Genomic DNA, 56024 nt, shown 5'->3' with positions numbered 1-56024 from the left:
GGCACTGCATCGGGTTGATCACCCGCCCCGCGTCGGCCGCGTGGACGCTGCGCAGGATGCGGACCTCGCCGGTGCCCGGATGCACCGCGACCCGGAACGCCTGGACGTTGAAGGCGACCGAGCGCGGCGAGCCGTCGGCCCGCCCCTCCGCTTCGAGCGGACCTTCCGCGATCAGGTCGGCCAACGCGACGCGACCGCCCGGGACGACAACATGGTCGGCCTCGAGGCGGCAGTCGGCGGGCGCGACGCCCGCCTTCGCCGCGGCCCGGGTCAGGATCGCGCGGGCCAGCGCCTCCGCGGCGTTCAGCGTCGCGCGCCCCGCCACGACGATGCCGGTGCTGCCGTAGGCGCCCGTATCGTGGCCGACTGCGTCGGTGTCGGAGGCGCGGATGCGGATGCGGTCCGGCGTGGTGCCGAGCGCCGCAGACGCGATCTGCGCATGCACGGTGGTGGTGCCGTTGCCGAATTCGGCCGTGCCGACGGAGAGGTCGTAGATGGTGCCGCCGGAAGGGGCGCCATCAACGCGACGGACCCCCTCTCCCGTGCGGGAGAGGGTTGGGGTGAGGGATGAGACCATGCCGGAGAGGTCACGCCCCTCATCCCGTCCCTCTCCCCCTGGGAGAGGGGACCCGCGATCGCTTGCGTCCCCGCGCAGCCCGATCCGCGCGTCCGAAAAATGCCCGCGCGGCGGGATCGTGTCGATCATCGCCATCGCCATGCCCTCGCCGACGCGCCAGCCCTCCGGGGCCGGGTCGCTGGAAGGCGCCGCCATCGCCCGCTCGGCGAGGTCGAGGCACTGGTCGAGGCCGTAGCTGCCGTATTCGACGTCGTGCGGTTCGAGGCTCGTCGAGACCATCGGGTCGCCGGGCCGCACCGCGTTGCGGCGGCGCATCGCGTAGGGGTCGAGGCCGAGGTCGCGGGCGAGCTCGTCCAGCGCCGATTCGACGGCGAAGATCGTCTGGCTGAGGCCGTAGCCGCGGAAGGCCCCGGCCGGCAGGGTGTGGGTGTAGACGGCGTAGCCGTCGACGCGCTTGTTCGGGCAGCGGTAGGCGCCGATCACCTCGTTGGTGCCGTGGTGGAGCACGCCGCCGGCATGGTTGCCGTAGGCGCCGGTGTTCGAGACCACGTCGAGCTGGATCGCGGTCAGCGTGCCGTCGGCCTTCGCGCCGAGCTTCACCCGGACGCGCATCGGGTGGCGGGTGGTGGTGGCGACGAACTGCTCCCGGCGGGTGAACTCCCACTTCACCGGGCGCCCGGTGCGGAGCACCGCCAGCGCGACCAGGTCCTCGGTGAGCATCTCCTGCTTACCGCCGAAGCCGCCGCCGACGCGGCCCGCCATCACCCGCACCTGCGACCGGTCGAGCCCGAACAGGGCGCAGAGCGCGTCGCGGGTCAGGAACGGCACCTGCGTGGAGGAGCGGATCACGAGGCGGCCGTCGGGATCGCGCCAGCCGATCGCGCCGTGGGTCTCGAGGTGGGCGTGCTGCACGCGCTGCGAGCGGTAGGTGCCCTCGTAGACGTGATCCGCCTCGGCGAACCCCGCCTCGACGTCGCCGACGAGGCCGTGCGCCTCGGCCGCGAGGTTCGCGCGGGCTTCTAGCGGCGGCGCGTCCGCGCCCGCCGGGACGGCGGCGTGGACGCGCGGCGCGTCGGGCCGCATCGCCTCATCCGGATCGAACACCGCCGGCAACGGCGCATAGTCGACCTTGAGCGCCCGCACGCCGGCCTCGGCCGCGGCTTCGGTCTCGGCGACCACCGCGGCGACGCGCTGGCCGACGAAGCGCACCACGTCGTCGAGCACGCGGGTGTCGGGCGCGTCGTCGGCCGGGTTCTCGTGGCGGCCGGTGGAGAAGCGCGCCTCCGGCACGTCCGCATGGGTGAAGATCGCGACGATCCCGGGCAGCGCCAGGGCAGCCGCGCGGTCGATCGCGACGATCCGCGCGTGCGGGTGCTCGGAGCGCAGCACCTTCATGTGCAGCAGGCCCGGCATCGACAGGTCGAAGGTGTAGGCGGCGCGCCCCGAGACCACGTCAGGCGCTGCGGGCGCGGGCACGCTGCGGCCGATCGGGTCGCGCAAGCTCGCCGCCTCGGCGGAGGCGATGCCGGCGATGGCGTCGCGGATGGCGCGGTAGCCGGTGCAGCGGCAGAGGTTGCCCTTCAGCGCCGTGCCGAGGTCGCGCTTCTGGCCCTGGTCGAGGGCCGCCGCCGTCATGATCATGCCCGGCGTGCAGAACCCGCACTGGAAGCCCTGCGCCGCGACGAAGGCCGCCTGCATCGGGTGCTGGGCATCGGGCGCCCGATCCAATGCCCCTTGCCCCGGCCGGCACGGGCCGGACAGGCCCTCGATGGTGGTGACCTCGCGCCCTCCGGCCCGGAACGCCGGCAGGAGGCAGCTGTGGATCGGCTCGCCGTCGAGGTGGACCGTGCAGGCGCCGCAATCGCCGGCGTCGCACCCCTTCTTGACGCCGAACCAGCCGCGCTCGCGCAGCAGGGTGCGCAGGCACTGGCCGGGGCGCGGGGCGACCTCCTCGGCGTGGCCGTTGACGACGATCCTCATGCGGCGTCCCCGAGTTCGGCTCGGATCTCCTCGGCGAGCAGGCCGGTGACGTGGCGCCGCCAGTCCGGCGCGCCGTGCACGTCGTCGTACCAGAGCGCGTCGTCGATTCCCGCGGCGATGGCGTCGGCGAGGTCGTCCGCGCCCGGCGATCTCGGGAAGGCGAGGCGCACCGGGCGGCGGGTGGCGGCCGTGACGGTGAGGGCGAACGTGCCGTCGGCGTCCCGCGTCCCGATCAGCAGGGCGCCGGAGCGGCCGTTCGGGCTGAGCGAGATCCGGCGGAAGGCCGTGCGCCGCCGTAGGGCCGCCGCCGGCATGTCGAGGCGCAGCAGGACCTCGTCCGGGGCGAGCGCGGCCGTCTGCGGCCCGAGCACGAAGTCGGCTACCGCCATGCGGCGCTCGCCGCCCGCGCCGGTGCGGATGGTGCAGACGCCGTCCAGCGCCACGCCGAGTGCGATGATCGGCCCGGCAGGCAAGGCGAGGCAGAGGTTGCCGCCGACCGTGGCCCGGTTCCAGATCTTGAACGAGCCGAGCAGCGCCCGGCAGCACTGCCCGACCAGCGGCGCGGCGATCCAGGCCCGCGGCAACTCGATGCGGTCGAGGGCGGCGATGGTGCAGGTGGCCGACAGGCTCAAAGCGGCCTCGGTCGCCGCGCTCGGCGGCAGCGCCAGGCCGGTGAGGTCGATCAGCCGGGCCAGATGCGGCTGCGGCTCAGAGAACAGCCAGGTGCCGCCGGCGAGCCATGCGTCGCCCGGGCGCCAGCCCGGCAGCGCACCGGGCTCCCGCGGCGTCAGGACGGAGGTGATCGTGTCGAGATCCATGTCGCCGTGCCCAAGCAAGTCTTCGTCCAACCGCTTGCGCGGCTGGCGTCGCACCATCACCCCTTCGCGTCGATCACGCCGCCCACGAGGTTGAGGCCGAGCAGCAGCTCGGACGGGAACGCGGTACGGATCACCGGCTCCGTTTGGATGTCGGGGACGAGGCAGGCGGCCTCCGCCCGGCGGGCGGCGACGGCCTCGGCGACCGAGACGGCGGAGAAGCGCAGCCGCGCGCCGGCCTGGGCCTGCGCCAGCCGCCCGAAGTCGGGGCCGATCACGGTCGCGATCTTCGGGTAGCCGCCGGTCGACTGGCGGTCGGCCATCAGCACGATCGGCAGGCCCTCGCCCGGCACCTGGATCGCGCCCATGGCGATGCCGTCCGAAACGATGTCGTGGCCGCGCGCATGGGTCAGGCGCGGGCCGTCGAGGAAGCAGGCCATGCGGTCGCCGCGCCCGCCGACCGTCCACAGGCCGGCGAGGAAGGCTGCGATCTGGTCCGGCGCGAAGGCGTCGTCCTGCGGTCCGAGCACGACGCGGATCACCTCCGCCGGCCGGTCGAGCCAGGGCGCGACCAGGGCCTGCGCATCGCCGGCGCCGGCGCGGGCCTCCTCGACGGCGAGCCTGTCGCCGGCCGCGAGCGCACGCCCGTCGAGCCCGCCGAGGCCGGACCGGGTGTGGGTCGCGGTCGAGCCGAGCGTCGGCGCGACGGCGACCCGGCCGCATACGGCGATGTAGCACCAGGCGCCGGCCGCGCCCGCCCGCACGGCGAGCGTCCGGCCCGGCTCCAAGGTCAGCGCGACGGACGCCGGAAGCGCCTGACCGTCGAGGGCGACGCGAAAGCCCGTGCTCGCCAGGACGAGGCCGAGTGGACCGCCCTCCGCCGCGACGGTGATGCCGCCGGTCGAGACCTCGATCGCGGTCGCGCCTTCCGGGTTGCCGGCGGCGCGGTTGGCGGTGGCGAAGGCGAGCGGGTCCATCGGCCCGGCGGCGGTGATGCCGTAGCGCAGGTATCCGTGGCGGCCGGCATCCTGGAGCGTGACGCTCGGGCCGGCGGCGAGGATCGCGAGGTGCGGGCTCACGGCGTGGCCTCCTCGGCGAAGGACTCGCGCCGGGCCACGACCTCGCCCGCGGCGGCGCGTCGTTCCAGGGCGGCATAGGTCACGGCGTCGACCGGCTCGAAGCGGATGCGGTCGCCGGCCGCGACCGGGAAGGTCTCGTCGCGCTCCGGCGCGTAGAGGCGGGCGGGCGACCGCGCGATCACGTACCAGCCGGTCGGCATCGGCACGGTCCCGACCGCGGCCAGGCCGCCGCCGACCAGCAGGGCGTTGGCCGGATGCGGCGGCCGGGGCTTGGCTCGGCGCGGCACCGCGAGCGCCTTCGGCAGGCCGCCGAGATAGGCGAAGCCCGGCGCGAACCCGTACATGTAGACCCGGTAGGTGGCGCCCGCATGCAACGCGGCCACCCGCTCCGGCGAGAGGCCGGTGAGCGCGGCGATGGCGGCGACGTCCTCGCCGCAGGGCTCGCCGTCGCTGGTCTCGGCGTAGCAGCAGGGCAGCGTCCACAGGGTCGGCGCTGCCCGGCTCGCGTTCGCGCCGTCGGCGAGCGCCATGACGCGCCCAGCCAGTGCCTCGCGGCTCAGCACCAGCGGATCGTAGTGGATCATCAGCGAGCGGTAGGTCGGCACGGTCTCGCGGACGCCTTCGGGCGGGTCGGCGCGCAACGCCGCGTCGAGCGCCAGGACCCGGTCGTTGATCGCCGGGTCGACGGTGCTTCCGAACTCGGCGACGAGGGCCGCCTCCCCGGCATCGAGCAGGCGTAGGGTCTGCACCACCGCCTCAGGCCCGGAACGAGGCGAGCCGGATGCCGGCGCCTTCGAGCTTTTCCCGCACGGCGCGGGCGGTGGCGACCGCATCGGCGGAATCGCCGTGGACGCAGACCGAGCGGATCGGCGTCGGCAGGCGGGTGCCCTGCGCCGTCACGATCGCGCCGGATTCCACCATCGCGAGGACGCGGCTCGCCGCCTCCTCCGCGCTCTCGATCATTGCGCCGGGTTGGCCGCGGGCGATGAGCTGCCCGTCCTCTGTGTAGCCGCGGTCGGCGAAGATCTCCTGGTGGATCTCGAGGCCCGCCGCCTCGCCGGCCGGCACCTGCGCGGTGAGGGCGATGGCGAGCAGCGCGAGGTCGCGGTCGACGGCCCGCACCGCCCGGGCGATGGCGTCGGCGACCACGCGCTCGGCGGCGGCGAGGTTGGCGAGCGCCCCGTGCGCCTTCACGTAGGTGACGCGGTGGCCGGCGTAAGTCGCGAGCGCCTGCGCGGCCCCGACCTGGTAGGCGACGAGGCGCTCGATCTCGGGCGGGTTGAACGGCATCCGCCGCCGCCCGAAGCCCCAGAGGTCGGGGAAGCCCGGATGGGCTCCCACCGCGACGCCGTTCGCTTTCGCGCGCGCGAAGGTTTCGGCCATGATCTCGGGGTCGCCCGCATGCATCCCGCAGGCGACGTTGGCCGAGGTGACGATGCCGAGCATCGCCGCGTCGTCGCCGCAGGCGTAGGCGCCGAAGCCCTCGCCGAGGTCGGAGTTCAGGTCGACGCTCGCCATGTCCGCTGCTCCCGTCCCGTCGCTGGTCACGCCGCCGCCGGCATTGTCACGGCCGGGATCGCCCCGTCTGCGTCGAGCTCGCGGCCGGCGGTCTCGGGGAGCAGGAGGGCCGCCAGGATCACGAGGCAATAGGCGCTGGCCGCCACGACCCCGATGGCGATGCCCAGCTTCAGCGATCCGGACAGATGCGCGACCAGCGCCGGGCAGGCCGCCCCGGTCGCCCGGCCGAAATTGTAGCAGAACCCCTGCGCCGACCCCCTGACGCGGCTCGGGAACAGCTCGCTGAGGTAGGCGCCCATGCCGGAGAAGACGCCGGACAGGAAGAAGCCGAGCGGAAAGCCCAGGAACAGCATCGCCGTGTCGGTGATCGGCGCCAGGGTGTAGCCGAGCACGAGCAGGCCGGCGCAGAACCCGAACAGGATGAAGCCCTTGCGGCGGCCGATCCGGTCGGAGAGGTAGGCGCTCGTCAGGTAGCCGAGGAAGGAGCCGAAGATCAGCATCAGCAGGTAGCCACTGGTGTTGAGCACCGAGAGGTTGCGCTCGGTCTTGAGATAGGTCGGCAGCCAGGTCGTGACGGCATAGTAGCCGCCCTGCATCCCGGTGGCGAGGAGGCTCGCGAGCGCCGTCCGGCCGATGAGGTCTCGGGAGAAGATCTCCAGGAAGTTGCCGCGGTCGCCGACCGCGTGCATGGCCGAGCGGGTCTGCCGGTAGACCTCCGGATCCTCGATGTTGCGGCGGATCCAGAAGATCAGCACCGAGGGCACCGCCCCGATCCAGAACAGGATGCGCCAGCCGGACGCCGGCTCGACCAGGGCGAAGACCGCCCAGAAGGCGATGGCTGCGACGGCCCAGCCCACCGCCCAGCTCGACTGGACGAGGCCGACCGCCTTGCCGCGGTAGCGCGCCTGGATCGTCTCGGCGATCAGCACCGAGCCGACCGACCATTCGCCGCCGAAACCGAAGCCCTGCATGGCGCGGGTGAACAGCAACTGCTCGTAGGAATGCGTGAACCCGGACAGCACCGTGAACACGGTGAACCACAGCACGGTCCCCTGTAGCACGACGACCCGCCCGTACCGGTCGGCGAGGATGCCCGCGGCCCAGCCGCCCACCGCCGAGGTGACGAGCGCGGCGGTGGCGATGTTGCCGGCCTGGACCGTCGTCAGCCCCCACACGATCACCAGCGTCGGTATGAGGAAGGTGTAGATCATGTAGTCGAAGGCATCGATGCCGTATCCGGCGAAGGCGGCGGCCAGGACGCGTCTTTCCGGCGGGCTCGTGTCTTTCAACCACATGGCATTGCTCACGTTCTCGGGTGGGATCGGGTCATGTCTTCATGGTGCGTGTCGGCGCGCCGGCTCGCCGAAGCATGCGGCGGCTTCAGCGAAGCCGGGTTTGGCCTCAGCGGTACGGCAGGTCCCGGTTCAATAGGTCGGTGATCAGCATCAGGCCGGGGGCGTGGGTGATGCACAGCGGCAGGCGCGCGGCCATCGCCACCGCCTGGGGCGTCACCCCGCAGGCCCAGAAGACCGGGATCTCGTCGGGCGCGATGTCGATCGCGTCGCCGAAATCCGGCTTGGCGATGTCGGCGATGCCGATCAGGCTCGGGTCGCCGAGGTGGACGGGGGCGCCGTGCACGGCGGGCACCCGCGCCGTCACCTGCACCGCCTTGATCGCGTCGGCCGCCCGCATCGGCCGCATCGAGACCACGAGCGGTCCGTGGAACGGGCCGGCGGGCTGGGTCGGGATCGACGTCTTGTACATCGCGACGTTGCGCCCTTGCGCGACGTGGCGAAGGGGGATGCCGGCTTCGATCAGCGCCGACTCGAACGAGAACGAGCACCCGAGGACGAAGGTCACGAAGTCGTCGCGCCACAGGGGCGTCAGGTCGCCCACCTCGGCGACCTTCTCGCCGTCCTCGTAGACGACGTAGCCCGGCACGTCGGTGGCGAGGTCCAGGTCGGCGCCGAGCGCGGGGAGGTCGCGGGCGCCGGGCCGGGAGACGCCGAGCACCGGGCAGGGCTTCGGGTTCTGCTGGCAGAAGGTCTGGAAGTCCTGCGCCAGCGCCTGCGGCAGGATCATCAGGTTGCCCTGGACGTGGGCCGGAGCGAGGCCGGACGTGTGCCCGCGCCATTCCCCGTTTCGGATGGCGCGCCGGGCCGCGCGCGCATCCGCATAGGCGGCGGGGGAAGGGTGGAAATGCAGGGTCACCGCACGCCTCCTGATCTCGACGCCCGGAGGGCGCGGGCATCGACCCGATCGGGTCTCTGCCGTCTCGATAGGCAGGTTCGCATCGCGCTTCTTTCCGCGCCAATCGTCATTGCGAATGAGGCGCGATAACCTCGCCTTATCGGCCAGCGGCCCGATCCGCTTATCGGCCCGCGGCCCAATCCGCGGCGACCTCCTGCGCGATGCGCGCGGCGGCGGCGACGAAGTGCGCGTCGGGACGCTTGGCGAAGGTGGCGGTGAAGTTCAGGTCCGAGAGGGATTGCTCGGCGGGCAGGATCCGCAGCGCCCCGGCCGCCAGCTCGTCCCGGACGACGGCCGGCGGAATCACGCAGATCCCCAGCCGCTCGATCCCCATCTTCACGATCGTCGCCAGCGACGCGCTGGTGTGGATCTGGCTGGGCAGCAGGTTCGCCCGAAGCACGAGGTCGCGCAGCTCGACGTAGGGGCCGGTGTTCCGGGGGTAGGTGATCAGGGGATGGCGGATCAGCGCCCCGAGGCTCAAGGGCCCATCCTCCGGCACCAGCCCCGGCGCGGCGATCCAGGCGACCGGGATGCTGAAGAGCGGCCGGTTGGCGAGGCTCGGCAGGGTGATCGGCCCGACGAGGAAGGCGAGGTCGATCTCGTTGGCGGCGAGCGCCGCCTGCATGTTCGGCGAGATGTCGACGGCGATGTCGACGCTGATCCCCGGCAGGGCCGCCCGCATCCGCTCGATGAACCGCGACAGCTAGAGGTGGACGATCGTCTCGGAGACGCCGAGCCGCAGCGTCCCCATCGTGCGGCCGGTTTCCGCCAGGGCCGCCCCCATCTCCGCCTGGAGCGACAGGAACCGCTCGGCGAACCCGAACAGCACCCGCCCGCGCTCCGTCAGCGCGACGTCGCGGCTGCGGCGCTCGAACAGCGTGCCGTATTCGTGCTCCAGCGCGGCGATGCGCTGCGACACGGCGGGCTGGGTCGTGTTCACCTGCTCGCTCGCCCGGCGGAAGCTGGACAGCGTCGCGACCCAGTAGAAGACCTCGAGGCTCCGGAAATCGGCCATCTCGCAACAATCCGGCGCTGGTCCCGGCGCTCGTGCGCAGGCGAGGAACCAAGCATATCGCGCGCCGCCGGGGCGGGCGAGCCAAGATGTCTCTCGTGACGACATGGAAACGCCGACGACGCAGGCACCGGCGGTGTGCCGATGCCTGCGTCGTCCTGTCGTCAGGATCTACCGAGGGCGGATCAGCCGTCGTTCTTGGTGAGCGAGATCGCCACGAAGCGGGTCACGCCCTTGCTGCTCTTCACCCGCATCAGCACCGCCTTGCGTCCGCTCGCCTCGGCCGTGCGGATCTGCTCGGCGACGTCGGAGGGGCGCGTCACGCTCTTGCCGGCGACGTCGAGGATGACGTCGCCCTGCTCGATGCCCTTGGCGGCCGCCGGGCCGTCCGGGTCGACCTGCACCACCGCGACGCCGCTGTCGGACAGGCCGACCTCGGAGGCCGGCGCCAAGCCGAGGCCGAGCCGCGGCTGGCCGCCGGACATCCCGGTATCCGACGAGGCCACCTTCGACCCGTCGGTCGGGAGCGCGCCGAGCGTGATCGTCGCGTTGTCCGACTTGCCGCCGCGCAGGTAGGCGATCTCGACCTTCGCGCCGGGCTTCAGGCCGGCGATCTTGCGGGACAGCTCCTTCGCGTCGTTGATCGGGTTGCCGTTGACCGACTCGATCACGTCGCCGGACTTGAGGCCGGCCTTGGCCGCCGGCGTCCCGTCCTCGGCGTGGTCGATCAGCGCGCCCTTCGGCTTGGCCATGCCGAGACCCTCGGCGATGTCCTGCGTCACCGGCTGGACCTGCACGCCGAGGTAGCCGCGGGCGACCTTGCCGTCGGTCTTGAGCTGGTCGACCACCGCCTGCACGGTCTCGGACGGGATGGCGAAGGCGAGGCCGACGCTGCCGCCCGACGGCGAGGCGATAGCGGTGTTCACGCCCACGACCTCGCCGTTGACGTTGAAGGTCGGGCCGCCGGAATTGCCCTTGTTGATCGGCGCGTCGATCTGCAGGAAGTCGTCGTAGGGGCCGGCGCCGATGTCACGGCCGCGGGCCGAGACGATGCCCGCGGTCACCGTGCCGCCGAGGCCGAACGGGTTGCCGATCGCCACCACCCAGTCGCCGACCCGCGGGGCCGCCTTGCCGAACTGGACGTAGGGGTAGCTGCCGGAATCCTTGATCTTCAGGAGCGCGATGTCGGTCTTGGAATCCTTGCCGATCACCTTGGCGTCGAGCGTCCGGCCGTCGTCGAGGGTCACCTGCACCGTCTTGGCGTGATCGACGACATGGTTGTTGGTGACGACGTAGCCGTCGGCCGAGATGATGAAGCCGGAGCCGACGGCGCCGCGCGGGCCCTGGCGCTGCGGCTGCATGCCGGGCGGGCCGCCGTTCTGGCCGTTCTGGCCGAAGCGCTTGAAGAATTCGCGCAGCTGCGGCGGGACGTTCTGCAGGTTCTGGCCCTGCTGGTTGCCCGGGCCTTCCTCGTCGTCGCTGGAGGCGGAGTCGTCGAGCTTCACCTTCACCGAGACGACGCCCGGCTTCACCTTGTCGACGATGTTGGCGAACGAGCCCGGCGGGTGCTCCGGCGCGGCGATCGGCGTCTGCGGCAGCGCCTGGGCGAAGGCCGGGGTGGCGGCGGGCAGGTAGCCGCTGCCGACGGCGCCGCCGGCGATGAGGGCGGCGGCCGCGACCGAGGCCAGGGCCCGGCGGCTGTATCGGGCGGAGGTGCGGGTCTGGGGAACGGACATGCGATAGGTCTCCAGGAGAAATCGTCTGCGCCGCCGGCGTCAGCGGGCGATGCGTTCGTTCTAGAGACCGGCGCCTCACCCGCCCGTGACCGGCGCATTACCGTTTCGACAGATTCGCCGGTCCGCCCTCGGCGGCCGCCGGCATCACGGAACCGCCGTCACCCCGGAGCGCCATTCGAGGTCGAGGATGAGCCCGCCCGGCAGCGTCGCGATCACCGGCGCCACCGGCAGCCCGGCGGCGTTGACGAGCCCGGCGGTCCAGTGGTTGCACACGTTCGTCCAGGAGAAGCGGCCTGCGCCCCTGTAGAACAGGCTCGGCCCGTAGAGGCCGGGACCGACGTCGACCGGATGGCCGTCGACGCGGGCGAAGCTCGCCTCGAGCCGCGCGACGAGCCGCTCAAGGCCGGCGGCCGAGACCGGCACCGCCAGGATGTCGGCGCGGGGAAAGCTCGTGCGCGGGTCCGCATCGAGGCCGACCACCTGGATCACCCCGTCGCTGCCGCCGGGCGTGAACAGCGCATCGAGTGCCAGCCGCCAATCGAACTCCGCGAGCGTGGGCGTCGCGGCGTAGAACCGGGCCTCGCCCCAGCCGAATTCGAGGGTGGGATAGGCGCGGAACCGCACGGCGATGTCGCGCAACGCCGAGCCGGCGCCGGGCCCGGTCAACGCCGCGGTCGGCAGCGCGACGCCGCTGTGCCAACCGTGGCTGACCACGTAAATCACCTGCGCCGCCGCCTTTGGCGGATACAGCGCCGGGTCGCCCGGCCGCGCCGTGAGGATCACGGCGAGGACGAGCAGGGCGACGAGGACGGCGAGCCCTTGTCCCAGCCGTTTCCGGATCATCGGCGTTGCCGCGCCGGGTCGGCGTCAGGCGTGCTCCGGGATCGGGATAGCCGAATAATCGTGCGTCGCCCCCGCCTTCGACAGGTCGTGCGAGGTCTGGAGGTTCATCCAGAATTGCGGTGTCGTCGCGAAACGGCGGCCGAGCCGGATCGCGGTATCCGCCGTCACGCTGCGGCGGCCCCGAATGATGTCGGTCAGCCGGTTGGCTGGAACCGCGATGTCCGCGGCAAGCCGCGACGCGCTCAAGCCGAGGGGAAGAAGGTATTCTTCGTTCAGGATGGTGCCGGGATGCGTGGAAATGCGCGGCATCGGGATGCTCCGGTCCGACCTAATGATCATCGACGATCTCGACATCTTCGGCGCCTGCCGCCGTCCAACGGAAGCAAAGGCGCCACTGATCGTTGATGCGGATGCTCCACTGACCCTTCCGATCGCCGCCCAGCTTCTCCAGACGATTGCCCGGCGGGCTGCGAAGATCGCCCACTGCGACGGCCGCGGCGAGCATGTCGAGCTTCCGCAGCGCCGGTTCGATGATGGCGTGCCATGCCCGCCGCTCGATGCCGTCTTCGTAGAGCGCCTGCGTATGACGGCCGCGGAACGACCCGATCATCGAGACCCACGATATGATACGAGGTACGTATCATATATTTCGGCTGACCGCCAAGGGGTGATCCTCAGTTCGCCTCGCTCAACCGCGCCAGCGCCTCGTGAAGCTTGGCCAGCCGCTCGGCCTCGGCCTCGCGCCGCTCGCGGCTCTCCTCGATCACCTCCTCGGGGGCGCGCGCCACGAAGTCGGCGTTGCCGAGCTTGCCGTCGAGCTTCTTGATCTCGCCTTCGGCCTTGGCGGCCTCCTTCTTCAAGCGCGCCACCTCGGCGCCGAGGTCGACGATCCCTTCCAGCGGCAGCGCGGCGACGCTGCCGCGCACGAGGAGCTGCGCCGCGTTTCGCGGGGCGGCGTCGGCGAAGCCGATCTCGGACAGGCGGGCGAGCCGCACCAGCGTGTCGTGCCAGGTGCCGACGCGCGCCCGCACGCCTGCGTCGGCGCCGACGATCACCAGCGGGACCTGGGCGCCCGCGGGCACCCCGGTCTCGGAGCGGGCCGAGCGCACCTCGGAGACGAGGTCGACGACGAAGCCGATCTCGGCCTCGGCCTCGGCATCCGCCAGCCCCGACAGGTCGGGCCAGGATTGGAGCGTGAGCAGGCCGCGGTTGGCGATCGCCTCGCCCTTGATCGCCCACAGCTCCTCGGTGAGGAACGGCATGAACGGATGCAGGAGCTTGGCGATCTGGTCGATGATGAACGCGATGGTGGCTTGCGTCTCCGCCTTCAGCCCGGCCTCGACGCCCTCGCCCTGAAGCACGGGCTTGGCGAGTTCGATCGTCCAGTCGCAGAAAATGTTCCAGACGAAGCGGTAGGCCGCGGCCGCCGCGTCGTTGAAGCGGTAGGCCTCCAGGGCTGCCGTGACCTCGGCGACCGCGCGCGCCGCCTCGCCGAGCGCCCAGCGGTTCAGCGGCTCCCGCACCGCTTTCGGGTCGAAGGCGGGATCGAGGGCGCAGCCGTTCATCTCGGCGAACCGCGCGGCGTTCCAGAGCTTGGTCGCGAAGTTGCGGTAGCCCTCGACGCGGGCCGGGCTGAGCTTGATGTCCCGCCCCTGCGCGGCGAGCGCCGTCAGGGTGAAGCGCAAGGCGTCGGCGCCGTACTGGTCGATCAGCCCGAGCGGATCGACGACGTTGCCCTTCGACTTCGACATCTTGGCGCCGGAGGCGTCGCGCACCAGCGTGTGCAGGTAGACCGTGTCGAACGGCACGTCGTTGGTGACGTGCAGGCCGAGCATCATCATCCGCGCGACCCAGAAGAACAGGATGTCCTTGCCGGTGACGAGCGTGTTGGTCGGGTAGTAGCGCGCGAGTTCCGCGGTCTTCTCCGGCCAGCCGAGCGTCGAGAACGGCCACAGGGCGGAGGAGAACCAGGTGTCGAGGACGTCCTCGTCGCGGACGAGATCGACCGCGCGGCCCTGCTTCTCCGCGGCCTGTGCCTGCGCCTCGGCCTCGGTGCCGGCGACGTAGACGCCGCCATCCGCATCGTACCAGACCGGGATCTGGTGCCCCCACCAGAGCTGGCGCGAGATGCACCACGGCTCGATGTTCTCGAGCCACTGGAAGAACGTCTTCTCCGAATTCTCCGGCACGAAGCGGGTGCGCCCGTCGCGCACCGCCTGCAGCGCGCGCTCGGCCAGCGGCTTCACGTTCACGTACCACTGGTCGGTGAGGTAGGGCTCGATCACCACGCCCGAGCGGTCGCCGTGTGGGACGGCATGGGTGTTGGCCTCGATCTCCCGAAGGCGCCCTGCCGCTTCCATCAGCGCGACCACGGCCTTGCGGGCCGCGAACCGGTCGAGGCCGTGGAGGGCCAGCGCCTCCGCATCCGGGTTCGCGTCGGCCAGGAAGTCGGCGTTGCCGTCGAGCGCGATCCGCGCCTCGCTGTCCAGGATGTTGATCGGGCGGCAGCCGTGGCGGCGGCCGACCTCGAAGTCGTTGAAGTCGTGCGCGGGCGTGATCTTGACCGCGCCGGTGCCCTTCTCCGGGTCCGAGTAGTCGTCGGCGACGATCGGGATCAGGCGGCCGACCAGCGGCAGGCGCACGTAGCTGCCGACGAGCGCGGTGTAGCGCTCGTCCTCCGGGTGGACCGCCACCGCCGTGTCGCCGAGCATCGTCTCGGGGCGCGTCGTCGCGACGGTGATGATCGCCCCGGTCTCGGCGCCGGCCTCGTCCACCACCGGATAGTCGAAGTGCCAGAGGTGGCCCTTCACCTCGACCTGCTGGACCTCGAGGTCCGAGATCGCGGTCTGGAACTTCGGGTCCCAGTTCACGAGGCGCTTGTCGCGGTAGATCAGCCCCTGGGCATGCAGGTCGACGAAGACCTTCGTGACCGCGCGGACCATCTGCTCGTCCGGCGCCCCGCGCTCGCCCATGGTGAAGCGCTCGCGCGACCAGTCGCAGGAGGCGCCGAGCCGCTTGAGCTGCGAGACGATGGCGCCGCCCGATTCCGCCTTCCAGGCCCAGACCTTGTCGAGGAAGGCCGCGCGGCCGATCTCGCGGCGGCCGGGCTCCTGCGCCTCCGCCATCCGGCGCTCGACCACCATCTGCGTGGCGATGCCGGCATGGTCCATGCCCGGCTGCCACAGCACGTCGCGGCCGCGCATCCGCTCGAAGCGGGCGAGGATGTCCTGCAGGGTGTTGTTGAGCGCGTGGCCGATATGCAGCGATCCCGTCACGTTCGGCGGCGGGATGACGATGCAGTAGGGCTCGGCGCCGGCCCGGTCCGGGCGCCCGGCGCGGAAGGCGTCGGCGTGCGTCCACGCGGCGCTCGCGCGCGCCTCGGCGCCGGCCGGGTCGAAGGTCTTGTCCATCATGGGCGGGTGATCGCGGGTCCGTCTTGGAATTTCGAGCCCGCTTTCAACCCGTCTCGGGCCTCCCGTCAACACGGGGCCCGTCAGCGGCCGCGGGCGACCCGCTCGATCTCGACGCGCACCAGCCGCTCGACCATCACCGGCAGGTTGTCGTCGAGCCACGCCTTGAGCATCGGCTTCAGCATGTCCTGGACGAGGTCTTCCAGGCTGCGCGCGTTCTGGCTCGACACGGTGTTGGCGAGCAGGTTGAAGGCCTGGTTCACGCTGGCGCCGGCCGCCGAGGAGATCAGCGGCGCGGTCTCCGCCTCAGGTTCGGGTTCATATGCCGGCTCCGGACGGCGTGCGGGCTGGGGCGCGGCCGCACGCAGCGCGGGGGGCGGCTCGGGCTCGGGTTCCACCTCCAGCGCGTCGAAGTCGATCGCGTCGAAGTCCAAGGCCTCGAGTTCGAGCGGAGCGGGCTTCGCGGCCGGGCGCGGCGGTGGTGCCGGCTCGTCCATGTCGGCGAGGTCGAGCACGTCGTCGTTCTCGTGCGTGGGCGGCCGGACGGCGGCCGGCTCCGGCGGCTTCACGGCCTGGTCGTCGGCGATGATCCGGCGGATCGAGGCCAGGATCTCCTCCATGGAAGGCTCGTGCGCCTTCTCCGTCGCCTTGTCCTGGATCTTGGGGCTCGCTGCACTCATCCGGACGGCGCTCGAAAACGTGAGAGGAACGGAAAACACCTATCCGATGGAGTATTCCACGCTGCGCTCGCACGACAAGCGCAGCGGAAGCACAGTCCTCGGGAAATCACGTCCCGGTCGCCGCATTCTGGTCGGCCGGGCCTGCCGGGCTCCCCGCAGGGGAACCCGCGCGATTCGCGTCGCCTCAGCGGCCATCCGGCGAGCGCACGCCGTACCACAGGTCCTTGACCTGGTCGTAGTGGACCTTGGCGCTGTAGGCAGCCACCGGTACCGCGGTGTAGCGAGCCGTCAGGCGACCGATCGCCTGGACCACGCCGTAGGAGAAGATCACCCGGTCGCGCTGGGCGGTGATGAGGTTCACCCGGGAGACGAGCAGTTCCTGCTGCGCGTTCAACACGTCGAGGGTCGTGCGCTGCCCGACGCGGGCCTCTTCGCGCACGCCGTTGAGGGCGACCTCGTTGGCCTGAACCTGGGCCTGGGCCGCGATCACCTGAGCCTTGGCCGCCTCCAGGCGGCCCCAGAAGTCCACAACCTGGGCGCGGACCTGGTCGCGGACGAGGTCGGCCTGGATGCGGGTCTGGCCGACCACCTCCTTCTGCTGGCGGATCTGCGCGTATTCCTGTCCGCCCTGGTAGAGCGGGATCGTCACGCGGCCGACGATCGACGCGGACACGAAGTTGTCGCCGGGGAAAGTCTGGTCGTAGCGCTGCTGGACGCTGCCCTGCAGGCCGACCGTCGGGTAGAGGGCGCCTTCGAGGACCTTGACCTGCGCCTCGGCCGCGTCGACCGCATGCAGCGCCGACAGGATCTGCGGGTGCTCCTGCAGGCCGATGGCGATCGCCGCATCGAGGCTGGCCGGGACGTAGCGGTCGAGGGGGCGGCCGGGGGCGAGCTGACGCGGCTCGACGCCGATGTTCTGGCGATAGGTGCCGATGCTGGTGCGCAGGTTCGATTCCGCGACGCTGACCTGCGAGCGGGCGCCGGCGAGGCGGGCCTCGGCCTGGGCGACGTCGGTTCGGGTGACCTCGCCGACGTTGAAGCGGTCCCGGGTCTGGCGGAGCTGCTCCTCGAGCACCTCGACGTTGTTGCGGTTCAGCTCCAGGGTCGCGGTGTTGCTGAGCACGTTCATGTAGGAGGTGACGCCACTGTACAGCACCGTCATCTCGGTGGAGCGCAGGCTCTCGCGCTGGCTGTAGACGTTCGACTCGGCGCGGCGGGTGTTGTTGTCGGTCTGGAACCCGTTGAACAGCGTCTGGTTGACCGTGAGCCCGGCGCCTCCCGGCGTCGTCGTCACGGCGAGCTGCTGGCGGGAGACGCGGCCTTCGAGGTAACTCTGGCCGATGTCAGCGCTGATGGCCGCGGTCGGCCGGTAGCCGGACTTCGCGATCGCGACGCCCTCGTCGGTGGCGCGGACGTTCGCGCGGCTGGCATTGAGCTGCGGGTTGCCGCCATAGGCCTTCGCGAGCGCCGATTCGAGCGTCTCGGACGCCGCCGGACCAGCCGCCAGCCCGGCTGCGACGGCGAAGCCGGCCAGCCGAAGCGCGGGGCGCGTCGCAGGTTTGCGTTGTGTCACGTCGATCAGCCCTTGCGGTTTCTCGAAGACCATCTCGTCCGTCTTGCGACGGATGCCGCGCTTGCACGCCGGCCCGGTCACGCCCGCCCTGGGGCGAACCTTAGCCTATTCGTTAAGACCTGGCCCAGGCCAACGGGCGGCCTGCCCCCAAATCGTTCCGACGTGGCGCATAAAAGCGACACCCCCGGCGCGCGACCGGGGTGCACCGACGCGCCGCTCAGAACGCGAAGCCGGCCTCTTCGCGGAACGCCGCGAGGCCCGGCAGGGCGGCGTCGAACAGCGGGCGGGCGCCGAAGGCATCGCCGGCGCGGACGAACAGGGTCGCCTTCGCCGACTTGTCGCGTCCGAGCACGCAGACGAGGCGGCCCTCGTCCTTGAGCTGGTCGAGGAGCGCCTGCGGGCGGACCTCGACGCGGCCGTTGATCAGGATCGCGTCGTAGGGGCCGGCCTTGGGCTGGCCCTCGGTGAGCGGTCCTTCCGCCACCTCGACCTGCGTCCCGGCGAGCCGTGCCCGCGCCGCCTCGGCCAGGGCGGGATCGACTTCGAGGGCCGTGACCCGGCCGCCGAGGCGCGCCATCAGGGCGGCGGCGTAGCCGTATCCGGTGCCGACATCGAGCACCCGCGTGCCGTTGCCGACGCGCAGCGCCTGGATCATCCGGGCGAGCAGCATCGAGGCCGGCATGTAGCGGACGTCGCCCTCGCTGCCGCCGAGCTTCAGATTCTGGTCGATGTAGGCGAAGGGCTCCGCCCCCGGCGGCACGAAATCCTCGCGCGGCACCGCGTCGAACGCGTCGAGCACCGTGATGTCGTTCACGTCGAAAGTCCGGAGCTGGCAGTCGACCATCAGGCGTCGGGCCTGCGCGTAATCGAGCATGGAGACGGGTTCCTCGACGCGGTTCGATCGTTCCGGTTTCGCCGAGCGCCGGCTCGACGCCGCGCTCACGCTTCCGGATCAGCCGGTTTCTCGGGGATCGGATGCCAAAAGGCAAGGTTGCGCCGGGCCGGCCTGCCGCGCGCGGGTGCGTTCGTCAGGGCATCCGCGCCGACGGGTGACGGGGCGGGGCTGCTGTTTCCCGGTCGCGGCGCCGGCCCTCGCTTTGGCGGCGCATGTTGTGAATAACGTATGCGATTGCGAACGGGAGCCGGCGCGGCGCGCCTTCATCCCGCCGAGCCTGCATCCGCCGAACCTACATCCTGCCCAGCCTGGGAGACGCCGCGTGACACCCGTCCTGAGCCGAAGCCTCGCCGCCCTGGCGATGACCTGCCTCGCCCTGCAGGGCGCCGCGGCGCAGCAGCCGGCGAGCCCCGCCCCCGCCGCGCCCCCCGTCGATAAGGGCTCGGCGCTCTTCGGCCGGCCCGAGGGCGGGGACGCCGCCAAGCTTGCACCGATCGCCGCGCCGCCGCTCGCCACCGCCCTGGCCAAGCTTCCCCTCGACAAGCTGATCGTGCCCGAGGGCTTCAAGGTCGAGGTCTACGCCAGCGGTCTCGCCAACGCCCGCTCGATGCGCCAGAGCCCGGACGGGACGCTGTTCGTCGGCACCCGCGCGGTCGGCAAGGTCTACGCGATCCCGGCAAAGGTCGGGCCGGACGGGAAGCGCGAGGTCAAGACCATCGCCACCGGCCTGCACCGGCCGAACGGGCTCGCGTTCCACGAAGGGTCGCTGTTCGTGGCCGAGCTCTCGAAGATCTGGCGCTACGACGGCATCGAGGCCCACCTCGACGACGTGCCGAAGCCGGTGCTGGTCTACGACGACCTGCCTAAGGACGAAGCGCACGGCTGGAAGTTCATCGCCATCGGCCCCGACGACAAGCTCTACGTGCCGGTGGGATCGCCCGGCAACATCACGATGCCGCCCGACACCCATGCCCAGATCCGGCGGATGGACCTCGACGGCAAGAACGTCGAGGTGGTCGCCCGCGGCGTGCGCAACACCGTCGGCTTCGACTGGAACCCCACGACGAAGCAGCTCTGGTTCACCGACAACGGCCGCGACTGGGTCTCGGAGGACATCCCGAACGACGAGCTGAACGTGCTGACCGAGCCCGGCAAGCAGCATTTCGGCTTCCCGTACTGCCACCAGGGCACCTTCACCGACCCGGAATACGGCTGGGGCCATTCCTGCGCCGAGTTCACGGCGCCGGCGGCCCTGCTCGGCCCGCACACCGCCTCGCTCGGCCTGCGCTTCTACACCGGCGCGATGTTCCCGGCGGACTACAAGAACGCAATGTTCATCGCCCGGCACGGCTCGTGGAACCGTACGCGCAAGCTCGGCGGCGACGTGGTGGTGGCGCGGCTCGGACCCGACGGCAAGGTCGCCTCCGTCGAGCCGTTCCTTACCGGCTTCCTGCAGGACAACACGTATGTCGGCCGCCCGGTCGACGTGCTGGTCGCCCAGGACGGCGCGCTCCTGGTCTCGGACGACTACAACGGCGCGATCTACCGGGTCAGCGCCGCGAAATGATCCGATCGCTCGCCCCCGCGCTCGCCCTCGCGACGCTCCTCCTCGGGGCGGCCTCGTCCGCTCCGTTGGGTGAGCGCCTCGCACCCTGCCTCGCCTGCCACGGGGCGCAGGGCACCTCCGAGACCGAGGGCGTGCCCTCCCTCGGGGCGCAACAGGCCGACTACGTCGTCACGCAGCTGTTCCAGTTCCGGGAGCGGCAGCGCGAGGCGGCGCCGATGAACGAGATGGCCGCCGGTCTCTCCGACGACGACCTGCGCGCCTTCGCCGATGCCCTGGCCGCTTTGCCCGCACCGGTCGCCGCGGGCGGGCCGCCCGATCCGGCGCTCGCCGCGCGGGCGCAGGCGCTCGTGTCCAAGCACCAGTGCAACTCCTGCCACGGTGCCGACCTCGCCGGACGCGACGCGCTCCCGCGCATCCGCGGCCAGCGCGAGGACTATCTCAAGGCGGCGCTCGCGGCGTATCGCTCGAACGCACGACCCGGCTACGATCCGGCGATGAACGAGGTCGCGCAGACGCTGAAGGACGACGAGATCGCCGACCTCGCCGCCTACATCGCGCGGCTCTGAGCCGACCTTCGGCGCGCTCGGCCCGTCAGCTCTCGCCGCCTGTCAGCTCCTACGGTCCGCCGCGACCGGCCCCTGCGCGGTGGCGAGGAAATCGGGCTTCAGCTCCAGGGCGAGGAAGCGGGCCGGGTCGACCGGGCCCGGAAGGACCAGCTGCCCGGCCGGCACCGGGCGGAACCCGAAGCGGGCGTAGAACGGCGCGTCGCCGACGAGGATCACGAGGCCCTCGCCGGCCTGCGTCGCCGCGGCCAGGCTCGCCTGCATCAGCGCCGTGCCGACGCCGCGGCCCGAGAAGCTCGGGTCGACGGCCAGCGGCCCGAGCGCCAGGAAGCCGATGCCGCCGGCCGTCACCGGCGCCATCCGCACCGAGCCGACGAGGAAGCTGCCGACGGACGCCGTGACGCTGAGGTCGGCCCGATGCGCGGCGCCCTCGCGGAGCCGGAAGGCGGTGCGCGCGTAGCGCCCCGGCCCGAACGCGCGGGCGTGCAGCCGCTCGATCGCGTCGTGATCGTCGGGCGTCTCGGGGCGGATGACGAGGGAGAGGGCTGTCACGATGTCCGCCGTAACAGGTTTCGCGCCGCGCCGCAGCCGCTACTCGGCGGCGGCGAGGCCCGGCCGCGCGTCGCCCCGCACCAGCCGGTAGAAGCCGAAGGCGGCGACCCAGATCAGCGCGCCGAAGGCCGCCGCCATCCCGAGCACGAGGGGGAAGCCGCCGCGATCGTGCAGGAGGGCGATGACCGGGACCACGAAGCCGCTCGCGGTGAAGCCCACGAAGTAGCGCAGGCTGTAGGCCTTCGCGCGCTGGTGCGCCGGGACGTAGCGGGCGATCATCGCGTCGTTGATGACGACCTGCCCGTAGATCGCGGCGATCGCCAGCACCACCCCGAGCAGCAGCAGCGGACCCGTGGTCGCCGCAGCGATCCCGAGGCCGACCGGCTGCAGCACCGAGAGGCCGAGGAACAGGCTCGGAAGGCCGAAGCGGTCGACGAGGCGGCCCATCAGCAGCTGGGTCATCGCGCCGAACACGAACACGGCGGTGGCGATCGAGCCGATCGAGGTGAGCGACAGGGCCTGCCCGACGCCCTCGTCGATCACCTTCGGCAGCGAGATCGTGGTGACGTTGAAGGTGATGCCGCCGGCGAAGATCGCCACGCCGAACATCGCCAGCAGGGCCATCGGGCGCGTCACCGGGATGACACCCGCCGCGCCGGCCTTGCGCGCCTCGCCGTCGCCGTCGCCCGGCACCATCGCGACGAAGGCCGCGCCGCAGGCGAGGCACACGAGGCCCGGCACCACGAAGGCGGCCCGCCAGCCCAGCGTCGTCGCGAGCAGCGCGGTCGCCCCTGAGGCCGACGCCGCGCCGAAATTGCCCCAGACCCCGTTGATGCCGAGGTCGCGCCCGAGCCGCCGTGCATGGGTCACGAGCATGCTGGAGCCGACCGGGTGGTAGATCGCCGAGGCGAGGCCGAGCACGCAGAGCCAGACCGCGAAGGCGGTGGGGCTCGTTGCGCTCGCGACCCCGAGGCATGACAGGCCGTAGGCGAAGAAGAACACGGCGAGCATGTTGCGCCGGCCGAAGCGGTCGGCGAGCGAGCCCATCGGCAGCGAGCACAGGCCGAAGGCGACGAAGGCGCCGGTGGCGAGCCCGATCAGCTCGCCGTAGCCGAGGCCCGTCTGGCTCGCGATGGCGATCACCGCGGTCGGGTAGATCAGCAGCACGAAGTGGTCGAGGGCGTGCGCGACGTTGACGAAGCGCAGGGTGCGGCTGGAGAGGTCTTCCGGGCTCATCGCGGCATGTCCTTCGGGATCGTCGCTCGATAGCCTGACCCGATGGACGGCGTCGGGCCGCAGATGTACACTACCAGGCCATTCTGCGAGGGTGCGCGGTGCCGTTGCGATCGACCGACGCCGCCGACTACCAGACCGTGCCTCGCGCGGTCGCGGTGATGCCGAAGACCTTCGCCGCGGCGAGTCGGACCGACCGGCACTTCCACCCGCGTGCGCAGCTGCTCTACGCCACCGCCGGGCTGATGATGGCGTCGGCCGACGACGGCACCTGGGTCGTGCCGGAGGGGCACGCGCTGCTGATCCCGCCGCGCCTGCCGCATGCGGTGGCGATGCATGGGGCGGTGGCGATGTGCTCGGCCTACCTCGATCCGCGCGCCTTCGCCGCCGTCCCGGAACGCTGCCGGGTGATCGCGGTCTCGCCGCTGCTGGCCGCGGCTTTGGCGGCGCTGGCCGAGGAGCCGGTGCTGTACGACGAGGCGGGCCGCGGCGGGCATCTCGCCGCCCTGGTGCTCGACGAGATCGGCCACGCGCCCGAGACGCCGTTGGCCCTGCCGCTCCCGCGCGACCCGCGCCTGCGCCGGGTCTGCCTCGGGCTGATCGCCGACCCGGCCTGCGCCGAAGACCTCGACGCCTGGGCGGAGCGGGCCGGGGCGAGCCGGCGCACGCTGACCCGCGGCTTCCGCCGCGAGACCGGCCTCAGTTTCGGCGACTGGCGGGCGCGGGCGCGGGTGATCCGCGCGCTGGCGCTCGCCGCCGACGGCCGCCCGGCCGGGCACGTGGCGGCGGCGGTGGGGTATCGCAGCCGCCACGCCCTGCGCGCGACGGTCGGGCGGGTGCTGGGCGCGGACGGCCCGCGGCCCCATAATCCTGGCTGACCGACCGGAGGCCAGACCATTGCTGTACGAACTCGCCGCGCTCTCGTGTCCGCTGAACGCGCTCGGACGAGCCTCCGAGGGGGCGGCCGCCTGGGTCGGCGCGCCCGAGGCCGGCGGCACGCTGCTCGGGAGCTGGCGCACGGAGATCGGGATGCTCGGCCGGCTCCTGATCCTGCGCGGCTTCGAGGCGCCCGAGGACATGAGCGCCGAGCGCCGCCGCGCCCTGACCAGCGCGAACCCGTTCCATGCCGGCGCCGTCGTCACCGCCTTGGAGATGGACAGCTATGCGGCCTTCCCGTTCCTGCCGCCGGTGCGGACCGGAGCGCGGGGCGCCGTCTACGAGTTCCGCACCTACCGTCTGAAGCCCGGCGGCCTGGCGCCCACGCTGGACGCCTGGGAGGCCGCGGTCCCGCCGGCCAAGCCCTACACGGACCACCTCGTGATCAACATGTACGCCCTCGACGGCGCACCGCGGATCACCCACGTCTGGGGCTTCCCCAGCCTGGAGGAGCGGGCGTCCCTTCGCCGGGCGGCGCAGGGCTCCGGGCACTGGCCGCCGAAGGGCGGCCCCGACCACATCGCCGAGGCCGTCTCCAGCATCGGGCTGCCCGAGGCTTGGTCGCCGCTGACGTGAGGACCGCTCAGGTGGCCCGGGCGGAAAAGTCGATGCGCGGGTCGATCCAGACGTAGATCAGGTCGGAGAGCAGGTTCACCGCGAGCCCGAGCAGCGAGAAGATGTACAAGGTCGCGAACACCACCGGGTAGTCGCGCCCGACGATAGCCCGGAACGAGAGCTCGCCGAGGCCGTCGAGCGAAAAGATCGTCTCGATCAGCAGCGAGCCGGTGAAGAAGGCCGAGATGAAGGCGCCGGGAAAGCCCGCGATCACGATCAGCATCGCGTTGCGGAAGACGTGGCCGTAGAGCACGCGTCGCTCGGAATTGCCCTTCATCCGCGCGGTGAGCACGTATTGCTTGCGGATCTCGTCGAGGAACGAGTTCTTGGTGAGCAGGGTCGAGGTCGCGAAGGCGCCGATCACCAGCGCGGTCAGCGGCAGCACCATGTGCCAGGCGTAGTCGGTGACCTTGTGCCAGGTCGTGAACGTCTCCCAGCCTTCGCTGGTCAGGCCGCGCAAGGGGAACCACTGGAAGAACGACCCGCCTGAGAACAGGATGATCAGCATCAGCCCGAACATGAACCCGGGCACCGAGTAGCCGACGATCACGACGAACGAGGTCCAGCGGTCGAAGCGCGCCCCGTCCGAGACCGCCTTGCGGATGCCGAGCGGGATCGAGATCGCGTAGGACAGCAGCGTCATCCACAGCCCCAGCGAGATCGAGACCGGCAACCGCTCCTTGATCAGCTCGATGACGGTGACGTCGCGAAAGTAGCTGCGCCCGAAATCGAAGCGGACGTAGTCCCAGAGCATCTTGGCGAAGCGCTCGGGCGCCGGCTTGTCGAAGCCGAACTGCTTCTCGAGCTTGGCGATGAAATCGGGGCTCAGCCCCTGCGCGCCGCGGTAGCGCGAGCTCGCCTCGCCGCCGGAGGCCGGCCGGCTCGCGCCGCCGAGGTCGCCGGTGCCGCCGGTGACCCGCGAGAGCGTGCCGTCGCCCTGCCCCTGCATCTGCGCGAGCACCCGCTCTACCGGCCCGCCGGGGGCGAACTGCACGATGGTGAAGGTGATCAGCATGATCCCGAACAGGGTCGGGATCATCAGGCCGATGCGGCGCAGGACATAGCCGAGCAAGGAAGGGTTCTCCTGTGTCGCCGAAGGCCGGGCCTCGACGGTCTGGCGCCTCGGTTCAGTCCCGGCCGATGCGCCGGGCCTTGTCGGCGTCGAACCACCACACCGCCGGCGCGCCGAGATCGTATTTCGGCCCCTCCGCGGGGTGGCCGTAGACGTCCCAGAGCGCGAGCCGGTGCGTGCCGGCATACCACATCGGCACCCAGTAGCGCCCGGCGCGCAACACGCGGTCGAGTGCCCGGCAGGCGGCGTCCAGCGCCTCGCGCGATGTCGCGTCGGCGATCGCGGTGAGCAGCGCGTCGATCGCCGGGTCGGCGATGCCCGACAGGTTGTTGGAGCCGGGCGTCGCGGCCGAGCGCGACCCGTAGGTCTCGCGCAGCTCTGCGCCCGGGGTCATGCCGCTGGCGTAGCGCCGCGAGGTGATGTCGAAGTCGAAGTCCTTGAGCCGCGACTGGTACTGCGAGGCGTCGACGGTGCGGATCGTCGCCCGGATGCCGAGCAGGCCGAGGTTGCGGATGAAGGGGTGGGTGTGCGGCTCCAGCGCCGGGCTCGAATCGAGGAACTCGATCGTGAACGGCTTGCCGCCGGGCAGCGTGAGCAGGCCGCCGTCGCGGGTGCAGCCGGCCTCGCGCAGCAGCGCGTCGGCGCGCTTGAGCAGCGCCCGGTCCTGCCCCGACCCGTCGGAGGTCGGCGGCGTCCACGGCTCGCCGAACACCTCCGCCGGCAGGTCGTTCCGCAGGGACCCGAGCAACGCCAGCTCCGCGGGCGAGGGCGTGCCGACGGCCTTCAGGATCGAGTTCTCGAAGAACGAGGCCGTGCGCACGTAGGCGCCGAACATGATGTTCTTGTTCGTCCATTCGAAGTCGAAGCACAGGCCGATCGCCTCGCGCACCCGCGGGTCGCGGAAGGCCGGCCGCCGCGTGTTCATCCACCAGCCCTGCGTGCCCGAGGGCCGGGCATCCGGCACGGTGGTGCGCACGACCCGGCCTTCGTTCGCCGCCGGGAAGTCGTAGCCGGTGGCCCAGACCCGCGCGGTAAACTCCTCGCGGAAGGTGAAGGCGCCGCCCTTGAACGCCTCGAAGGCGACGTTGCGGTCACGGAAATACTCGTACCGGATCGCGTCGAAGTTGTTCTGCCCGACCATCGCCGGCAGCTCCGCGGCCCAATAGTCGCGGACCCGCTCGAACTCGATCGATCGCCCGACGTCGACGCGCCCCACCTGATACGGGCCGGAGCCGAGCGGCGGTTCCAGGGTGGAGGCCGAGAAGTCGCGTTTTCCGTAGTAGGCCGCGGAGAAGATCGGCAGTTGCGCGATCGTGAGCGGCAGGTCGCGGGCGCGGCCGGGTGCGAAGGTGATCACCACCGTCGCGTCGTCGGGCGCCGTCGCATCGCGCATGTCGCGGATCACCTCGGAAATCTCGGGGTGGCCCTTCTCGCGCAGCAGCTTGAGGCTGAACGCCACGTCCTTCGCCGTCAGCTTCGCGCCGTCGTGGAAGCGCGCCTGCGGCCGCAGGGTGAAGGTGTAGGTCAGCCCGTCGTCGGATACCGCCACCGACCGCGCGACGAGGCCGTAGAGCGCGTCCGGCTCGTCCAGCGCCCGCAACATCAGGCTGTCGAAGGTGAGGTTCATGCCGGCGGCCCCCTCCCCCTGCAGCACGTAGGCGTTCAGGGTGTTGAAGGTGTCGGCCGCCTGGTTGCCGAAGGTCTGGCTCAGCTGCGACGAGAACCGCCCGCCGCGGGGCGCCATCGGGTTCACGTAGTCGAAGCGCTGGAAGTCCTTCGGGTACTTCAGCTCGCCGAAGCTCGACATCCCGTGCGATGCCACGGTTTGGGCGACCGAGCCGCGCGGCAGAGCCGCGGCGACGCCGAGCGCGCCCGCCCCGAGGACGAGCGAACGGCGGGAGACCCGGCTCAACGCGGCGCCCCGGTCTTGGCGGCCGCCGCCTCGTCGTACCACCACGTCGTCGGGAAGCCGGACGAGCCGTAGAGCGGCAGGACGGCCGGATGCGCGAACCGGTTCCAGCGCAGGGTCCGCGAGACGTTCGAGGCCCATTGCGGCACGACGAAGTCGTGGGACAGCAGCACCCGGTCCAGTGCATGGGTCGCCGCCAGCACGCCGGGCCTGTCTTTGGCAAAGATCACCTTCTCGATCAGCGCGTCGATCGCGGGATCCTTGATGCCGATGAGGTTGCGCGAGCCGGGCTTGTCGGCAGATGCCGAGCTCCAGTACTCGCGCTGCTCGTTGCCCGGCGAGAGCGATTCCGGCCAGGAGCCGGTGGTGACGTCGAAGTCGAAGTTGCGCAGCCGGTTCTGGTACTGCGCCTGGTCGATCACTCGCAGCGAGGTGCCGACGCCGATGAGCTTGAGCTGCGCCGAGAACGGCAGGATCACCCGCTCGAAGGTGTTCTGGAACTCCAGGAATTCGACGGTGAGCGGCTCGCCCGTCGCCTTGTTCACCATGCGCCCGTCGCGCTGCTCGTAGCCGGCCTCGCGCAGCAGGCGCACGGCCTCGCGCAGGTTCGTGCGCACGGCCTCCGGCGTCTCGCTCACGGGGTTCTTGTAGGGCGTGGTGAAGACGGACGGCGGCACCTTGTCCTTCACCGTGTCGAGCAGCGCCTTCTCCTCGCCCTCGGGCATGCCGGAGGCGGCGAGCTCGGAGCCGTAGAAGTACGAGTCGATGCGCTTATACAAGCCGTAGAACAGCGCCCGGTTCATCTCCTCGAAGTTCATCGCAAGGTTGAAGGCGCGCCGCACGCGCGGGTCCTTGAACTTGTCCTTGCGGGTGTTGAAGATGAACGCCTGCATGTTGCCGTTGCCGCGGTCGGGGAAGGCCTCCTTGATCAGGCGGCCGTCCTTCACCGCGGGGAAGTCGTCGTAGGCGGTGGCCCAGTTGCGGGCGATGTTCTCGGCGCGGAAGTCGTAGAGGTCGCCCTTCAGCGCCTCGACCAGCACCGTCCCGTCGCGAAAATACTCGTAGCGCTGGGTGCCGAAGTTGTTGCGCCCGGCATTCACCGCCAGGTCCTTGCCCCAGTAGTCGGCGACGCGGACATAGGTCGCCGAGCGGCCGGGATCGAATTTATCCAGCTTGTACGGGCCCGATCCCAGCGGCGGCTCCAGCGTCGTCTCGGCGACGTTGCGCTGGCGCCCTTGTGCGTCCTTGCCCGTCCACCAGTGCTTGGGCAGCACGGGGAGCTGCCCGATCACCTGCGGCAACTCGCGGTTGCCGGTCTCGGTGAAGGTGAAGGTCACCTCGCGCGGGCCGGCGGCTTCCGCCTTCGCCACGGTCTGGTAGTAGGCGGCGTAGCGCGGGCTGTTCGCCTTGAAGGTCTCGAACGACCAGACCACGTCCTCGGGGGTGACCGTGACGCCGTCGTGCCACTTCGCGTTCTCGCGCAGGCGGTAGGTCACCGAGCCGAGGTCGGGCGCGACCCGAAGCGCCTCGGCCAGCAGGCCGTAGGAGGTGAAGGGCTCGTCGAGGGATTCGGTGGTAAGCGTGTCGTAGAGCAGCGCGATCCCGCCTTCGAGGTCGCCCTTCAAGCCCGAGACCACGAGGTTGAAGTTGTCGAACCCGCCCTGCGCCCCGAGGCGCACGAGGCCGCCCTTGGGGGCGCCTGGGTCGGCGTAGTCGAAATGCTTGAAGTCCGGGCCGTATTTCGGCTGGCCCATCAGCGTCACCGCGTGGACCCAGCCGGCGCCGGCCGCCGGGGGCGCCGGCTCGGACTGCGCGCCCGCGGGGCCTGCGATGCACGAGAGCGTCAGGGCGGCGGCCAAGGTGGCGGCGAAGAAACGTCCGATCACGGGATGCGCTGTCACGAGGGGGCGGTCTCCGGTCCGTCGGCCCGTCGCCGGGCCATCCCAGCCTGCTTAGGACGGACCGCGCCGCCACGCCAACCCGGCGCGTCCGCGCAGACCCCGCCGCACCGGCGACAACCCTGCGGCCCGCCGCGCGTTGGGGCCGACAGCACAGGAAGACCGATGCCGACGATCCGCCACGACACCCTCCCGTTGAACGGCCTCGACCTGCACGTCGCGCAGGTGGGCAGCGGGCCGCCGCTGCTGTTGCTTCACGGTTGGCCGGAATTCTGGCTGACCTGGGAGCCGGTGATGACGCGGCTTTCCGAGCGCTTCACCTGCATCGCGCCGGACCTCCGCGGCTTCGGCCGGACCGGCAAGCCCGATGCCGGCCCCAACGACAAGGTCGGGCCCAAGGTCCACGTGCAGGACATGCTCGCCCTCCTCGACGCCCTCGGACTCGATCGCGTCGGCGTGGTCTCGCACGACGTCGGCGCCTACGTCGCGCAGGGGCTGGCGCACACGGCGCCCGAGCGGCTGGAGGGCCTGTTCTTCTTCGATTCCCCATATGGCGGCATCGGTCCGCGCCTGGGCGCGCCCGAGAACCTGCGCGAGATCTGGTACCAATCCTTCCACCTGATGCCCTACGCGGCCGACCTCGTCGGCTCGTCGCGCGAGGCGTGCAAGACCTACGTCGGCGGCATCCTGCGGCACTGGTCGGGTCCGAACCCGCACGCCTTCGACGACGTGATCGAGGATTTCGTCGACAACTTCCTCCAGCCCGGCAACCTGCAGGGCGGGTTCGACTGGTATCTCAGCCAGAACGCGGGCCGGATCGCGATGATCCGCGGCGATGCGCCTGTGCCGAAACCCATCGCGGTGCCGACCTGCATCCGCTGGGGCGATTCCTCGCCGCTCTTCCCCTACGCCTGGACCGACCGCCTGCCGGAATACTTTTCCAACCTCGACCTTGCGCCGTTTCCAGGCGCGGCGCACTTCCCGCACCGCGAGAAGCCGGATGCGGCGGCGGCCGAGATCGCTCGGTTCTTCTCTCGCTGACCGAAACCCACGCACCGATTTCCCGGACGGGTGGAGCGTCAGCGGAACCCGATCCGGGCCCCAGCACAAGGATACGCGAAGCGGCCGAATCGTCGGCGCCGACGATCACGAGCCGCTGACGCGGCCGGTTCTTCCGCTGGATCCCGGATCATCCTCCGCTCGCGCTCCGGGCGTCCGGGAAATCGGCCTGAGCGTCACGCCGCCTGCCCGCGGCGTCCCTCCACCAGCCACATCGCCAGCACGGCCGCAGCCAGCAGCGCCAGGGCCGCGAGCCCGAGCGCCAGGGGATAGACCTCGACACCGCGGATGACGGCGCTGTCGCTCGGGCGGAAGCCGATCCAGTCGGCGCCCGAGAGGCGGCCGCCGCGCACGCTCTGGAGGCGCGGCACCGCGACGGCGCCGGATGCGTCCGCGACGCGGCGGATCGAGCCGCCGGAGGCGTCGGCGACCGGCTTCAGGCGATCGGTGTCGCTGAACACGTCGGCGAGCTCGCGCGGGTTCGGCGGGCCGACGCTGACGAAGGCGGCGAGCGTGCCCGAGCGCAAGGTGTGCAGGCCGAGCTCGGTCGCCTCGAAGGTCGCGCCGAACAGCCCGGGCTCCGACGGCTTCAGGGCGAGCGTGCTGGTCTTGCCGGTCGGGCTCGTGACGACGACCGGATCGGTCGCCTCCGCCATGGTCTGGCGCTCGACGCGGACCTCGCGACCGCGGCCGGTCATCTGCGCGCGCAAAGCCTCCTCTTCCAGCGCCGGCTCCTTCATCAGCCAATGCGCGAGGCGGCGCAGCAGGTCGAGATAGGGGCCGCCGTCCTGGTAGCCACGCGCCCACAGCCAGGTGTGGTCGGACAGCATGAGTGCCACGCGGCCCTTCTCCTCGCGGGAGAGGGCGAGCAGCGGCAGGTTCTCGGCGCCCGACAGCAGCGGCTGGTTCCCGGCCCGCGTCTGCGCCGCGACGATGCGGAGCCAGTCGCCCCAGGCCGGCGGCGTCGCGTCTCCGCCGGGCAGCGCCCGCGTCACCGGATGGCGGTTGCCGGTCGCCGTCGCCGTCGGCTTGTAGGGCTGCTCGACCACGCGCCCGTTCGGGTCGCCCGGCAGGATGCCGGAAAGCCGCGTGCGCGCGAGGCTCGCCGGGCCTGCGAATTCCGGGCCGGCAGCGATCAGGAGCGCGCCGCCCTCGCGGACGTAGCGGGTGATGTTGTCGAAATAGGCCGAGGGCAGCACGCTCTGGTTGGCGTAGCGGTCGAAGATGATCAGGTCGAAGTCCTTGATCTTCTGGACGAACAGCTCGCGCGTCGGGAAGGCGATCAGCGACAGCTCGGAGATCGGCGTGCCGTCCTGCTTCTCCGGCGGCCGCAGGATGGTGAAGTGCACGAGGTCGACGTTGGCGTCCGATTTCAGCAGGTTGCGCCAGGTGCGCTCGCCCTGGTGCGGCTCGCCGGAGACCAGCAGCACCCGCAGCTTCTCGCGGATGCCCTCGATGGGGAGCACGGCGCGGTTGTTGACCGTGGTCAGCTCGCCCGGCAACGGCTCGACCTCGATCTCGACGACGTTCGGGCCGCCATGCTCGATCTTCAGCGCGAGGTCGAACGGCTTGTCCGTCGGCACGGTGCGGCGCCCGATCTCCTCGCCGTCGCGGCGCAGGGCGACGACGGCCGAGCCGGTGCCGCCGCGCTCCATCACCTCGGCGCGGATCGTGAGGTCCTTGCCGACGATGCCGAAGCGGGGCGCCTCCAGGAGCTTGATCTGCCGGTCGCGCTCGTCCGGGTGCCCGGTGACGAGCACGTGCAGCGGCGCCTTGATCCCGAGGGCCGCGAGCGAGGTCGGGATGTCGTGCACGACGCCGTCGGTGAGCATCACCACGCCGGCCAACCGCTCAGGCGGCACGTCGGCGAGCGCCTGGCCCAGGGCGGCGAAAAGCTTGGTGCCGTCGTCGCCGGCGGCGTCCGGCACGTCGATGAAGCGCGGCTCGATGTTCGTCAGCGCACCGAAGCGACGCTGCAATTCGGCCCTGACCTGGTCGGTCGCCGCCGGCCGGTCGCCGAGCGCCTGAGACCCGGATCGGTCGACGATCACCGCGGCGATGTCCTTCACCGGCTCGCGATCCTCGCGCACCAGGGCGGGGTTCGCGAGCGCCGCGAGCACCAGCCCGAGCGCCAGCGCCCGCAGGACGGCGGTGCGTCCCCGCGCCAGGAAGGCGAGCACGGAAAACAGCGCCACGATCACGGCGAAGACCGCCAGCACCGGCCAGGGCAGCAGCGGCGTAAAGCTGAGGCTCAGCATGACGGGAGAGCCTTCGTGATCCGGTTACGCGCGGGAAGCGCCGCATGGCCCCCTCTCCCATGGGGAGAGGGCTGGGGTGAGGGGCGTGACCTGACCGGAGAGGTCACGCCCCTCATCCTGTCCTTCTCCCCATGGGAGAAGAGACCCGCGACCACGTTCAATGCGTCGGTATGTGTCGGGATCGTCACTGCCCCAGCCGCTCCAGCAGGGCCGGCACGTGGACCTGGTCCGCCTTGTAGTTGCCGGTCAGCGTGTAGATCACGATGTTGACGCCGCCGCGGAAGGCCATCTCGCGCTGGCGCTGGTCGCCGCCGACCACCGGGTAGAGCGGGTCGCCGCGGCGGTCGATCGCCCAGGCCGCGGCAAGGTCGTTGCCGGTGATGACGATCGGGCTGACGCCGTCGCCGGCACGTGCCGGGCGACGCTCGGTGCCCTCGGCGGCCGGCGGCAGCGCCTCCACCCAGGTCTGGCCGGTGGCGTAGCGCCCGGGAAAGGTGTCGACGAGGTAGAACGCCTTGGTCAGCACGTGGTCGGAGGGCACCGGCTCCAGCTCCGGGATCTCGAGCGTCGCCAGCATCTTGCGCAGGTACGCCGCCTCCGGCGTCGGCGGGCCTCCGGCGCGGGCCGTGAGCGCGTCGCGGGTGTCGAACAGGACGGTGCCGCCGTTGCGCATGAACGCGTCGACCCGGCGGATCGTGGCCTCCGAGGGCTGCGGCCGGCCCGGCGCGATCGGCCAGTAGATCAGCGGATAGAACGCCAGCTCGTCCTTGGCCGGGTCGAGGCCGGCGGGCTCTCCCGGCTCCAGGGCGGTGCGGGCGGCGAGCATCTGGGTCAGACCGGTCAGGCCGGCCCGGCTCGCCTCGTCGATCGCCGCGTCGCCGGTGACGACGTAGGCGAGGCGCGTGACCAGCGCCGACTCGATGCCGTTCGGGCGGTTGGCCGGCGGCTCCTCGGCCCGCGCCGGCGGCCCGCCAAAAGCTCCGAGAATGAGCACGCCCGCCATCGCGAGAATCGCCGGGCGGCCGCGGAGGCGGCCGACGAGGCTCCCTGAGCCGCGGTTGAGGAAGCCGCCGAGCCAGAGGCCCGCCAGCGTGTCGAGGACCAGCAGCAGAAGCGCCAGGGTGAACAGGCTCGGGCGCAGGTCGAGGGTCTCGGCCCCGGCGAGCGTGCCGGTGCGGGCGCCCGAGAGCGCGGCGAGGTCGAGCGCCTTGAGGCGGTCGTCGGGCCTGAGGGCGTTCACGGCGGTGCCGCCGTCGGCGGGGCCGTAGAAGCCCGGCGGATGCTCCACCGAGGCGCGGTCGGCGTAGTCGGCCGGCACGGCGGTGGCGGAGGCCGGCGGGGTGCCGAGCGCCCCGAAGCCGTCGAGCGCCAGTCGCGGGGCGAGGATCGCGGCGGCCGGCCGCGGGCCGCCCTCCGTGGGGGCGGCGGAGGAACCGGCCAGCGCCACCACCCGGCGCAGCATGTCGATGAACAGGCCGGACAACGGCAGGTTCGACCAAGTCGTGTCGGCGGTGACGTGGAACAGCACCACGAGCCCCTGCCCGCGATGCTCGGCGGTGACGATCGGCGTGCCGTCCTGCAACGAGGCCCAGGTGCGGCCGGGCAGGTCGCCGTCGGGCTCGGCCAGGATCTGGCGGCGCACGCCGATGTCGGCGGGCGGCGTCAGGCCGGCGAACGGGCTCTCGGGGGCGAAGGGCGCCAGCGTCTTCGGGCTGTCCCAGGAGAGCGTGCCGCCGAGCGTCCGGCCGCCGCGGCGCAGGCGCACCGGCACCAGCGGATCGCTGCCGGCCGCGAGTCGTGGGCCGGCGAAGCGCAGCAGCAGGCCGCCGCCCTCGACGAAGGCCTGGACGCGGGTGGCGGTGCGGTCGTCCATCGCGCCGACGTCGGCGAGCACCAGCACCGTCACCTGGTTGTCGAGGAGCTGCGCCACCTGGTCGGCGATGCCCTTGGCGCCGCGGGCCTCCTGCACGTCGGCGAAGGGCTGGAGCGCGCGGGAGAGATAGTAGGTCGGCGCCAGCAGCGGCTGCGCCTGGTCGCTGGTGCCGCCGAAGACGAGGCCGACGCGGCGGCGCTTGCCGCGCTCGTCCACCAGCGTCACGGCGCCGGCCGAGCGCTCGCCGGCGATCTCGATGCGGCTGACGCCGTTGCGCAGCTCGATCGGCATGTCGAAGGCGATCTCGGCCTCAGTGGCGTCGGGCGCGAGGGCGAAGTCGTGCTCGGCCAGCGGCAGGCCCTTCTGGTCGAGCGCGCGCACGAGGCCGCCGTCGCGGCCGTTGCGGGCGGCGCGCAGCACCCGGGCCGTGAGCTTGCCCCCGGCCTCGGACGCGGTCAGCGCCAGGGCCGGCGGCGCGTCGGCGCGCAGCACCGTCAGCGCGGCGCCCGACGACGCCACGGCCTCGGCGAGGCGTGCGGGGAAGTCTCCTGGCTCGATGCCGGCGACGCCGTCGCTGATCCAGACGAGGCCCGCGCCGGCGTTGCGGTCGAGGAAGTTGGTGAGCACTGCCAGGTGCGCGCCCCGGTCGGCGAGGTGCGGGCGCGGCGCCAAGGCGCGCAGCCGTTCGAGGCTGGCTGCCGGCGTGCGCGCCTCGACCGCGGCGGGGGCGTCCGCCAGCCCGACCACCGCGACGGGCCGTCCGTCGCGGGCGGCGCCCTCGACGGCGTCGGTGGCGACCCGCATCCGGTCGCGCCAGTCGTGGGCGGCGGAGACGCCGTTGTCGATCATCACCAGAAGCGCCTTGCGGCCTCCGCCGGCGCCGACGCCGCTCGGGTTCCAGACCGGCCCGGAGACGGCGAGGATGAGGGCGGCGGCGGCGAGCAGCCGCAGGATCAGCAGCCAGGGCGGGGTCCGCGCCGGCGTCTGGCGCCGCGCCACCAGGTCCGCCACCAGCTTGAGCGGCGGGAAGTCGATCCGGCGCGGGCGCGGCGGCGTCACCCGCAGCAGCAGCCACAGGGCGGGCAGGCCGATCAGGGCGGCGAGCGCGAAGGGCGCGGCGAAGGTCAATCCGAGCACGACGCCCTCCTAGCCCGTTCCGCGCGCGGCGGCGACCAGGGTCGCGAGGCGAAGCCCCGCCTCGCTCGCGGGGCGGTCGGTGCGGTGCAGGGTCAGCGTCCAGCCGACGCCGCGGGCGATCTCGGAGAGGCCGGCCCGGTGCGCCTGGATGCGGGTGCGATAGGCGTCGCCCCAGGCGCCGGCGTCGCCGACGTCGAGCGAGAGGCCGGATTCGAGGTCGTGCAGCACGGCCTGGCCCGAGAAGGGGAACGTCTCCTCGATCGGGTCGGCGACGGCCACGAGGTGCCCACGGCTGCCGCGCCCGGCGATCTCCTGGACGGCCGACGCGACGCGTTCGAGGGGGGTGAGGAAGTCGCTGATCAGGATCACCTCGTCGAAGCGGGCCGGGGCCGCGCGGGGCGGCAGGTCCTGGGTCAGGCCGGCGGCGTCGGCGACGAGCGCCTGCGCCATGGCCTCGACGATCTTGCGCGACGCGGTCGCGCGGGTCAGCCCGAGTAGGCCGACCCGCTCGCCGCCGTCGACGAAGGCGTCGGCGAGCGCCAGCCCGAGGACGAGGGCACGCTCGACCTTCGCGGCCTGCGCAAGGTCGGAGGCGAAGCCCATGGAGGCGGAGCGGTCGATCCAGATCCAGATGTTGTGGGCGGCCTCCCACTCGCGCTCGCGGACGTAGAGCCGGTCGTCGCGGGCGGAGCGGCGCCAGTCGATCCGCGCGGCCGCCTCGCCGTTCACGAAGGGGCGGAACTGCCAGAAGCTCTCGCCGGGGCCGGCGCGGCGGCGGCCGTGCAGGCCATGCGCCAGCATCGACGAGACGCGGCGGGCCTCCAGCACGAGCCGGGGCATGCGGGACGCGAGCGCCACCGCGCCCTCGCTCTCCCGCCGGCCGGGCGCGCGCGGGATCGCGTCGTGGGCGCGCACGGCCGCCACGCGCTAAAGCTTCTCGGCGAGCTTGGCGATCAGCCCCTCGATGGTGTCGCCGTCGGCCCGCGCCGCGTAGCTCAGCGCCATGCGGTGCTTCAGCACCGGCTCGGCGAGCGCCTTCACGTCGGCGACCGAGGGCGCGACGCGGCCTTCGATCAGCGCGCGGGCGCGGGCCGCCAGGCTCAGCGCCTGGCTGGCGCGGGGGCCGGGGCCCCACATCAGCTTGCCCTTCACCAGCGGGTCGCCGCCGTCGGGGCGGGCCGAGCGGACGAGGTCGAGGATCGCGTCGACCACGGTCTCGCCCACCGGCAGGCGGCGCACGAGGCGCTGCGCGGTCAGCAGCGCGTCGGTCGACATCACGGCCTTCACGCCATGGTCGGCGACGCCGGTGGTCTCGATCAGGATGCGGCGCTCGGCGGCGCGGTCGGGATAGCCGACGTCGATCTCCAGCAGGAAGCGGTCGAGCTGCGCCTCGGGCAGCGGATAGGTGCCCTCCTGCTCGATCGGGTTCTGGGTGGCGAGCACGTGGAACGGCCGCGGCAGGTCGTGACGCTCGCCGGCGACCGAGACGAAGTTCTCCTGCATCGCCTGCAGCAGCGCGGACTGCGTGCGCGGGCTCGCGCGGTTGATCTCGTCGGCCATCAGGAGCTGGGTGAAGACCGGGCCCTTGACGAAGCGGAACGAGCGGCGGCGGTCGGCATCCTCGTCCAGGATTTCGGTGCCGAGGATGTCGGAGGGCATCAGGTCTGGCGTGAACTGCACCCGCCGGGCGTCGAGCCCGAGCACGGTGCCCAGCGTCTCGACGAGCTTGGTCTTGGCCAGACCCGGCAATCCGACGAGGAGGCCGTGGCCGCCGGCCAGGATCGTGACGAGGGCGAGGTCGACGACCTTCTCCTGTCCGAAGATCACCCCGTGGATCGCTTCGCGCGCCTGGCCGACGGAGGCGAGGCAGGCTTCGGCGGTGGCGACGATGCCGTCGTCGAGGGTGGTGGCGGACGAGCCCTGACTCATGCCGATGGGGTTTCCGTCTTGATCGTCGGGCCTTGCGGCCGGGGGCGACGCTGGCGTCGTTCTGGGCGCGGAGTGTGCGGCGGTTCGTGACCGGCTGGCAAGGCCGGCATCGCCGCAGGTTCGTGGGGCGCGACCTGTGGCGCTTCAGCTACGCTCCGACGCCGTCACCTGGGTCTGGCCGTCCGAGGGCGCGACCGCGTCGCAGGAAAACGGGTTCGGCGGCGCGTTGACCCCCCGCCAACGCGCGTAGCGCCAGGGCAGGAACCAGCGCGTCCGCGGCGGCAGGGCGTCGGGCACGAGGTCGATGCCGTGGGTGCCGAAGGGCCCGCAGCGGCAGATCCGCGAAAACCCCATCCAGGCGCCGGGCCAGAGTCCGTGCCGGGCGATCGCCGCGTCCGCGTAGTCGGAGCAGCTCGGCCAGTGCCGGCACTGTCGGCCGACGAGGCCGGACAGCGTGAGTTGATAGCCGCGGATCGCGATCCGCGCGGCACGCCGCAGCATCGCGTCAGGCGGCGGCGCGCCTGGCGGCCTCGATCCGGTCGAGGGCCTCCACCACCGCGTCGAAGGTGAGCAGGGTCGAGGCGTGGCGCGCCTTGAAGTCGCGCACCGGCGCGAGCACGGAGAGGTCGGCCCAGCGGCCCTCGGGCGCCGGGCCGTTCGCTTTCAGCATCGCACGCATGGTCTCGCGCACGCTCCGAAGCTCCTCGGGGCTGGAGCCGACCACGTGCCGCCCCATCAGCGAGGACGAGGCCTGGCCCAGTGCGCAGGCCTTCACGTCGTGGGCGAAGTCGGCCACCGTCCCGTCGGCCCCGAGCACGAGGTCGACGGTCACGGTCGAGCCGCAGAGCTTCGAATGCGCTGTCGCGCTGGCGTCCGGCGCCGAGAGCCGACCGAGCCGGGGGATGTCGGCGGCGAGTTCGAGGATGCGCCGGTTGTAGATGTCGTCGAGCATGGGCGCCTTCCGCTCCTTGTCGCTGCGTTGTCGGGCGCTGAGTGGTCGGCTCCGTGCGGGCCGCCCTTGCGCCCCGCGCGCTGTGCATTGCGCGATCGTGCAAGAACGACGATATAGGCCGCTTCAGGCCGTTTCGCGAGGAGGCGGCTCGTCGACCAGGGTCGCGCCCACGGCCACGGACACCGCAACCACCGGGGCGCCGGCCCGGAGCCATCCGGGCTCCGAGACGGTTCGACCGACATGTACGCCAAGCCGGACAGTACGACGATGAAGGCCCGTGTGGCGCGGGCCGGAGATGCCATGGATGCCGCGCTCAAATCCCTGTCCTACGGCGCCGCCCGTCCCCTTCCCGAGGCCGAGCCGAGCTTGAGCGTCATGCGCAACGACAACGACCGCGTGGTGGCGAACCTCGCCGAGCGCCGTGCCGAGACGGCCGCGCCGGACGGCGCCAAGGACATCGCGAAGAAGCCCGAATCCGCGACGCGGGTGCCCGACGGCATCGCCCTCGCCCGCCCGAGCCGCGAGGAGGCCGAGGCCGCCGTTCGCACCCTGCTGCGCTGGGCCGGCGACGACCCGAACCGCGAAGGCCTGCTCGACACCCCGGCCCGCGTGGTCAAGGCCTACGGCCAGCTCTTCGGCGGCTACGAGGTCGACGCGGACGCCCTGCTCGAGCGGGTGTTCGAGGAGGTCGAGGGCTATTCCGACATCGTGCTGGTGCGCGACATCCCGTTCTACTCCCACTGCGAGCACCACATGGTGCCGTTCATGGGCCTGGCCCACATCGCCTACTACCCGACCAAGGGCGTGGTCGGCCTGTCGAAGCTCGCCCGCGTGGTCGACACCTTCGCCCGCCGGCTGCAGACGCAGGAGACGATGACCGCCCAGATCGCCGACGTGATCGAGAGCATCCTCAAGCCCCGCGGCGTCGCCGTCCTCGTCGAGGCGGAGCATCTCTGCATGGCGATGCGCGGCGTCCAGAAGGCCGGCGTTTCCACCATCACCACCCAGTTCCGCGGCGCCTTCCGCGAGGACGCCAGCGAGCAGGTGCGGTTCCTGACGCTGGTCCGCGGCGGCAAGGCGTAGCCGCATTAAGGCGTAGCCGCATTCATGTGGCGTCGCCGCCCCTTCCCTCCCCCGCAGAGGGGGGAGGGATGCTCGCGGACCGAGTGCTCTGCGCAGGAACCGTCATTCGATGACCGTCCCCCCATTCGATCCGCCCGGTAGCCGTACCGAGGTCGAGGAAGGCGTGGCCTTCACGCCCCGCTTCGACCGCGACGGGCTCGTGGCCTGCATCGCCGTCGACGCGCAGGACGGCCGCGTGCTGATGCTCGCGCACATGAACGCCGAATCGCTGCGACGGACGCTGGAGACCGGCGAGGCCTGGTACTGGTCGCGCTCGCGCCGGGAACTCTGGCACAAGGGTGCGACCTCGGGCCAGGTCCAGCGCGTCGTCGAGATGCGCACCGATTGCGACCAGGACGCGCTGCTGATCACCGTCGCGGTCGGCGGCGACGGCGGCTGTTGCCACACCGGGCGGCGCGCCTGCTTCTACCGCAGCGTCGCCCTCGACCCGGACGGCCGCGCGGTGCTGAACCCCGCCGGCCCATGAGCGGCGCGCACGCCCTGCTGCGGCACGCCGCGCCGTCGATCGCTCCCGGAACCGTCGAGCCGACGCGCGAGACGGCGCCGTGGCAGCCGCGGATCGGCCTGGCCCTCGGCGGCGGCGCCGCGCGCGGGTGGGCGCATATCGGCGTGATCCGCGCCCTCGACGAGGCCGGCATCCACCCCTCGGTCGTCGCCGGCTGCTCGATCGGCGCCGTGGTCGGCGGCTGCTTCGCCGCGGGCAAGCTCGACGCCCTGGCCGAGTTCGCGCTTTCGCTCACACGCCGCCGGGTGCTGGGCCTCCTCGACCCGCGCCTGTCGGGCTCGGGGCTGATCGGCGGCGACCGCCTACGCCGGCGGCTGGTGCGCGACCTCGGCGACCGCCTGGTCGACGACCTGCCGGTCGGCTTCGGCTCGGTCGCCACCGAGCTCGGAACCGGGCACGAGGTCTGGCTCACGCGTGGATCGCTGATCGAGGCTCTGCGCGCCTCCTACGCCCTGCCCGGCCTGTTCGCGCCGGTCGAGCGCGACGGGCGTCTCCTGATGGACGGCACGCTGGTCAACCCGGTGCCGGTGACGCTGGCCCGCGCGATGGGCGCCGACCTTGTCGTGGGCGTGAACCTCGCCTGCGACCCGCGGATGCGGGGCGGCGTGATCGAGCCCGGCGCGGCCGATCCCGTCGAGCAGGTCGTCACCGCGGTCGGCGCCCGGCGCTGGAGCCTGCTCGCGGGCCTCCGCAATCGCAGGGTCGCGCCGTCCGGACCCGGGATCGGCCGGGTGATGTTCGACGCCTTCAACATCACGCAGGACCGAATCTCGCGCGCGCGCCTCGAGCGGGACCCGCCCGATTGCGCGATCGGGCCGGACCTCGCCACGATGGGACAGTTCGAGTTCCACCGGGCGGCCGAGGCGATCGCCGCCGGCCACGCGGCGACGCGCGCCGCCGTCCCCCGCATCCGGGCGATGGTGCAGGCCGCGGCCGCGCGCGCCTGACGCGCCGCGTCACGCGACTGTCGCATCGGCCTGCGATGCGGCCCTCGTGCGGGATCGGGACCGGCCCGACCGCCGCGAGGAGCCGCCCCGATGGTGTCCAGCCGCCGCCAGATCCTGTTCGCCGGCGGGGCCGGCCTCGTCGGGTTCGCGTCCGGCATCGCCCGGCCGGGCCTCAGCCGCGCCGCCGACCGGCCGATCCTCACGCACGGCCTGCAATCGGGCGACGTCGGCACCGACTCCGCGATCGTCTGGGCGCGCGCCGACCGGCCGTGCCGCGCGATCGTCGAATGGTCCACCATCGACAGCTTCGCCGAGATCCGCGGCGGCACCTTCGCCGACGCCCTGCCGGAGGCGGACGGCACCGTGAAGGTGGCGCTCACCGGCCTGCCGCCGGGGCAGGACATCGTCTACCGGATCCGGCTCGAAGACCTCGCGGCGCCGACGATCCGCGGCCCGGCGCAGGTCGGGCGCTTCCGCACCGCGCCGGCCGACCGGCGCTCGGTCTCGTTCTGCTGGTCGGGCGACACGGCGGGCCAGGGCTGGGGCATCGACGAGGCCCGCGGCGGCATGACCATCTACAAGGCGATGCTGGCCAACCGCCCGGACTTCTTCCTGCATTCCGGCGACACGATCTACGCCGACGGGCCGATCACGGCCGAGGTGCGACTGCCTGACGGCACGCTCTGGCGCAACCGCGTCACCGAGGCGGTGTCGAAGCCCGCCGAGACGCTCGCCGAGTTCCGCGGCCGCTACCAATACAACCTGACGGACGCGAACGTGCTGGCGATGAACGCCGCCGTGCCGATCCTGGCGCAATGGGACGACCACGAGGTCACCAACAACTGGTGGCCCGGCGAGCCGCTGACCCGGGCCGAGCACTTAAGGAAGACGTACGCCGACCCGAACGTGCGCGCGCTCGAGGTGCGGGCGTCCCGCGCCTTCCACGAATACATGCCGATGCGCTTCGAGCCGTCCGAGCCCGGCCGCGTCTACCGCAAGATCGGCTACGGCCCCCTCGTCGACGTGTTCATGCTCGACATGCGCTCGTATCGCGGGCCGAACGGCGAGAACCGCCAGACCGCCTACGGCCCGGACGCGTACTTCCTCGGGCCGGTGCAGCTCGCCTGGCTCAAGCGGGCGCTGATGGAGTCGCGCGCGACCTGGAAGGTGATCGCCGCCGACATGCCGCTCGGCCTCGTCGTCACCTACGACGGCGACCGGAACTTCGGCTCCGAAGCGGTTGCGCAGGGCGACGGCCCGCCCCTGGGGCGCGAGCTGGAGATCGCCGACTTGCTGCGCTTCATCAAGGCTGCGAACATCCGCAACACGGTGTGGTTCACGGCCGACGTGCACTACACCGCCGCGCACTACTACGACCCCAACAAGGCCCGCTTCCAGGAGTTCGAGCCGTTCTGGGAGTTCGTCTCAGGCCCGCTGCACGCCGGCACCTTCGGCCCGAACACGCTCGACGACACGTTCGGGCCGCAGCTGCGCTTCGTGAAGGCGCCGCCGGAAGGCCAGGTGAACCTGTCGCCGGCGGCAGGCTACCAGTTCTTCGGGCACGTCGCCGTCGACGGGCGGACGGAGCAGATGACGGTGACGCTGAAGGACGCGGCCGACGCCGACCTGTGGCACGTCACCCTTGATCCCGTCCTGGCTTGAGCGGAGGCGTCAGGCCATCGTGATGTAGTCGCGCATCGCCTTGTGCTCGGCCTCGACCGCCGCGATCCGGCGCTTGACCACGTCGCCGATGGAGATGAGGCCGACGAGCCGGCCGTCCTCGCAGACCGGAACGTGGCGGAAGCGCCCTTCGGTCATCAGCTGCATCACGTCCTCCACCGTCGTGGCGCGCTTGCATGTGACGACCTCGGCGGTCATGTGCGCGGAGACCGGCGCATCGAAGGCGCCGCCGCCGAGCTTGGCCAGCGCTCGCATGATGTCGCGCTCGGACAGGATGCCGGCGACCGACCCGTCGCCGTGGGTGACCACGAGGGCGCCGATGCGCTTCTCCGCAAGGAGATGGATCGCCTCGTCGAGGGTCCGTTCGGGGGTGATGGTGACGATGTCCGCGCCTTTCTCGGCGAGGATGCGTGCGATGGTCATGAAGATCCCTCCCAGGAGGTGACGCCGCCCGCGCCGTCAGCCGCGGCGCGCATAGGGACCGGAGGCGTGCCCGGGTTGATCCCGGATCGCGCCGTGCGATCGATGCGAGTGTGTGGCGGATGCCGCGCCATGGCAAGACCGGGCGCGCGGCGCCTGCCGAGGGCGTCCACATCGTCGAACGGGAATGTCGGCCGCCGTCATGCGGCCGGTCATCCAAGCGGCTCGGGCCGGCTACCGCGGCGGTCGTGCCTGCGGGTCCACGAACGGGAACATCAGGAAGCCGACGACGAAGCCGCCGAGGTGGGCGTCCCACGCGACCGCCGCGTTCTCGGCGCCGAGCGGCAGGCTGATCAGGCCGAACAGCAGGTTCGTCGCCAGCCAGATCACCAGGAAGGTCACCGCGGTGCGGTTGCGCAAAAGCTCCAGGACGGTCTCGGCCGGCCGGTGCGGCGGCAGCTGCCAGGCCTGCGTCCCGTAGCCCGCCGCCGGCGGCTGGAACACGAAGCGCGCGGCGGCCGCCATCAGCGCCGACACGCCGGCGGAGCCGCCGATCAGCGGCGAAGAACTCAGCGGGTCGATCGCGACATGCAGTGCCCCGCCCGCGACCGTCCCGGCCAGCGCGATCAGCCCGAAGCGCCAGGCGCCGCAGCGCCGCGCCACCGGCGAGCCGAAGGCCGCGAGCCAGACGCTGTTGAAGATCACGTGCATCCACGAGCCGTGCAGCAGGCCGTAGGTGGCGAAGCTCCACGGGTAGGCGCCGGGCTCGCTGAGCACGTAGCGGGCGAAGCCCTCGCGCGCGGCGGCGAACTGCGCGTCCCCGGCCTCGCTCGCCGCGCGCAGCACCGCGTCGGCCTGGGCCGGGTCGAACCATGTCGTCCAGCGGGACGGCACCAGCGCGAGGTCGAGCACCAGGCGGATGTCCCAGGCGTCCGGCAGCAGGATCTCGCGGACCGCATGGATCGCGAGCAGCAGGCCGATCGAGACGGTGACCACGCCCGGCATGTTGAAGACGGGCACGCGGCCCTGGCGCGGCAGATCGGGGGAAGCATCCATGGCGCCACATGTCGGGGCGACGGCTCCCGCTGCAAGGGCCTGCGGCCGCGGCGACGGCCGGAACGGCGGCCGGCGAACAAAAAAAAGGGAGGCGCACCGCGAACGGGCGACCTCCCTGAAGCAGAGGATCCGAGACCCCTTGCGGGGCCGGGCGCCGTCCGGACCAGGAGACGGCGGGGCGCAGGCGCCCGATCCCTCCGCGCACCTCGCAAAGGCGACCCGGAGACGTGACGGCGTCGGGGCGACCCGAACCGTCACGCTTTCGTGAACACTGTCTCGCAGGGCCGCCCGGCGTGCAACGTCAACCTCCGCTTAACCTTAACGAAGGGTTGCGCGAGCTTGACCGTGACCCCGGGCGTAGGTTGTGCATCGTGACGGTCGAACAGCCGCTGGATGCACCACGAGAGATCGAAGGTGTTCCGAAGCGGCACCGATCGCCACGCCGCGCGTCAGTCCGGGACACCGATGAAGCATCCGACCAGCCGCATGCTTTACAGCTACTGGGAACGGCTTCGCGGGCAGCGCTGCGCCCCGGAGCGCTCCGAGATCGAACCCGGCGCGATCCGCCACCTGCTGGCAGACAGCCTGATCCTCGAACTCGACATGCCGCACCGGACCGCGACCCTGCGGCTCGCCGGCACCCGCGTCTGCGCCCTGTTCGGGCGGGAGTTGCGGGCCGCGCACCTGTCCGCCCTCTGGGGCGAGGCCTCGGCGGACCCCTGGCGGATGGTCGAGACGGTGGCGGCGGACGCGATCGGCGTCGTCGCGGGCCTGCGCGGCACCAACACGGACGGCGAGACCGTCGACCTCGAATTCCTCCTGCTGCCGCTCCGCCACCGCGGGCGCACCCAGGCGCGGGCGCTCGGCGCGCTGAGCCCCGTCGCCCCGCCGACCTGGCTCGGCCTGCGTCCGCTCGTGCGCCTCGACACGCTCTCCCTGCGGATGCTGGCTCGGCCCATGCCCGACGCCCTCCACGATGGGCCGCAGGGCGACGACTCGGTCCTCGATCTCGCGGGCCTCGAAGCCGGGGCGTTCGGCGCCTTCCCCCCGCCGGCCAACGACAGCACCCCGTTCCGTCGCGGGCACCTCATGGTCCACCGCGGCGGACGGGTCTAAAAGCAGCGGAGACGCCGGCCGCAGAACTGACGCGAGAAAATTGAACAGGCACCTTGAGCAAGAAACCTCAGATTGTGTGCCTGGAACAAGGTTTTCGTAACCAGATAATTGCTAGGTTTTGCGAGCGAGCGAGCAACGACGGACCGACTATTCCCGCGATGATGATGGCGCAGAACTCAGCGGGAACGACGACACTGCGCCTCGCGCAGGCCTCCGACCTGCGACGCCATCAGCGCGTGCCGGTCTCCCTGCTCGGCCGCTACATGCTGTCCGACCGCCGCGAATATCCGTGTCAGACCGTCGACATGTCGCCCGGCGGCGTCCGTCTGACCTGCGCGGTGGTGGGTGAGCTCGGCGAGCGCGTGGTGCTGTACCTCGAGCATATCGGCCGGATCGAGGGCGTCATCGCGCGCCATCCCAAGGGCGGCTTCGCGATCCAGCTGTCGGCCACGCCGCGCAAGCGCGACAAGATCGCCTCGCAGCTCACCTGGCTCGCCAACCGCGAGATGCTCGGCCTGCCCGAGGGCCGGACCCACGAGCGCATCGTGCCCAAGCAGCCGGCGGTGGTCGTGCGGCTGGAGAGCGGGCGCGAGATCAAGGCGCGGGTCATCGACATCTCGATGTCGGGCGTGGCACTGGCCAGTCTCAGCGCGCCGCCGCTGGGCACGACGCTCACGATCGGCAGCACGCCGGGCAAGCTCGTGCGATACTTCGAAGGCGGGTTCGGCGTGCAGTTCATGCTGCCGCTCTCCCCCGACCGCTTCCACGAAGGCATGACGCTCTAAGCACGCGGCGGCCGGGGCCGAACGCTTCGGCGACTTGGTAGTGGCCGCCGCCGCCGGTGCGGACGCGTCGCGGTCACCACGTCATTGCCGATTGATTCTGCGAATCGAGCAGACGATGCGGTTTTGCCGGATCGCACGCACGCCGCCGTCCGAAAACCCTTCTCATTCATCAAGCCCGACCTGAACGGTGATCGCCTTTGCCGGGTCGGCCGCTCGCTCGGTCGGATCGCGTTCGATCGCTGCGTTTGACGTCCCGCATCGGAACTTCGGATCGACCGGACGGCGACCGCGGCGACCGCACAGGGTTTCCCGATCCTCTACGCGATGCCGACAATCCGCCGGGTCGCCAAAGCGTCCGGTTCGGGCTGTTGCGAGCCGTGCCGACGGCGGCGGCGAATCGATAAAATTGCTCGTATCGGCTTCAGCGCCGTGGAGGGCGCGCGGGCCCATCGTGCCTCCATCGACGGAGGGTTTGGGCGATGGGCCGGGTGTTCAGCAGCAAGGGAACGGGGATCCGGGCGCTCGGCCTCGGGCTGTTCGCCCTCCTCGCCGCCGGCGTGGCGCCGGTCGCCGCACAGACCCTGGCCTCGCTGCCCGCCCCCACCATCGCGGCCGCGCCGGTAGGCGCCGCCAAGCCGATCCTCGCCTGGGTGACGTTCTGCCAGACCTACCCGGCCGAGTGTGCGGTCAACGCCGCCGAGCCCGCCCGCATCGCGATGACCCCCGCGATCTGGAACACGATCCAGACGGTCAACCGCCGCGTCAACGCCACGGTGACGCCGGTGACCGACATGGACCACCTCGGGGTGCCGGACCGTTGGGACCTTGCCGAGGACGGCTCGGGCGATTGCGAGGACTTCCAGCTGCTCAAGCGCAGCCTGCTCGCCCGCGCCGGCCTGCCGCGCCGCGCCATGCGGATGACCGTGGTCATCGACGAGAAGGGCGAGGGCCACGCCGTCCTCACCCTGATCACCGATCGCGGCGACCTCGTGCTCGACAACAAGACCAACCAGATCCTGCCCTGGCACCGGACCGGCTACACCTTCATCAAGCGCGAGAGCCAGGATGCCGTCGCCTGGGTGTCGCTCGGCGGCGTCACCTCGCCGGTCACCACCGCCAACCGCTGAGGATCAGGCGGCTGGGGACGATCAGGGGACTTGTGAGGCTTAGGCGGCCTGGAGCGCCGGCTCGGCCTCGGCCTCGGACGCCGCGACCTCTTCGGTCATCTCGGCATCCGCCGGCACGGGGCGTTGCGCCGGGCGCTTGAGGGCGTCCCGACGAATGCGGCCGAGCTGCATCTCGATCCGGCCGATGAAGGCGGTGATGTGGGGGGCGACGCCGCGCAGACTGGCGAGGTCGCGCAGCAGGATGTCGACCGCGAGCGCGCGGTCCGCATCGGTCGGCGAGGCGGCGAGGAACATTTCCACCGCGTGCTGGGCGATGTCGATCGCCCCCGGGGCGCCGTTCTCCGCGAGAGCCCGGATCATGAGATGGATGGGGGGTTGCGACACGGTTGCGATGATCCCTGGCGGCCGCTTGGCCGGCGTCTTGCTGGGACCTGCGAAGCCGATCCCGTGGCGCCGGCGTAACGTCACGCCGGTGTCACAGTCTCAAGCTGCGAATCACGCCGGAATCAAGGGGGCGATCGGCCGCGCAGGTCTCGCATTCCCGAAGCGCATGAACTTTTTTCGCGCATCGCCCGCGGCCTCGGTGGAACTATCCGAGAGCCGATTGGTTAATTCACCTTCATTTTTCGATTGAGCCGCCGGCACGCCCGTGCCAGCTTGGTCGCTTCGGCAGGGCGGAGCATCGGGCATGCGGTACGCGGTTGTCCAGGCGGCGGGTGCCCTCGGCGGCATCCGATGGCGCTTTGCCCTGCGAAGCACCGGGCGCGCGGCCGCCCTGGGCTTTGCCGGAACGATCCTGATGATCGGCGGGGCCTCGACCCAGCCCCGGACGCTCGCCAGCCTGCCCGATGCTGCCACGCCCGTGGAGACCGGGGCGGCGGCGCGCCCGGTTGCGGCCTGGACCGCGTTCTGCCAGCGCATGCCCGCCGAGTGCGACGTGGACACGCGCGATCCGGCCACGATCCGGTTCGACGCCGACCTGTGGCGGACGCTGACCGGCGTCAACCGCCGGGTCAACGCCCGGATCAGGCCGGTCACCGACCAGGCCCATTGGGGCGTCGTCGATCGATGGGACTTCCCCGACGACGGGTTCGGTGATTGCGAGGACTACCAGCTGCTCAAGCGTCGGATGCTGATCGAGCGCGGGTTGCCCCGGCGTGCGCTGCGGATGACCGTGGTCATCGACGACATCGGCGAGGGCCACGCGGTGCTGATGGTGCGCACCGATCGCGGCGACTTCATCCTCGACAACAAGACCAACACGATCCTGTCGTGGCGCGACACCGGATACGCCTACATCAAGCGCGAGGGGCAGGACGGGCGCGCCTGGGTCACGCTCAACGGCGGCGCCTCGCCGGCGGCGACGGCCAACCGCTGACGGCGCCGGTTCAGGCGCCGACGACGAAGGCCGCAAGGCCCAGCGCGACGCGGCCCGAAAGCAGGCCCCAACCGCAGGCGATGACGGTCGCCAGCATCACGAAGGGCATCGGGCGCCCCTCGATCCGGCGCCCGCGCAGGGTGTTGCGCAGGATGATGAAGGGCGCCCCGAAGGCCAGCATCGGCAGCGCGGCGACGGCGGTGACGCCGCCGTGCCCGAGCAGGCTGAAGCTGGCGCGACGCGTGGTGCACATCTCGAACGCGCTGGCGAGGAGCCCCGAGAGGGCCAAGCCCACGCAGAGCGTCCGGATCGCGTCGAGGGAAGCGAGGGTGATGACCATGACGCACGCTCCGACCGAGGATGCGCGCAGTCTAACCCTGATGTTTACGAAACGTTAAGCACCTGTGCGGGTTAGCGTTAACCCGTGCAGAGGCCGAACGCGCCTCAGGCGTCGTCCTCGAGATCGATGTCGAGGATCGCCATCCGGAACACGAAAGAATCGTCGCCGTCCTCCTTGTCGTCGGAGATCACGCCGATCGACTCGTCGCCGATGAACACCTCGGCGGAGTCGCCGTTCTTCATCGCCACGATGCGGATGCTGGCGTTGGCGAATTTGCGGCGCAGGTAGTCCTGCAGCTTCGCGACTTCGGGCTTGGTCACGCTGTCGAGCCTTTCGGGTTCTTCATGCAGGGCGTTCCGGGTGCGTGCCCTGGTCGGGAGCCCGCCCGGCGGCCGGGCCACCGCTTGCCACGCCCTCGGCGGAGGAGCAAGCGCGGCCGGACCCGCGCGTCAGATGCCCTCGGCCATGTGGATGAACTGGTCCATGCTGACGAGCTGGTCCATGGCCCGGGCCGGCTCGGCGCAGCCGGCGGTGCCGACGACGCGGGCCGGCACCCCGACCACCGTGGTGTTGGCCGGCACCGGGCGCAGGACCACCGAGCCGGCGGCGACCCGGGCGCATTCCCCGACCTCGATGTTGCCGAGGATCTTGGCGCCGGCGCCGATCATCACGCCGCGGCGGATCTTCGGATGGCGGTCGGCCCCCTGCTTTCCGGTGCCGCCGAGCGTCACCGCGTGCAGGATGGAGACGTCGTCCTCGATTACGGCGGTGGAGCCGACCACGAGGCCGGTGGCGTGGTCGAGGAACACCCCCCGTCCGATCCGCGCCGCCGGGTGGATGTCGCACTGGAACACCTCCGACGACCGGCTCTGCAGGTAGAGCGCGAGGTCGCGCCGGCCCTGGTTCCAGACATGGTGCGCCAGGCGGTGCGCCTGGATGGCGTGGAAGCCCTTGAAGTACAGCACAGGCTCGATCGCACGGCTGGTCGCAGGGTCGCGGTCCATCACGGCGACGATGTCGGCGCGGAACGCCTCGCCGATGCGCGGGTCCGCCTGGATCGCCTCGTGGAAGGCATGCGCGACCAGCTCCGAGGGAAGCGCCGCGTGTCCGAGCCGGGCGGCGACCCGGTGCGAGACGGCGCCCTCCAAGCTGGTGTGGTTCAGGATCGTGGCGACGATGAAGGAGGCGAGCTGCGGCTCGTCGCGGATCACCGCCTCGGACTCGGCGCGCAGGCGCGACCAGACCGGGTCGACGGTGCCGGCGAGCCCGTCGGCGACGGGGCGCCCGAGGGCGTGGCTGCCAGTCATGGTTCTGCTCCTCGGGTGGCGCGGCGACGGAGGGCGGCTTGCCCCGTGCCGGGGCGCCCGGACCGGGTCGCGCCGGGTCCACGGATGATCACGGGTCGGTTCGCGAACCGGCGAAGGCGGGTTCCCGTTTGACGTGAGCGGAAAGCTTGGGGTGGCCGCCGGCCTCGATCAAGGGCCGCGTCAGGACGGCGGGCGCGACATCGCACCCCTCAGGCGGTCACCGCCTGCCCCTGGAAGCGCGCTTCGATCGTCCGGGTCAGGCGGTCGACCATCACGTCCACGGGCACGTCGGAGGTGTCGACGGTCGCCGAGGCGCGGGCATAGAGCGGCTCGCGGCTGGCGAGCACCGCCCGCAGTTCCAGCATCGCCGAGGCGTGATCGCCGGTCATGGCGAGATGTCCCTGGTCGCGGACCCGCTGCATGTGTTCCTCGGGCCGCGCCTTGAGCCAGACCGTGAAGAAGGCCTGCAGCAGGAGGTCGTAGGTCAGCGGCTCGGCGACGATGCCGCCGCTGGTCGCGAGGACCAACGGCCCGGGATGCTCGGTCAGGCGCCGCAATGCCGCCTGCTCCAGGCGGCGGTAGCCTTCCTGGCCGTAGATCGCGAAGATCTCCTGGACCGAGAGCGCGTTCTCGCGCTCGATCTCGGCGTTGAGCTCGATGAAGGGCCAGCCGAGGCGTTCGGCGGTCATCCGCCCGAGGGTGGACTTGCCCGCGCCGCGCAGGCCCACCACCGCCACGCGTGGACGCGGCATGCTCCCGTCGCGCGGGCCGCCCGAAAGCGCGTCCTTCGCGGCCGCGATCTGGGCCGGCGAGGCGTGGCCGAGGAGGTCGCGCAAAACCGGCCAGTCGGGGATCGCGTCGTTGCCGGTGATCAGGTCGTCGAGGCGCACGCCCATCGCGTCGGCGACGCGCCGCAGCAGGATGATCGAGACGTTGCCCTGCCCGCCCTCCAGCTGGGCGATGTAGCGCTCCGACAGGCCCGAGGTCTGCGACAGCAGCTTGCGCGACAGGCCGCGGACCGTGCGCGCATGCCGGACCCGGCGACCGAGGTCGGACAGGAAGAGTGATTCTTGTTCCACCGCGCCGGTCATGGCGTCGTCCGCTTTCCGATTGATCCCAAGCGCGTCGGTCTCACGCGCGAGATCGGCCTCTCGGCCATCCCGACGCAAGTGATGCGCCGCGAACCTCACACAAGGACGACCATGACGCGGTCACGCCCGATCTCTCGCGAGACGTCCGGCGCACCCCTGCCCTCGGTGCATGATGATTCGTCAAAGGAACTCGAGCGGTTGCGATGCTGCGGCGCACACGGCGCCGACCGCATCGGTCCCCTCGTCCGACGCCCCGTATGTGTTGCGCTGCAGTCCCGCGGTCAACCCAGCCAGCAAATCGTTGGCTGGACAACCTCTGCGGTTTTCTCGCGCTGGTACAAACCTACTGGTCGGTGGCGAGGGCGGTGGCTTCGAGGACGGGCTCCTCGGCGGGCGCCCTGCGAGGCGCGGCGGGCCGGGCGAACGCAGCGAGTCGCTGGGCCGAGGGCCGACGCGGCGGCAACGGCACGGCGACGCTGTCGGCGGAGGCAGCATCCGCGGTGGCGGCGGCCGGCTGCGCTGCGGGCGAGGCGGCCAGGGTGAGCCCCGAGAGGTCGGCGCTCGCCACCTGAACGGCGCCGGAAAGCGAATCGGGCCGGCGCGGCGGAAGCGGCACCGCGATCGTCTGGGCCGTCGCGGCGGCGTCCGCTTGCGGCTGGTCGGCGGCGGGGTCCTGCGTCGTGCGCAGGCTCGCCATCTCCACCATCTCGGCCCCGGAGAGGGCTGCCGGACGACGGGGCGGCAAGGGGACCGCGACCGCCTCGGCCGGCGCCGCCGCCACGGTCGGGGCATAGGCCAGCGCCACGTTGGCGGCGGAGAGGTTCGGATCGGTGGCGACGACGGGCGCGCCGGTGAACAGGCTGGCGACCGCGCTGGCAGAAGCCGCGACCGGGGCCACAACCGCGGCGACCGCCGTGGCGACGCCCTGACGCTTGGCGGCGTAGTAGTAGCCGCGATTGTAGTAGCCGTAGGCCTGGGTGAGGTTGCCCTGCGCGGTGCGGTAGGCGCCGGCGAGGTAGGCGACGCCGTATTTCAGGTTCGTCCCGGGATCGAGCAGGCCGGCGGCGTCGCCCTGATAGCCGAGGCCGCGGGCGGTGGCGGGCTTGATCTGCATCAGCCCGAGGGCGCTGCCGCCCTTGGCCTTCGGGTTGTAGTTGCTCTCGCGCTTGACCACCGCGTGGACGAAGCTCGCCGGAACGCCGTTCGCCTTGGCGTGCTGCTCGATCAGCGCATCGATGTTGTCGCGGGCTCCCTGCGCGATGGCCGGGACGGTCACGACCGCCAGAGCTGCGGCGAGGAGAAGGCGTCGATGCATCCTGGAGACCCGTTCCCGCTTGTTCTGGTCAAGCTAGGTCGGGGGCAAATGAGGCTGGAAAGCGGCTTGGATGCGGTCGCCTGGGGGCGGCGAGCCCGGGGGGCGGAGCCTGTGCCCAGCATGCCACAGGGGCGGACGTCTTCTTAGGCCAGGATCAGCCGATCGACCGCCTTGGCGAAGCCGTCGGCGTCGTTGCCGTCGGTGACGGCGGTGGCCGCCGCCTTCACCCTCTCCTCGGCGTTGCCCATCGCCACCGACAAGCCGGCGCGCGCGAACATCGCGGCGTCGTTGCCCGCGTCTCCGAAGGTGGCGATGCGGCTGCGCGCGAGGCCGAGCCGGTCCGCCATCCAGTCCACGAAGCCGCCCTTGTCGACGCCGGGCGGGGTCACGTCGAGGTAGTAGGCCTGCGAGCGGTGGACGACGGCGCGGCCCTCCAGGGTGCGGCCGATCTCGGCCTGGCAGGCGGCGAGGTGCGCGTGGTCCCGGCTGACGCCGACGAGCTTGGAGGCCCGTCCCAGAAGGGAGGCGAGGTCGGGCACCACGTTCGGCTCGGCGTCGAGGGTGCGGCGCTCGAGGTCGGTGTAGGGTCCGGCCGGGTCGCGCAGGCTCCACAGGCCGTCGGCGAAGACCCAGACATCGAGCTTCGCGGCGAGCATCCGGTCGACCGCCTCCCGTGCGGTCGCCTCCGGGATCAGCCGCTCCTCGATCACGGAGAGGTCGGGGCCGACCACCGTCGCGCCGTTGAAGGCGCCCATCGGCAGGCGCAGCGCCAGCGTCGCGACGAGACCGCGCAAGCCAACGGGCGGGCGGGCCGACGCGACGGTGAAACCGATTCCGGCGGCGTGCAGCCGCGCCACCGCGGCGATCGTGCCCGGGCTGAGGCTCTTGTCGGTGCCGACGAGGGTGCCGTCGACGTCCGAGATCACGAAATCGATGTCGCGGTCGCTCATGATACGGCTCCTCCGGTCGCCTGGACCCGGGCGACCACGCGCTCGGCGATCCGCTCGGGATCCTCGGCGATGCCGACGACGACCGGATGCTCGTCCTGCCCCGGCGGCTCCAGGATCACGAACTGGCTGTCGAGGAGGGCCGGCGCCATGAAGTGCCCGTGCCGCTGCGCGAGCCGGCCGGCGATCAGGTCGCGGCTGCCTTCGAGGTAGACGATCCGGACCTGCCGCGAGCCTCCGGTGAGAACGTCGCGATAGGCCCGGCGCAGGGCCGAGCAGACGATGACGCCGGATTCCCCCCGCTCCAGGCGATGCCGGATCCAGACCGCGATCGAGGCGAGCCAGGGCACGCGGTCCTCGTCGTCCAGGGCGAGGCCGGCATGCATCTTGGCGACGTGCTCGGGCGTGTGGAAGCTGTCGCCGTCGACGAAGATCCAGCCCAGCCGCTCGGCCACCAGGGCGGCCACGGTGCTCTTTCCCGAGCCCGAGACCCCCATCACCACGAGCACCTGTGCGGCGGGGGACCCCGCAGGGTCGTTCGGCGTGGACTGGCTCGCGGGCATCGCGGCTCCCGGTTCGATCGCGTGGTCGCGGCGTCGCAGATAGCACGCCGCCCGGCCCGGGCGAGGCCTTCGAGCGGAGCCGCCCTCCCCTCAGCCGCCGGCCTTCGGCGCCGCGGGCGCCAGCTCCGCCATGATCGGACGGATCGCCCGGTCGCGCAGGAATTGCGGTCCGAGGACCATGCGGAAGTAGTCGTAGGGGCCGGGCCGCTCGTTCGCGAGCAGGAACTGGAAGTGCATGCGGAACGGCTTGAGCCTGACCTTCGCATAGGTCTCCGGCGTCAGGATGTCCCGCACCTGTGCCGACCGCACCAGCGGGTTCGCGATCGGGCCGTCTGCGAACGGCAGCCCGAGGTCGAGCACAGGATTGAAGCCGGGGAAGTTCATCCAATCCTGCGGCGCCTGCACGTCGAGCCAGACGATCCGGCGCGAGGCGACGAGGGCGGCCACGTCGCCGCGGACATGCCGGGCGAAGGGCTGCGCGGCGACGATCGGAAGGGCCGAGCCCAGGGTCGCGAGGCAGAACGCCGTGTCGCCCGTTCCGAGGTCCGGAGCTCGGGCGAGGAGCCGCGCGGCGACCTCGGCGGCCGTGAGCCCGCCGGTGGAGTGGCCGACGATCATCACCTCGTCCGGCCGCTCGCCGCGGGCTTCGGCTTCGGCGAGCCGCGCGAGGATGCGGTCGGCGAAAACGTCGAGGCGGGCGGCATAGTCGCGTCGCCAGCCGTTGCCGTGCTGCCAGTTGAACACCCAATCGTTCAGCAGCTGCCAGAAGAAGAAACGGTTGAGCAAAGCCTCGATCGCCGCGATCCAGGCGATCCCGGCGACGACGGCAAGCGGCAGGGTCACCCAAGGCGGCCAGCCGAGGCTGTGGCCGAACCAGTCGCCGAGGTGGGCGTGCACCAGGGTCCCGATCGCCAGCGACAGGGCCGAGAGCAGCACGACCATCACGAACGGGTAGATGACGACGTTCCCGTAGAGCCAGTTGAGCCGGTAAAACCGCCAGATCAGCCCGCGGACCAGGGCATGGAGTGTGCCGACGACGAGGAGCAGGACGCTGAGCACCCGCGGCCGACGGAAGTCCCGCGCGACGAGGTCGTCCCAGAGCAGCACGTCGTAGGCGGTCGCCACCCGGCCCTCGTCCGGTCCGACCGTCCAGCTCTGTAGGATGCCGTCCGCACTCAAGGTGGCCGGCGAGATGTCGGGCCGCGGATCGCCGAAGCGCTTGGCGTGCCGCAACAGCTCGCGCACGAACAGCAGACGATAGCGGGTCCGTGCCTCGGGATCGTAGCCCGGAATGAAGAACACCTGTCGGCGGCGTACCGTGCCGGTCCGCTCGGCCTGCAGGTCCGGCGGGGTGTAGGAGAGAGGCAGCCTCATGGATGAGGGCGTTCTTCCGAAGTCGTTCGCTGCGTCGTGGGGCGGAAATATCTTCCAGGCATAAGGCTTCGTCGGCGCGAGAGCCAGATCGCCCGTGTCGCTGTCAGCGTCCAGCCCGCAGAAAGTCGGAGTCGCGACTTGACGATGTGCACAACGGGGATCGCCGCGGCCGATCGAGCTCGCGCGCTGCGAGTGTGTCCGCCCCGCTACGGACAGCAGCTTGCGATTGGTCTAGGCGTCGAGGCCTTGAAAACGATCAGGCGATCCTGGATGCGCGTCCTCCCCCTGCTCCTGCTCACCGCACTTGCGGTGTCGGGCTGTTCGGTTCTTCCGGCTTCGGGTCCGACGGCGCGGGCCGTCGAGGCGGGGGCGGAGGTCTCGACGCCGGAGGGGCTGCTGGCGCGCTACGAGCTCGTGGACGTGACGCCGGCCGTGATCGAGGCCCTGCGCGGACGCCCCCTCGACAGCCTGCTCGCCTCCTTCGGCGACAAGCGCCCCTCGATCGAGCCGGTGATCGGCGTCGGCGACTACGTCGCCGTCTCGGTCTGGGAAGCCGGCTCCGGCGGCCTGTTCTCAGGGCCCCTCGTCGCCGACCGCTTCTCCGCCGGATCGAAGTCCGCCCTCATCCCCGAGCAGGCGGTCGGCCGCGACGGCGCGATCTCGGTGCCCTACGCCGGACGCATCCACGTCGCCGGACGCCGCACCCAGGACGTCCAGACGCTGATCGAGAACGAACTCGCCGGCAAGGCGATCCAGCCGCAGGTGCTGGTCTCGGTCACCAAGCCGATCTCGCAGGCCGTCACCGTCACCGGCGAGGCGGTCGCCGGCGCCCGCCTGCCGCTGTCCACCGGCGGCGACCGCCTCCTCGACGTCGTGGCGTCCGCCGGCGGCGTGCGCTCGCCCGTCTCCGAGACCTTCGTGCGCCTCTCGCGCGGGGACCGCACCACCACCGTGCCGATGACGACCCTGGTGGCCAACCCGCGCGAGAACATCTACCTGCGCCCCAACG

54 protein-coding genes (1 of these 54 running past the window's edge) are annotated in these 56024 nt (G+C 71.8%); 14 read left to right on the top strand and 40 right to left on the bottom strand.

Translation table 11 applies throughout. The features are described 5' to 3' along the window. The 17 genes from FV226_RS07410 to FV226_RS07335 all read right to left on the bottom strand — a co-directional run. Positions 1–2557, bottom strand: the 5' portion of a protein-coding gene (locus FV226_RS07410) for a molybdopterin-dependent oxidoreductase (protein ID WP_147762393.1). Its footprint begins 323 nt before the window's first position; only the first 2557 of its 2880 coding nucleotides appear in the window; its start codon is at positions 2555–2557; the stop codon falls past the left edge of the window. Further along, positions 2554–3375, bottom strand: a complete 822-nt coding sequence (locus FV226_RS07405; protein WP_147762445.1) for an FAD binding domain-containing protein — start codon at positions 3373–3375, stop codon at positions 2554–2556. The genes FV226_RS07410 and FV226_RS07405 overlap by 4 nt, the downstream gene beginning before the upstream one ends. Before the next feature lie 56 nt (positions 3376–3431). Continuing rightward, on the bottom strand, positions 3432–4451 hold the full coding sequence (locus tag FV226_RS07400; RefSeq protein WP_147762392.1) for a biotin-dependent carboxyltransferase family protein: 1020 nt from the start codon (positions 4449–4451) through the stop codon (positions 3432–3434). Continuing rightward, positions 4448–5200, bottom strand: coding sequence for an allophanate hydrolase subunit 1 (locus tag FV226_RS07395; RefSeq protein WP_246691521.1), 753 nt, complete (start codon positions 5198–5200; stop codon positions 4448–4450). The genes FV226_RS07400 and FV226_RS07395 overlap by 4 nt, the downstream gene beginning before the upstream one ends. Positions 5201–5207: 7 nt before the next feature. Beyond that, positions 5208–5969: a 5-oxoprolinase subunit PxpA gene (locus FV226_RS07390; protein WP_147762390.1), complete on the bottom strand. Its 762-nt coding sequence runs from the start codon at positions 5967–5969 to the stop codon at positions 5208–5210. A gap of 26 nt (positions 5970–5995) precedes the next feature. Then, the gene (locus tag FV226_RS07385; RefSeq protein WP_147762389.1) at positions 5996–7264 is read right to left on the bottom strand and encodes an MFS transporter; all 1269 of its coding nucleotides are present in this window, start codon (positions 7262–7264) and stop codon (positions 5996–5998) included. 106 nt (positions 7265–7370) lie between these two features. Next, the gene (locus FV226_RS07380) at positions 7371–8180 is read right to left on the bottom strand and encodes a putative hydro-lyase (RefSeq protein WP_147762388.1); all 810 of its coding nucleotides are present in this window, start codon (positions 8178–8180) and stop codon (positions 7371–7373) included. Positions 8181–8340: 160 nt separating this feature from the next. Continuing rightward, positions 8341–8910 (bottom strand): substrate-binding domain-containing protein, encoded by a 570-nt coding sequence (locus FV226_RS28535; RefSeq protein ID WP_281406028.1) that lies wholly within the window; start codon positions 8908–8910, stop codon positions 8341–8343. Between the two features lie 12 nt (positions 8911–8922). Continuing rightward, positions 8923–9234, bottom strand: a complete 312-nt coding sequence (locus tag FV226_RS28530; RefSeq protein WP_246691519.1) for a LysR family transcriptional regulator — start codon at positions 9232–9234, stop codon at positions 8923–8925. 182 nt (positions 9235–9416) lie between these two features. Continuing rightward, complete coding sequence (locus tag FV226_RS07370) at positions 9417–10967, bottom strand: trypsin-like peptidase domain-containing protein (RefSeq protein WP_147762387.1); 1551 nt, start codon at positions 10965–10967, stop codon at positions 9417–9419. Positions 10968–11111: 144 nt separating this feature from the next. Next, positions 11112–11810, bottom strand: a complete 699-nt coding sequence (locus FV226_RS07365; protein ID WP_147762386.1) for a DUF2459 domain-containing protein — start codon at positions 11808–11810, stop codon at positions 11112–11114. Positions 11811–11834: 24 nt separating this feature from the next. After that, positions 11835–12119 carry a HigA family addiction module antitoxin gene (locus FV226_RS07360; protein WP_147762444.1) on the bottom strand — a complete coding sequence of 95 codons (285 nt, stop codon included), beginning with the start codon at positions 12117–12119 and terminating at the stop codon, positions 11835–11837. A gap of 19 nt (positions 12120–12138) precedes the next feature. Further along, a complete protein-coding gene (locus tag FV226_RS07355) occupies positions 12139–12420 on the bottom strand; it encodes a type II toxin-antitoxin system RelE/ParE family toxin (RefSeq protein ID WP_147762385.1) in 282 nt (93 codons plus the stop codon). Between the two features lie 64 nt (positions 12421–12484). Further along, a complete protein-coding gene (locus FV226_RS07350) occupies positions 12485–15223 on the bottom strand; it encodes a valine--tRNA ligase (RefSeq protein ID WP_147762384.1) in 2739 nt (912 codons plus the stop codon). An 80-nt stretch (positions 15224–15303) separates the two neighbouring features. Then, the gene (locus tag FV226_RS07345; protein ID WP_187278715.1) at positions 15304–15900 is read right to left on the bottom strand and encodes a DUF2497 domain-containing protein; all 597 of its coding nucleotides are present in this window, start codon (positions 15898–15900) and stop codon (positions 15304–15306) included. A gap of 184 nt (positions 15901–16084) precedes the next feature. Next, positions 16085–17506 (bottom strand): TolC family outer membrane protein, encoded by a 1422-nt coding sequence (locus FV226_RS07340; RefSeq protein ID WP_147762383.1) that lies wholly within the window; start codon positions 17504–17506, stop codon positions 16085–16087. Between the two features lie 184 nt (positions 17507–17690). Further along, positions 17691–18347, bottom strand: a complete 657-nt coding sequence (locus FV226_RS07335) for a protein-L-isoaspartate O-methyltransferase (RefSeq protein WP_147762382.1) — start codon at positions 18345–18347, stop codon at positions 17691–17693. Between the two features lie 382 nt (positions 18348–18729). Here FV226_RS07335 and FV226_RS07330 point away from each other — a divergent pair, with 382 nt between their 5' ends. Both FV226_RS07330 and FV226_RS07325 read left to right on the top strand, forming a co-directional pair. Beyond that, a complete protein-coding gene (locus FV226_RS07330; protein WP_147762442.1) occupies positions 18730–19935 on the top strand; it encodes a sorbosone dehydrogenase family protein in 1206 nt (401 codons plus the stop codon). Further along, entirely contained in the window at positions 19932–20501 is a 570-nt protein-coding gene (locus tag FV226_RS07325; RefSeq protein ID WP_147762381.1) for a c-type cytochrome, read from the top strand. Before FV226_RS07330 ends, FV226_RS07325 begins: the two co-directional genes overlap by 4 nt. A 42-nt stretch (positions 20502–20543) precedes the next feature. Here FV226_RS07325 and FV226_RS07320 read toward each other — a convergent pair whose 3' ends face one another. Both FV226_RS07320 and FV226_RS07315 read right to left on the bottom strand, forming a co-directional pair. After that, on the bottom strand, positions 20544–21050 hold the full coding sequence (locus FV226_RS07320) for an N-acetyltransferase (protein WP_147762380.1): 507 nt from the start codon (positions 21048–21050) through the stop codon (positions 20544–20546). A 39-nt stretch (positions 21051–21089) separates the two neighbouring features. After that, positions 21090–22286, bottom strand: coding sequence for an MFS transporter (locus FV226_RS07315; RefSeq protein WP_147762379.1), 1197 nt, complete (start codon positions 22284–22286; stop codon positions 21090–21092). A gap of 104 nt (positions 22287–22390) precedes the next feature. Here FV226_RS07315 and FV226_RS07310 point away from each other — a divergent pair, with 104 nt between their 5' ends. Beyond that, positions 22391–23161: a helix-turn-helix transcriptional regulator gene (locus tag FV226_RS07310; RefSeq protein ID WP_246691525.1), complete on the top strand. Its 771-nt coding sequence runs from the start codon at positions 22391–22393 to the stop codon at positions 23159–23161. A 19-nt stretch (positions 23162–23180) separates the two neighbouring features. Then, on the top strand, positions 23181–23795 hold the full coding sequence (locus FV226_RS07305; protein WP_147762378.1) for an NIPSNAP family protein: 615 nt from the start codon (positions 23181–23183) through the stop codon (positions 23793–23795). A 7-nt stretch (positions 23796–23802) separates the two neighbouring features. On the opposite strand, the gene FV226_RS07300 is transcribed toward FV226_RS07305, so the two are convergent. From FV226_RS07300 to FV226_RS07290, 3 genes are read right to left on the bottom strand one after another with little or no spacing between them, the layout of a single operon-like run. Further along, positions 23803–24906 carry a microcin C ABC transporter permease YejB gene (locus tag FV226_RS07300; protein WP_147762377.1) on the bottom strand — a complete coding sequence of 368 codons (1104 nt, stop codon included), beginning with the start codon at positions 24904–24906 and terminating at the stop codon, positions 23803–23805. 55 nt (positions 24907–24961) lie between these two features. Continuing rightward, positions 24962–26818: an extracellular solute-binding protein gene (locus FV226_RS07295; protein ID WP_187278714.1), complete on the bottom strand. Its 1857-nt coding sequence runs from the start codon at positions 26816–26818 to the stop codon at positions 24962–24964. Next, positions 26815–28716 carry an extracellular solute-binding protein gene (locus FV226_RS07290; RefSeq protein WP_147762376.1) on the bottom strand — a complete coding sequence of 634 codons (1902 nt, stop codon included), beginning with the start codon at positions 28714–28716 and terminating at the stop codon, positions 26815–26817. The genes FV226_RS07295 and FV226_RS07290 overlap by 4 nt, the downstream gene beginning before the upstream one ends. Positions 28717–28878: 162 nt before the next feature. Here FV226_RS07290 and FV226_RS07285 point away from each other — a divergent pair, with 162 nt between their 5' ends. Further along, positions 28879–29754 (top strand): alpha/beta hydrolase, encoded by an 876-nt coding sequence (locus FV226_RS07285; protein WP_147762375.1) that lies wholly within the window; start codon positions 28879–28881, stop codon positions 29752–29754. A 194-nt stretch (positions 29755–29948) separates the two neighbouring features. Here the strand turns inward: FV226_RS07285 and FV226_RS07280 are convergent, their stop codons facing one another. The 6 genes from FV226_RS07280 to FV226_RS07255 form a co-directional block, all read right to left on the bottom strand. Next, positions 29949–32030, bottom strand: a complete 2082-nt coding sequence (locus FV226_RS07280) for a hypothetical protein (protein WP_147762374.1) — start codon at positions 32028–32030, stop codon at positions 29949–29951. Between the two features lie 184 nt (positions 32031–32214). Next, on the bottom strand, positions 32215–35040 hold the full coding sequence (locus tag FV226_RS07275) for a DUF4159 domain-containing protein (protein WP_147762373.1): 2826 nt from the start codon (positions 35038–35040) through the stop codon (positions 32215–32217). A gap of 9 nt (positions 35041–35049) precedes the next feature. Beyond that, the gene (locus tag FV226_RS07270) at positions 35050–35964 is read right to left on the bottom strand and encodes a DUF58 domain-containing protein (RefSeq protein ID WP_147762372.1); all 915 of its coding nucleotides are present in this window, start codon (positions 35962–35964) and stop codon (positions 35050–35052) included. Positions 35965–35967: 3 nt separating this feature from the next. Then, entirely contained in the window at positions 35968–36969 is a 1002-nt protein-coding gene (locus FV226_RS07265) for a MoxR family ATPase (protein ID WP_147762371.1), read from the bottom strand. A gap of 144 nt (positions 36970–37113) precedes the next feature. Beyond that, the gene (gene yidD, locus FV226_RS07260; protein WP_147762370.1) at positions 37114–37470 is read right to left on the bottom strand and encodes a membrane protein insertion efficiency factor YidD; all 357 of its coding nucleotides are present in this window, start codon (positions 37468–37470) and stop codon (positions 37114–37116) included. Positions 37471–37474: 4 nt separating this feature from the next. Continuing rightward, entirely contained in the window at positions 37475–37921 is a 447-nt protein-coding gene (locus tag FV226_RS07255; RefSeq protein WP_147762369.1) for an iron-sulfur cluster assembly scaffold protein, read from the bottom strand. A gap of 240 nt (positions 37922–38161) precedes the next feature. On the opposite strand from FV226_RS07255, the gene folE reads away from it, so the two are divergent. The 4 genes from folE to FV226_RS07235 all read left to right on the top strand — a co-directional run bounded on the left by folE (position 38162) and on the right by FV226_RS07235 (position 42178). After that, positions 38162–39004 carry a GTP cyclohydrolase I FolE gene (folE, locus tag FV226_RS07250; protein ID WP_147762368.1) on the top strand — a complete coding sequence of 281 codons (843 nt, stop codon included), beginning with the start codon at positions 38162–38164 and terminating at the stop codon, positions 39002–39004. A gap of 109 nt (positions 39005–39113) precedes the next feature. Then, positions 39114–39530 (top strand): phosphoribosyl-AMP cyclohydrolase, encoded by a 417-nt coding sequence (gene hisI, locus FV226_RS07245; RefSeq protein ID WP_147762367.1) that lies wholly within the window; start codon positions 39114–39116, stop codon positions 39528–39530. Continuing rightward, on the top strand, positions 39527–40516 hold the full coding sequence (locus FV226_RS07240; protein ID WP_147762366.1) for a patatin-like phospholipase family protein: 990 nt from the start codon (positions 39527–39529) through the stop codon (positions 40514–40516). Before hisI ends, FV226_RS07240 begins: the two co-directional genes overlap by 4 nt. 90 nt (positions 40517–40606) lie before the next feature. Further along, positions 40607–42178, top strand: coding sequence for an alkaline phosphatase D family protein (locus FV226_RS07235; RefSeq protein WP_147762365.1), 1572 nt, complete (start codon positions 40607–40609; stop codon positions 42176–42178). A 9-nt stretch (positions 42179–42187) separates the two neighbouring features. Here FV226_RS07235 and FV226_RS07230 read toward each other — a convergent pair whose 3' ends face one another. Further along, positions 42188–42619 (bottom strand): CBS domain-containing protein, encoded by a 432-nt coding sequence (locus FV226_RS07230; RefSeq protein ID WP_147762364.1) that lies wholly within the window; start codon positions 42617–42619, stop codon positions 42188–42190. Positions 42620–42850: 231 nt separating this feature from the next. Continuing rightward, positions 42851–43672 carry a rhomboid family intramembrane serine protease gene (locus tag FV226_RS07225; protein ID WP_147762363.1) on the bottom strand — a complete coding sequence of 274 codons (822 nt, stop codon included), beginning with the start codon at positions 43670–43672 and terminating at the stop codon, positions 42851–42853. Positions 43673–44137: 465 nt separating this feature from the next. Here FV226_RS07225 and FV226_RS07220 point away from each other — a divergent pair, with 465 nt between their 5' ends. Both FV226_RS07220 and FV226_RS07215 read left to right on the top strand, forming a co-directional pair. After that, entirely contained in the window at positions 44138–44788 is a 651-nt protein-coding gene (locus FV226_RS07220) for a PAS domain-containing protein (RefSeq protein ID WP_147762362.1), read from the top strand. Between the two features lie 161 nt (positions 44789–44949). Next, positions 44950–45573 carry a PilZ domain-containing protein gene (locus FV226_RS07215; RefSeq protein ID WP_147754383.1) on the top strand — a complete coding sequence of 208 codons (624 nt, stop codon included), beginning with the start codon at positions 44950–44952 and terminating at the stop codon, positions 45571–45573. Positions 45574–45735: 162 nt separating this feature from the next. Here the strand turns inward: FV226_RS07215 and FV226_RS07210 are convergent, their stop codons facing one another. Continuing rightward, a complete protein-coding gene (locus tag FV226_RS07210; RefSeq protein WP_147762361.1) occupies positions 45736–46023 on the bottom strand; it encodes a hypothetical protein in 288 nt (95 codons plus the stop codon). 29 nt (positions 46024–46052) lie between these two features. Here FV226_RS07210 and FV226_RS07205 point away from each other — a divergent pair, with 29 nt between their 5' ends. Beyond that, positions 46053–46700, top strand: a complete 648-nt coding sequence (locus FV226_RS07205; RefSeq protein ID WP_147762360.1) for a transglutaminase-like cysteine peptidase — start codon at positions 46053–46055, stop codon at positions 46698–46700. 39 nt (positions 46701–46739) lie between these two features. On the opposite strand, the gene FV226_RS28525 is transcribed toward FV226_RS07205, so the two are convergent. Beyond that, a complete protein-coding gene (locus FV226_RS28525) occupies positions 46740–47084 on the bottom strand; it encodes a hypothetical protein (protein WP_238269977.1) in 345 nt (114 codons plus the stop codon). Positions 47085–47499: 415 nt separating this feature from the next. On the opposite strand from FV226_RS28525, the gene FV226_RS07195 reads away from it, so the two are divergent. Beyond that, complete coding sequence (locus FV226_RS07195; protein ID WP_246691524.1) at positions 47500–48078, top strand: transglutaminase-like cysteine peptidase; 579 nt, start codon at positions 47500–47502, stop codon at positions 48076–48078. A 10-nt stretch (positions 48079–48088) separates the two neighbouring features. Here FV226_RS07195 and FV226_RS07190 read toward each other — a convergent pair whose 3' ends face one another. From FV226_RS07190 to FV226_RS07155, 8 genes are all read right to left on the bottom strand, one after another. Next, complete coding sequence (locus tag FV226_RS07190) at positions 48089–48418, bottom strand: hypothetical protein (RefSeq protein WP_147754132.1); 330 nt, start codon at positions 48416–48418, stop codon at positions 48089–48091. Between the two features lie 104 nt (positions 48419–48522). Next, the gene (locus FV226_RS07185) at positions 48523–48738 is read right to left on the bottom strand and encodes a DUF3126 family protein (protein WP_147762439.1); all 216 of its coding nucleotides are present in this window, start codon (positions 48736–48738) and stop codon (positions 48523–48525) included. 129 nt (positions 48739–48867) lie between these two features. Continuing rightward, positions 48868–49725, bottom strand: coding sequence for a serine O-acetyltransferase (gene cysE, locus FV226_RS07180; protein WP_147754134.1), 858 nt, complete (start codon positions 49723–49725; stop codon positions 48868–48870). A gap of 209 nt (positions 49726–49934) precedes the next feature. Continuing rightward, entirely contained in the window at positions 49935–50840 is a 906-nt protein-coding gene (locus FV226_RS07175) for a helix-turn-helix transcriptional regulator (RefSeq protein ID WP_281406027.1), read from the bottom strand. 319 nt (positions 50841–51159) lie between these two features. Continuing rightward, positions 51160–52131 carry a transglycosylase SLT domain-containing protein gene (locus FV226_RS07170; RefSeq protein ID WP_147762358.1) on the bottom strand — a complete coding sequence of 324 codons (972 nt, stop codon included), beginning with the start codon at positions 52129–52131 and terminating at the stop codon, positions 51160–51162. A 143-nt stretch (positions 52132–52274) separates the two neighbouring features. Next, positions 52275–53081 carry a Cof-type HAD-IIB family hydrolase gene (locus tag FV226_RS07165; RefSeq protein WP_147762357.1) on the bottom strand — a complete coding sequence of 269 codons (807 nt, stop codon included), beginning with the start codon at positions 53079–53081 and terminating at the stop codon, positions 52275–52277. Then, positions 53078–53641 carry a gluconokinase gene (locus FV226_RS07160; protein ID WP_147762356.1) on the bottom strand — a complete coding sequence of 188 codons (564 nt, stop codon included), beginning with the start codon at positions 53639–53641 and terminating at the stop codon, positions 53078–53080. Before FV226_RS07160 ends, FV226_RS07165 begins: the two co-directional genes overlap by 4 nt. A 90-nt stretch (positions 53642–53731) precedes the next feature. After that, positions 53732–55015 carry an alpha/beta hydrolase gene (locus FV226_RS07155; protein ID WP_147762355.1) on the bottom strand — a complete coding sequence of 428 codons (1284 nt, stop codon included), beginning with the start codon at positions 55013–55015 and terminating at the stop codon, positions 53732–53734. 270 nt (positions 55016–55285) lie between these two features. Between FV226_RS07155 and FV226_RS07150 the strand changes: the two genes are divergently transcribed. Continuing rightward, positions 55286–56024: polysaccharide biosynthesis/export family protein (locus tag FV226_RS07150; RefSeq protein WP_147762354.1), on the top strand; the 739-nt coding region annotated here is incomplete at its 3' end.

The sequence above is a fragment of the Methylobacterium sp. WL12 genome (assembly GCF_008039475.1).
GTDB classification, from domain to species: Bacteria; Pseudomonadota; Alphaproteobacteria; order Rhizobiales; family Beijerinckiaceae; genus Methylobacterium; species Methylobacterium cerastii.
This window is presented reverse-complemented; position numbering and strand designations above follow the sequence as displayed.

What these genes read in the sequence shown, in the direction of transcription:
- FV226_RS07405 (WP_147762445.1), bottom strand. Translation starts at nt 3,375, where the DNA reads ATGGATCTCGACACGATCACCTCCGTCCTGACGCCGCGGGAGCCCGGT.
- FV226_RS07390 (WP_147762390.1), bottom strand. Translation starts at nt 5,969, where the DNA reads ATGGCGAGCGTCGACCTGAACTCCGACCTCGGCGAGGGCTTCGGCGCC.
- FV226_RS07385 (WP_147762389.1), bottom strand. Translation starts at nt 7,264, where the DNA reads ATGTGGTTGAAAGACACGAGCCCGCCGGAAAGACGCGTCCTGGCCGCC.
- FV226_RS28530 (WP_246691519.1), bottom strand. Translation starts at nt 9,234, where the DNA reads ATGGCCGATTTCCGGAGCCTCGAGGTCTTCTACTGGGTCGCGACGCTG.
- FV226_RS07370 (WP_147762387.1), bottom strand. Translation starts at nt 10,967, where the DNA reads ATGTCCGTTCCCCAGACCCGCACCTCCGCCCGATACAGCCGCCGGGCC.
- FV226_RS07365 (WP_147762386.1), bottom strand. Translation starts at nt 11,810, where the DNA reads ATGATCCGGAAACGGCTGGGACAAGGGCTCGCCGTCCTCGTCGCCCTG.
- FV226_RS07360 (WP_147762444.1), bottom strand. Translation starts at nt 12,119, where the DNA reads ATGCCGCGCATTTCCACGCATCCCGGCACCATCCTGAACGAAGAATAC.
- FV226_RS07355 (WP_147762385.1), bottom strand. Translation starts at nt 12,420, where the DNA reads ATGATCGGGTCGTTCCGCGGCCGTCATACGCAGGCGCTCTACGAAGAC.
- FV226_RS07350 (WP_147762384.1), bottom strand. Translation starts at nt 15,223, where the DNA reads ATGATGGACAAGACCTTCGACCCGGCCGGCGCCGAGGCGCGCGCGAGC.
- FV226_RS07345 (WP_187278715.1), bottom strand. Translation starts at nt 15,900, where the DNA reads ATGAGTGCAGCGAGCCCCAAGATCCAGGACAAGGCGACGGAGAAGGCG.
- FV226_RS07340 (WP_147762383.1), bottom strand. Translation starts at nt 17,506, where the DNA reads ATGGTCTTCGAGAAACCGCAAGGGCTGATCGACGTGACACAACGCAAA.
- FV226_RS07335 (WP_147762382.1), bottom strand. Translation starts at nt 18,347, where the DNA reads ATGCTCGATTACGCGCAGGCCCGACGCCTGATGGTCGACTGCCAGCTC.
- FV226_RS07330 (WP_147762442.1), top strand. Translation starts at nt 18,730, where the DNA reads ATGACCTGCCTCGCCCTGCAGGGCGCCGCGGCGCAGCAGCCGGCGAGC.
- FV226_RS07325 (WP_147762381.1), top strand. Translation starts at nt 19,932, where the DNA reads ATGATCCGATCGCTCGCCCCCGCGCTCGCCCTCGCGACGCTCCTCCTC.
- FV226_RS07315 (WP_147762379.1), bottom strand. Translation starts at nt 22,286, where the DNA reads ATGAGCCCGGAAGACCTCTCCAGCCGCACCCTGCGCTTCGTCAACGTC.
- FV226_RS07285 (WP_147762375.1), top strand. Translation starts at nt 28,879, where the DNA reads ATGCCGACGATCCGCCACGACACCCTCCCGTTGAACGGCCTCGACCTG.
- FV226_RS07280 (WP_147762374.1), bottom strand. Translation starts at nt 32,030, where the DNA reads ATGCTGAGCCTCAGCTTTACGCCGCTGCTGCCCTGGCCGGTGCTGGCG.
- FV226_RS07265 (WP_147762371.1), bottom strand. Translation starts at nt 36,969, where the DNA reads ATGAGTCAGGGCTCGTCCGCCACCACCCTCGACGACGGCATCGTCGCC.
- yidD (WP_147762370.1), bottom strand. Translation starts at nt 37,470, where the DNA reads ATGCTGCGGCGTGCCGCGCGGATCGCGATCCGCGGCTATCAACTCACG.
- FV226_RS07255 (WP_147762369.1), bottom strand. Translation starts at nt 37,921, where the DNA reads ATGCTCGACGACATCTACAACCGGCGCATCCTCGAACTCGCCGCCGAC.
- folE (WP_147762368.1), top strand. Translation starts at nt 38,162, where the DNA reads ATGTACGCCAAGCCGGACAGTACGACGATGAAGGCCCGTGTGGCGCGG.
- hisI (WP_147762367.1), top strand. Translation starts at nt 39,114, where the DNA reads ATGACCGTCCCCCCATTCGATCCGCCCGGTAGCCGTACCGAGGTCGAG.
- FV226_RS07240 (WP_147762366.1), top strand. Translation starts at nt 39,527, where the DNA reads ATGAGCGGCGCGCACGCCCTGCTGCGGCACGCCGCGCCGTCGATCGCT.
- FV226_RS07235 (WP_147762365.1), top strand. Translation starts at nt 40,607, where the DNA reads ATGGTGTCCAGCCGCCGCCAGATCCTGTTCGCCGGCGGGGCCGGCCTC.
- FV226_RS07230 (WP_147762364.1), bottom strand. Translation starts at nt 42,619, where the DNA reads ATGACCATCGCACGCATCCTCGCCGAGAAAGGCGCGGACATCGTCACC.
- FV226_RS07225 (WP_147762363.1), bottom strand. Translation starts at nt 43,672, where the DNA reads ATGGATGCTTCCCCCGATCTGCCGCGCCAGGGCCGCGTGCCCGTCTTC.
- FV226_RS07220 (WP_147762362.1), top strand. Translation starts at nt 44,138, where the DNA reads ATGAAGCATCCGACCAGCCGCATGCTTTACAGCTACTGGGAACGGCTT.
- FV226_RS07215 (WP_147754383.1), top strand. Translation starts at nt 44,950, where the DNA reads ATGATGGCGCAGAACTCAGCGGGAACGACGACACTGCGCCTCGCGCAG.
- FV226_RS07210 (WP_147762361.1), bottom strand. Translation starts at nt 46,023, where the DNA reads ATGGGCCCGCGCGCCCTCCACGGCGCTGAAGCCGATACGAGCAATTTT.
- FV226_RS07205 (WP_147762360.1), top strand. Translation starts at nt 46,053, where the DNA reads ATGGGCCGGGTGTTCAGCAGCAAGGGAACGGGGATCCGGGCGCTCGGC.
- FV226_RS07195 (WP_246691524.1), top strand. Translation starts at nt 47,500, where the DNA reads ATGATCGGCGGGGCCTCGACCCAGCCCCGGACGCTCGCCAGCCTGCCC.
- FV226_RS07190 (WP_147754132.1), bottom strand. Translation starts at nt 48,418, where the DNA reads ATGGTCATCACCCTCGCTTCCCTCGACGCGATCCGGACGCTCTGCGTG.
- cysE (WP_147754134.1), bottom strand. Translation starts at nt 49,725, where the DNA reads ATGACTGGCAGCCACGCCCTCGGGCGCCCCGTCGCCGACGGGCTCGCC.
- FV226_RS07170 (WP_147762358.1), bottom strand. Translation starts at nt 52,131, where the DNA reads ATGCATCGACGCCTTCTCCTCGCCGCAGCTCTGGCGGTCGTGACCGTC.
- FV226_RS07165 (WP_147762357.1), bottom strand. Translation starts at nt 53,081, where the DNA reads ATGAGCGACCGCGACATCGATTTCGTGATCTCGGACGTCGACGGCACC.
- FV226_RS07160 (WP_147762356.1), bottom strand. Translation starts at nt 53,641, where the DNA reads ATGCCCGCGAGCCAGTCCACGCCGAACGACCCTGCGGGGTCCCCCGCC.
- FV226_RS07155 (WP_147762355.1), bottom strand. Translation starts at nt 55,015, where the DNA reads ATGAGGCTGCCTCTCTCCTACACCCCGCCGGACCTGCAGGCCGAGCGG.